We start from the raw sequence: 57671 nt of genomic DNA on the forward strand, positions 1-57671 counted from the left end.
ATGGATGGCATGCGAAAAGCCATGATGGGTGCAGGAGCAGTCGTAACCACATCGATCCCAAGCGAGAGCTTGAAGATGGCAATGACGGTTGTAGCTACAGGTCCGATTCTGCTCGCTTATCCATTCGTTCAGAGATATTTCGTTCAAGGCTTGACGATTGGCGCTGTGAAAGGATGAACCCGGGGAAATCCGGTTTATCAATATAATTAATACAAGGGGGAAGGCTTGAAATGCTGAGAAAAAATAGATTCATTATGCTCGCACTCGTTTTAACCTTCGTAATGATTTTGAGCGCATGTGGTGGTGGCAACAACAACGCCAATACACCCGCTAAGGCTACCAATAATGCCGCTGAGGTAACAAGTGAGCCCACAGAAACAGCGAGTGCAACGAATGCAGCCGAAACTTCAGATACCATAGACACCTCTAAAGAAGTGAAGTTGAAAATGATCTTCGTTGGGCCTAAACCGATAGACTATGATAGTGTTTTTGCTGAAATTAACAAGAAACTGAAAGAAAAAATTAATGCGACCCTTGAGGGTGAGTTCTTGGACTGGTCTGACTGGGCTCAAAAATATCCACTGAAGCTGGCAGCTAATGAAGATTTTGACCTCATCTATTCGGCAAACTGGGCTGGTTATAACGACCAGGCACTGAAAGGCGGATTTCTAGAATTAACCGATGAGCTAATTACCAAATATATGCCAAAAACTAAGGAAGCTATGTCAGATGTGAGCTGGGATCAGGCAAAAGTAAACGGCAAACTGTACATGGTTCCGCAAAACAGAGGGGAATCTGTTGAAAAGCTGATTCTCTATCGTGAAGATTTGCGTAAGAAATACAATCTTCCCGAAATCAACAGCCCGGAAGCATATGCTACTTATTTGAAGACGATAGCAGAAAAGGAAAAAGGAATTACACCGTTCACTCCTGAAACGGGAGACTGGAAGTATCATAACTTGGACCGTGTATTATTGAAGCAGCAAAACGAATGGAATATGTTTGATCTAGATCTTCCATTTGCCTTCAAATTGACCGATGAAACAGGTAAAGTCTTTAACGTCTATGAAACGCAAGAGTTCAAAGATCTACTCGTGTATTACAAAGATCTCGCTGATAACAATGCTTGGTCAAAAAACGTTCTGAACAGTAAAAATGATCATCAGGCGGATTTTAAAGCAGGTAAAACCGCCTCGATTACGCATAATAACGGAACACTTGGAGCACTCATGGCTTTAATGCGCCAAGAAAATTCTCCTTATGAAGTAGCGTTGGCTGATATTAACCAAGGGAAGAAAAAATCAGTGGCGATTTCTACACAAAACGGTACGTCGATTCATGCGACTTCCAAAAATGTAGAACGTTCCTTGATGCTGATCGATCTGATGCAAAACGATAAAGAACTGCACGACCTGATGATGTACGGAATTAGTGGCGTGCACTATGAACCGGTTGGCGACACCAAATATAAAGCACTCGACAAAAATCCGAACTTTACCGGCTTCTCTAATTGGAACTTCAACTCGCCACTCAACCTTGACAATGAAGCATTCCCTCAAGAAGCTAACGATCTGGCTAAGGGCTGGGAAGCTAACGTCTACCACTATGCCCTTGAAACCTTTGTATTCGACAATAGCAAAGTGAAGACGGAAATTGCCAATGTGGGCAATGTAATGCTCCGCTATGCCATTCCGCTTGAGTACGGCGTAATTAAAGATATCGACAAAGGCCTTGCAGATTTGAACAAACAGCTGAAATCAGCTGGCATTGATAAAATCCAAGCTGAGCTGCAAGCGCAAATCGATGCTTTCTTAGCGAACAAGTAAGATACAGGATAAAGGAGGCCCAACAGTCATGAAATGGCTGTTGGGCCTCCCTGTTTTTTGAGATCGATTGTATATGAAGGCGCTATCGGACGCAGCTGAGCGGCGTATGAAGAGTTCTGATGTTGCATTTGTTTTAGTATGAGCTAGTATAATAAGGCAAGAAGCTCCCTCTCGGGAGCCTAAATAGCTTCAAGGGCATCATAAGCGGGCCATTAACTTCGGAAGATTGGAGAGAGAGATGAAAAATATATTGTATAAGTATATGAGTAAATTTACATCTCTTAACGAAGAGGATCAGCAGAATATTGTTGAGGGTATCCTTATAGAGGAATTTAAAAAGGGGACAGTGCTCCTTAGACAAGGAGATGTTCCCACAAAATGTTTTTTCGTGCTAAAAGGTTGTGTTAGGCAGTACTCGATAGATGAATCGGGAAAAGAAGTCACATCTAATTTCTACACAGAAGAGCAAGCGGCTTCGATTTTTAATCGGCATCAAGAAAGTAAGCCCTCTGCGTACACCTTAACCTGTCTGGAAGATAGCACATTGGTGGTTGGTGAACTTAATGCGGAACAAGACATGCTTCACAAACACTCGCAATTGGAAACGATGATCCGCAAAATGGTAGAGGAAAACTTAGGTGAGGTACAGGACGAATTAACTTCATTTATCGCTTCCAATCCTGAAGAACGTTACAAAGCTTTGTTGCGAAAAAGACCTCACTTACTCACTCGCGTACCTCAGCATCAATTGGCCAGCTATCTGGGGATGACACCAGAGTCATTAAGTAGAATCAAGAAGCGGGTTCATTCCAGTGATAACTAAAAAGAAAGTCATACAGTTTTGTGGAGTTTTCCTCCTCTAAGCAGCAGCCATATCCCAAAGCCTAGTTCTCCTACAATCATAGGAATAGTAAAAATATAATTTAATATTGTAATGACCCCTTCGTATTGTGGGAGAAATATTTTGCTTAGATGAATGATCATATAACCTATTGAAGCAAGCAGCAATAAGATGCCGATTACTTTAGGGATGATGCCAGATTTTAAAGCCACATATCCCACAATTAACAGATGCCCGCCAAAAACGACCAATCCCATAGACCAAATCCATTGAAATGCATCCAGAAATAACATTATAAATGCTTGAGTCTGTTCGATTTTTAATGAGGAAAAGTCGATTGTATTTCCCGTGAGCAGCAGCACAACTATCAAGTTAAGTATAGAGACTCCCAATATAGCGGAATAGGTTAGACGAAGCCAGGCGCCGAGTAATGATAGCTTTTGGTTAATCGGTTCTAGAAACACATAAAACGCCCAGGCGACCAGGATGTCAGTAATCATAATGATGATCCAACCCAAAATTTCACCTTTGAAAAGGTTAGTGGATGACACAAGGTTATTGAATGTGACGCTGGCATCGCCCTGAACAACAAGATTCCCATGGACAAAGCCATACGAAAAAAATGAGGCAAGGGTCATGATAATAAGTGAGATTCCAGCAGTTAAAGCGGACCTTCGCTGATTCGATAGATCTTTTTCTGAGATAGCCATAGATAGCCTCCTAAAGGACTTTTTATTTTCATTGTAATTAGGAGTAGTATGGCGGGCATTGACTTAAATCAAGAGTGCATCATCAGACAGAAAAAAATGCTTATTATCACAATAACGGAAGTTCATCCAGCCGTTCGTAAATCAACAATCCTTTCTCTTGCGCAACCTGTACCATTTCATCGGCACCCTGAGATGATCCTCCAACTCGAAGCACGGCATCACAGTAATTAAGCAGGCGAATGGAAGAAGGATGGAAAATCCGGTTGAAAACGTCGTCTCCTAGATTAGTGGAACCGGCTGTAGCAATAAGAGGCAAAGCATACCACTCCCCCAGCACTGGCATATGCCCAGCCTCGTAAACTTGAAGAGCAATTTTATTCATGTATTTGACATTTTCCTCTATTAATACTGGATCATCATTGGTTCCAGAACGATAAGGGCCAGCGATAAGGATATGCAGCGGTTTCGACTTTACCTTCAAGAGACCTTGGATCTGAGCGTATTGGAGCAGCATTACCGTCTTAGCATCACGAATCTCGCCGCTTTGGACCATGTCAAGCGCTTGAGCAAACGGAAGTTCCACTACTTCAATATTTTCCTGTTCCTCCTCAAGTCCCCCGCCCGGACCTTTTGTCATGACATCACTATACTCAGCTACAAAGAAGTGAAGGGTTTCGGTAACGGATCCTGGTGACATATAGACCTCGCCAACTTTCTGCACTCGGTCGATATGGTATCCCGTCTCTTCCTCCGTTTCCCTCAGAATACTTTCTTCTGGTGTTTCTTTATCGAGTAGCCCCGCGCAGGTTTCGATAAGCATTCCAGTCACATTGCCGTTTAGATAAGTAGGCATTCGGAATTGTCTCGTAAGTACGATGGTTTGTTTGTGTCGATTATAGAGTAGAATGGTCGCTCCGTTGCCTCGGTCATACACTTCACGGGATTGTGTCTCCCATTGTCCATTTTCTTTTTCATACTTGAATGTGATCTTCTTTAAGGTGTACCAGTTATCCGATAGAAGTTCCTCTTTTACGATCCGTACTCTTGGGTTGTAATGCTGTGCCTTCATCTCATTTCCTCCCTAGAAAAATCCCGTTTTCTTTAGTCATTTCGAGGGCTCCATTCTCCTGTAGAAGCCGATTGACGTGTTTTCGAAATTCGTCTATAGCCGCACCGACAAGTCGCTCTTTTGCGTTCATCGGGGTCGATATCATATATTCAATCAGGGGTTCAGCTTCGTCGACTAACAGACGGTCGTTGTAACGTAGTAACCGAAGATCGGAGAAGCAAGAAGACAGCAGGTCTTCTCCGTTACCCAGATTAAATCGTTTAATAGCTTGATCCAATACATGAAGGTCGGGGTCGAACGAGACCGCCAATTGTTCAATCTCTTGTAGGTGTTGAGTGCTCATTGTAGAGGTGCATATTATACCCCCTCGCTTTAGTACGCGGTGTATCTCGTGGATCGCTTTAGGGATGTCCGGCACGTGATACAGCATGTTGTTAGCGATAACCACATCGAAATGCTCATCGTGGAAGGGGATTTGTTGCGCGTCAACAGATAAGAGCTTAAACTGTGAACTTTTACTTCCTAAGCGGCAACGTGCTTCTTCTACCATCCCGCTCGAAATATCAGTAAGTGTGATGCGCCAGCTGCTTGGAATTCGTTCGGCGTTTCTTATCCAAAAGGTCCCATCGCCGCCACCTAACTCTAGAATGTGGGCTCCAGGGTGCACCTCCAGTTGTTCAAAGACCCAATTATGCCAGCCTTGCGGATTTGTACTGAACTTGTCATAAAGATGTATCCGCGTTTGCAAGCGGCTCGCCGTCCGATACTGTTCCCCCCAATCTTGCTTACTCTGCAAGGTTTGAATAACATTTGCTAAGTGGTTCCAATCAGACCGATTGACCGACATTTGCATAGCATCTCGTATTGCATGAACTACATGCTCCGTATGAGTGATTTTTTTCTGTAGAACATCGAGCTGTGCTTGTAACGAATGACTGATCTCCCCTATGGATAGCGACTCTGCATCTAAGATGTCTTTTATTTCTTGAAGTGATAGCCCTAAGTATTTCAACGTTTGAATTTGCTGCAATTTTTCTAGGTCTTTCATGTTATAAGATCTTATCGATCCCGCGTGATGATTTTCTGGAATTAGAAGCCCAATCTGATCGTAATATCGCAATGTCCTGACCGTTATTCCTGTACGCTTTGCAAGCTGCCCTGTTGTTAAATAGTTCTCTTTGTACATCCTTTCCTCACATCCAATCGATTGCTCCAGCGTGTTGTTCTCAGTTAGTATAGCAGGTGACGTAACGTCACCTTCAAGCAAAATTTATGTATAAGAAACAGAGGGCAAGCACCCTGACAGCAGATGGCCTTTCAGAGCCCTCTTGGAAATAATCGGAGCAAATCAACAAGGGTGGAGATTTCGTTTTCCGGGCATGTTACTTAAAACATGTTAGGAGGGGATAAGGGATGTCCAGAAGAAACAGGAAATATGCAGTGCCGGGAGTCAATCGCGGGATGCAAACGTTTAAGGCCGAGGTGATGCGGCGCGAGGGTTATGATGTAGATCCGGAGCGGCCTGATGATGTGAAATATGAAGTCGCAAAAGAACTTGGTATCCCATTGGAACACGGTGAGAATGGACATTTGAGCACAGAATCAGTGGGTCAGATTGGTGGAAAAATTGGTGGATCGATGGTCCGCGAGATGATTCGTCTCGCACAGCAGCAATTGGTGGATCAGGAAAGGGAGTAGCATTTTTTCTAAATCATAAAGTTGCAGAAAATGTAGGAGGCGGCTTTAGTCCTGAATTGCCTGGGACTGAGACCGTTTTCTTTGTGTTTCCCAAAACAACCTAATTAATGGTAGAATTTTACCGATGTTCCACGGTATAGTGAAGAAGGCTATAACACCATTCAATTCTGTATTGGGAGAGGAATCGTCGGATGAATCAGAGGTATCGTAAACGCAACACAGCTGCTTTCACAGGGGTATCGTATTTTGCATTGGCTGCAGGTCTTTTTCTATTCTGTTTGGGGGTGTACAACGACGATTGGGAATTGAACGTGAAAGGGTATTATTTGCTTTGCATGGTGTTAATTACGATTAGCTGTATCGTTGTGCAAAAGGTCGTTAGAGACAATTCAGAGGATAAAGAAATTAAGCTAGAAAATCCGAAACACAGGATGAGAAATACAGGGGCTTTCACAATTATGGCTTTTGCAGGCTTGGTTATTGGGTATGTAATGTTCTTTATTGGTCTGTACAATGCTCCATTTCAATTGAATGTAAAGGGGTATTATATAGCTGTTATTCTGTTGATTTCATATAGCGCCGTTGGCGTTCAGAAAGTGACGAGAGATAACGCGGAGGACAAAGAGGTTCTCGCCGAGCAAGATGCCAGAAGGGACATTCAAGGGTAAAGAGGGACCTAGATAAGGAGCAGTGAGATGAACTTTTTAAAAGAAAATCTTTTTTGGCAGTATTCAGTAAACACTTTTTCTATTACAGATGAGAAGATTGAAATTATAACTGAGCCTAATACGGATTTTTGGCAACGCACCTATTATGGGTTCAGGAACGATAATGCACCTGCGTTGCTAATGAAGACGGATGAGAAATACTTTTCTTTTATAGTGAAAACTGATTTTGACAGCGCTCATAGATTTGACCAGTGTGGAGTAATTGTCTATCAGGACAGTGACAATTGGTTCAAGGCATCGATTGAATATGAGAATGAAGAATATCAAAGATTGGGTAGTGTGGTTACGAATCATGGATATTCAGACTGGGCAACAACAGATCTCGACGCAACAATAAAAACAATGTATTACAGATTAAGTCGACGTGGGAGTGACTTCTGCGTTGAAAACTCTTTAGATGGGATTACCTTTAAGCAGATGCGTATTTTTCATTTGTTTGAAGGGAGTGAGCATATCAACTTTGGTTTATATGCTTGTAGCCCAGAGGATTCGTCATTTAAAGCAACATTTACAGAAATAGAAATCACAGAATGTCAGTGGTTGGAACATAAATAAAGTTAAGGAACTAAGATTAAGCTAAAGGAGCCTCGTGAGTAGTGACGAAGCTCCTTTTTATTTTAAAATCTTTGTATGTTAAAAAAGTTTTGAGTGAACTAACTAGGTTCGCGTAGACACTCTTTTTTTAAATAAGCAGCAAAGCTCTTGATATTCATCCGTATATGCCGATTATTTCCCTCGAGCTTACTCATCATGATGCCGCCCTCCATGATGGAAAGGGAGAAGGTAGCTAGTGCCTCAATGTCGAGATCTGCTTTGAATTCACCACTTTTTACACCTTCAGAAATGATTTTCTTTTTGGATTCCAGTGTGCCTATTAGGGCTTGCTGGGCTTTTTCACGCAAGCCTGGATGACTGTCGTCGCTTTCAATAGCCGTGTTGAGGAGCGGGCACCCTCCAATAAAGGGTGGCGCTTCAACTACTTTCTCATACACATGTAAATAAGCTAATAGCTTGCCAGAGGCCGTTTCTTGCTGACTAATGGCATGAGCTAGTTTGGCCCCCACAATACTACCCGCATAGCTAAAGGCTTCATATGCAATCTCATCCTTACTGGAAAAATGACGATAAATTCCACCTTTCTTAATGCCTGTCAATTCAGTTATATCAGATAAGGATGAGCCTGAATATCCTTTCTGGTTAAACAGTTCAGCGGCTTTAGCTATGATGTAATTGCGAGTCTTCTCACCCTTTTCCATTGTCATCCTCCGTCCTTAATTGTATATGTACACGTAGTATATCAAATGAAATTATTCTGTTGCAAAGAAAAGCATCTATGCTATTATAAAAGATACCAATCGGTATCTTTTATAATAGACAGGGGTGGAAACCATAATGGAAACGACATGGTTTAAGGAATCCAGGTATGCATGGATTGGATTAGGATCTCTCTGGGTTATTGGATTTATTGGTGCATTGACTCGCTTCAGCTTGTCTTTTTTTCAGGTGCAAATATCGACGGATTTACAGATTAGCAGGGGATTCATCTCAATGGCATGGTCCACCAATTTATTCATCGTAGCCGTATGCGCGCCTTTGGGGGGCTGGCTCGTGGATCGTTATGGCACAAAGAAGATACTAATGTTAAGTGCAATCATGAGTACTTTGGGTACTGGTATTGTCGTGTTAGGCCACCATCCTATTGTCTTTTTTATTGGATACGGTGTTATCTCTGGTTTGGCAGGTATTGGGGCGACGACAAATTATATATTGATGTTTGAATGGTTTCGGCATCATCGGGCTAAGGCAATGGCCTTGCTGGCGAGTGCCTCTTCTGTAGGATTAGCGATTATTACACCCATTTTCGTATCCATGGACTGGCTGACTTGGAAAAACGCCTTTATGGCTTCTTTTATCCTAGGTGTTTGTGTAACACTTCCCGTAATTTGGTTAGGAATTAAGAGTTCACAACAGAAAAATACGGAGAGAGCTCCTTCGGATCGTTCAATAGAAGTCGAAGGTCAAGATACATCACCTAGAGTAACTCCACCGTCCAAAAAATTTATTTCTCTTCCTATCTTTGTCGTAGTCGCGATTGCGCTGTTCACCTGCGGTATCAATATGGGATCCGTCGAGATGAATTTGGTAGCCATACATCAGTTGGCAGATGTATCACCAAGCATGATCGCCTTATCTATGAGCATCCTTGGTATTATGGAAATCACGGGGGCACTCATTTGCGGCTATTTTCTGGACCGATACAATAAATTAATGATGATGTCTCTATTGTATGGCATTCGTATTATAGGTTTTGCTTTCCTCTTTATGCACTTGGGAAGTTCACCTATTCTTTTTGCTATAGCGTTCGGAATTACCTACTTAAGTGCATTACCAGGTGGAATGCTTGTCATTAATGAGTTTGCAAAGGGTAAAGGAAAACATACCGGTGTTCTACTTCTCATGCACCAGGGCGGCGGTATAGTAGGTGTATTAATCGGAGGCCTATCCTTCGATTATTTTGGGAATTATCAGAACTTAATTGTAGTTGATGTTATAATCTGTATCCTCGTAACGCTAGGGTACTTCGGATTATTCACGACACATAGAAGGAATCTTCGGATTCAAAATAAGAAGGTTGCAGTAAGTGAGGCACTTTGACTTAGATATGGAGGGATGTAAATATAACTGCGTGCATAATTGGCTATCTTGTCCTTCATATTATAGAGGGTACTCATCTAAGAACAAAGGAGAATATAATTTGCAGCAGCAACCACAGTTAGGAAGTATAACGATGGGCGGACAGCAGCTAGGTCATGGCGCTCACGAAATGTTCGATGTGCACGAGGTATTGTCCTGCCAGATCAATTTACTGGACCAGTTCATGATGTTCAGAACCTTTGTACAGGATCAAGAGCTATTGTCTATCTTGGATCGGCAGTACAATTTCATGCTGGATCAGTACAACTTGACCTGCCAATGCTTTAAGACAGGGCAAAAGCCAAGCCAGGAAACGGCTACCTATCTTATCCCGAATATGACACAGCCGGTTTACGGCCTCCAACCGGCCCCGCCCAAGAAGCCTAACTCGTCACTGGCGGATGTGAAAGATGCGGGCGTCAGCGGGTATATGCTGGGTCTAATCAAATCCCATGCCTCACTGCTGGCCATGTCTTCACCGGAAGTGACGAACCCAGCGTTGCGTCGGGTGCTGGCTTCACAGGTGCAGCATTTTATTGAAATGGGATATGAGTTGTTCCTTTATCAGAACAAACATGCCTATTATCAGGTTCCGCAGCTTCAGGTTTCAGTAATACAGCAGATGCTGGATGCCTATGTTCCCGCTGCCGGATCTCCTCAGATGCCCGTAAATAACTAGGGCGCTGACCATTCTAACTGTAGAAGACCCGACTCGCTTGTTGTTGAACAGGAAGTCGGGTCTTCTTTTGCCTGCCTAAGCCTATATCAGAATAAAATAACACCCGATAACGCATAGTAACACCAGACGGAGGGATATACATATGGGTACTCCAACTGGCAAGCTACCTTGGTGGCAGCTTACTTTATTTGGTGTAGGCTGCACGATTGGCACGGGATTCTTTCTTGGTTCCAGCATCGCTATCCGTAAGAGCGGATTATTGGTGTTGGTTATTTTTGTGTTGGCGGCTGTGGCAACTCTGTTCGTCTATGAGGCGCTGGCCCAAATGACTATACAAAATCCTCAAAAGGGCTCTTTTCGTAGTTATGCCAAAGAGGCTTTTGGCCGCTGGGCCGGGTTTGGCATGGGCTGGATCTATTGGTGCTCAGAAATTCTAATACTCGGCAGCACCTTGACTGCTTTGGGCCTGTTTTCGCGGGTCTGGTTTCCGAGTTGGCCGCTTTGGGTTTTTACCGCAATTTATGCTGTACTGGGTCTGCTGGTCATTATTCTAGGTAGCCAGGGGATTAACAAAGCGGAAAATCTATTCGCCATGATCAAAATCGCCGCGGTACTGATGTTCATCGTGGTCGCCGTGGTTGCCCTTTTGAGGGGAAGGGAGAATTGGGATACGGTTCACAGTTCGGCAGCATGGCTGAATAAAGGATGGATGGGTGCTTGGAAAGGGTTACTTTATGCGTTCTATGCTTTTGGGGGTATTGAGGTAATGGGCTTTATGGCGATGGACCTACGCGACTCAAAAGAAGCTCCGAAAGCAGGCAGGTTTATGCTGCTGGGCGTGACCCTGCTCTATGTACTGTCGATAGGACTTGCATTATTATTCGTGAGCCCTGAGAAAGTGAGACCTGATCAAAGCTCAATTATTGCTGCACTTGAAGCGATGGGACTACCTATTCTTGTATATGTACTGAACGGGGTAATGATCGTGGCCGGGTTCTCTATTTTAGTGGCTTCATTGTATGCGGTCTCGACTATGCTGGTAACCTTGGCCGAGGATAAAGATGCTCCTTCTTGGCTGGCGGTGACCAAAGGAAAAAGAAAGATGCCGCTCTACGCGCTTGGTATCAATATGCTGGGCCTGTGCGTGACAATTGTACTGAGCTTGTTTCTGCCAAAGCAAATTTTTGAGCATATCACCACGGCGGCCGGTCTAGTTATTTTGTACACATGGCTATTTATCCTTGCCTCTTTCCTTAAGTTATTGAGACCAAAGATGGGCGGTTGGATTAGATCCATGGTCGCTATGGCGCTGATCATTACTGCCGTGGCAGGTACACTTTTTGAAAAAGGGGGCCGTCCCGGCTTCTGGTCCAGCCTTCTGATCATCTGTGTCATTGCGTTGATTACCTGGTTTAGGGAGCACCTCTTGAAAAAACGCGGACAAACCTCATAAGCGCTTAAGAGTGAAATTTAATTCCTATTGCTTTGAACTTGTTCTTCATATAAGTATATGGACATTTAGACGGCGCACTTTCGTCATCTCGCAGAAAATATTGCTTCCATTCCAGACTATCCTCCTGCCCATACCATTGAAGGGAAGGATGTGCGGGAACACTATCGTAGTCAGCAAGCTTCTTACGGATCTGCTTCTTCATATTGCGCCCAAATGCGGTAGAATCGTTAATATTCTCAAATACCCAACGCGGTTGAAAGGCAATGACAAAATAAGGGGTATGGCGGCTTCTCCGCAGCTCATGTGCCGGGGTTGCGCAGAACGCGAAATACGGGTGCCCATCAAAGCAGAACTCCCACGAAGGATGGGAGGGATCTGTAGAAATTTCATTCGGCCAAGGCACCGTGTCTACCGCGCTGACGCGGCCCAGAATGGACCAGAACAAATTCTCATATTCCTCAATGGAGAAACCTTCCGCCAAATCTTCCGGAGTTTCAAAAAATAGAACAAGGGAAGCATATTTTCCGGTATCCCGCGAGCATTCCCCATATTGACGAAGTAATTGAGCGACCTCTATTGCAGACTCTTCACTTCGTGGATCAGCTACGAAGCCAAAACGCAAATGATTGGACAGAAACCCCTGACGTCCCGGAATACAGGGATATTTGCCTTCGGGATCTGCAATCATAGATGTAAATTGACGAAAAGCATCCTGCTGCCAGTACGTCAGCTCAGCTAGATGCTCATCGAGCCAGACCTTTGTGTTCAAATGGGCCATCCAAAAACACCCTCCTCGTTAGGTTCAAAACATCCTATGCGAAGGGAGGGAGATGGGTGAAGGCCTAGAAAAGCTCTTGCTTGTTAAACATATTAGCCAAACAACTGTATAAATGCCTGAGAACCGAAGTAGATGCCAAAACCAAGAAGGCAAATCCCCGCGGCAAGGGAAATGAACCGGAGCATAGAAGGGCCGGTGAACCGATGAAAGAAGCTAGACAGCATCGCCATCACCACATCCCAGAGTAGGATGCCGACAAAAATACCCATGCTGTTCCACAGCACCTGATCGAAATGTTGATTTTCTATGCTTTTGGCCAGAATGGAGCCGTAGATGCCTAACCAGAAGAGAATGCTGAGTGGGTTCATCAGTGCCATCAAAAAGCCAGTACGGAAGGCGCTAGTACTGGTCTGTGCACCACGCGAGGCGGATCCAGGCACGGCATTGATATTTTTCAAAGTGTCAATTCCGGTATAAAGGAGAACAAAGCTGCCGAATGTCCACAGGAAGGTTTTCATAAACGGGGTATTCAGAAAGTGGGCTAGTCCAAAGTAAATGAGTAGCATATACACTAAATCCGCACACATGGCTCCCAGTCCAATCATCCAGGATTGGAAAAATCCCATCCGTGCTCCCCGGTCGAGCTGGGCTGCATTGATGGGACCAATAGGTGCAGATAATGAAATGCCGAGTACTATATAGGTGAAAAAGCTATTCATGGTCATCGCTCCTTGAATGAGATGTTAACTTGTACAAGTCATTCTATTCAAGAAGTTGGTAAGTTAGAAGACGAGCCTTTTGGCACGAACCTCTTTGCGACATACCCTAAAGGATCTCCACGGCAATCGGTGTACATTTATACCCGTTGCAGACACTTTCGGAGCAGGGACAAGCCGATATGGCAATGATCAGATCCATCTCAGCCCGCAACTCAATATAATCCCCGGCTTTAGAAAGCGGTCGCTCCACGCTGACTTTTCCAGAAGGATCAATGACAGTATTCATAAAAAGATTAAACGGATAATGCTGATCGGGAGCGGGCAGGCCAAACTCCTCCAGCGCCTCATTCAGGTTATTGTAGCAGCTGTCGTGTTCCTTTTTGTTATACAGCACCTCATACATCTCGGGACGGCAGGCAGAGTTAATGAAATCATGGCGGCCCACAGTATCCTTAATAATCGTAAGCAGTGGTCTGTATTGGTTGGAATAGAGGATGTCCCCCGGAAGCACATTCATCTTGCCTAGAGCATCTATCGTCACACCAGGGTCAATTCGCTCATTAGGGCGAACGGCGTTATAAGCAGCGAAATCTGCTACCTGCTCTCCTTCTACATCGGTTACCCGGACGATCTGCCCTTTGTCCAACTTGAAGCCCAATCCCTTGGTTGCTGGAATCAGCCATTGTTGTTCGCTCATCAGTACTCTCCTTCGGGATAGTCATAGTCTGTGAGGGTTAGTATGGCTCTTTGCCAAAAAAGTCATACAAAGTATAGAGCTGTCTGGCGGCATCATAGAAAGAGTTCGTATTCGATTCGATGACAGTCTTTGAGGATCAGAATGACATTTATTTTGAAGGAAAACTCATTCGAAAGATCGCTCCACCATGCTCTCCGTTATGAGCGGATATAGTACCGTCGCACCGTTCAACAATTGCACGTGAAATGGCGAGTCCAAGTCCCGTTTCTCCATTCTTACCTTTAATAAAACGCTGAAATAGCTGAGGCAGTAATTGATCAGGAATACCTTGACCATCATCTATGACATCGATCTGCACTTGTCCATCCTGCTCCGAAATTTCTATATCCACGGCTTGTGATGCATGCCTGATCGCATTACTCATAATATTTAGTACCGCTTGTAATAGTTTTTCCGAATCTCCATGAATATGAAGCTTTCTCGGGTTATCCACTTCGTACTTTACTTTGATGTCAACTCTCTCATTTATAGCTAATGGACGTATTCGATCGGCGGTTTTATCGATTAATTGTTCTACTGACACTTCTTCTTGATCAAAAATACCATCTTCACTTTCAAGCTTGGCTAACAAGATCATCTCTGTAACAATTCCCTTAAGTCGTTCACATTCACTTGAGATGACATCAAGACCATTGTCAGCACGATCCCCGGTGAAAATACCATCTCGTATTCCCTCTGCATAACCTTGAATCGTCATTAGCGGGGTCTTAAGTTCATGAGAAGCATTCTGGAAAAATTGTCTTTGAGCATGATGGTATTGTTTAAGTTCTCCTGCGAGATGATGGACACTTTGGGCTACCTCACCAATTTCCCCGCCAGTTTGAATGAGCTGCACCTCATCGAATTGGCGTTTTTCAACTTTTTTGAGCTCAAGCTTTAATTTCTCAAGAGGAGTAACGAGACGTTTGGTAATAAATAAACTTAGGCCAAAGGCAATAATGCCCCCAATCACCATAATGAACATCATTCTTGTAAAAAGCTCTGATTGATATGATTTTACTTTGCTTAGCGGTGTAGACAAGACAAGGGTGGCTGCGGTTACAGCACTAGTTGGATCAAGATTCTGTGGATTAGAAGTTAAGGTCTCAACAATATATTTCTCCTGTCCATTTTCCCATAAATCCTGCTGATTGTGACTTGAGTGCTGTTCAATGAGCGGTAGCCATGTCTGTGTCTGCGCTTCAGTCATTGTACTAAATAATATATTACGATTCGGCTCTATGAGTAACGCATCGACGGATCTATTAATTTCTTGAGCCGGCTGTACGATAGCTGCTGCTGACTGAGAAGGTGTTAGGTCTTGAACAGGTAACGAATTGACCAACTCCATCATTGCACTGCCTTGTGATCTTAGCTCTTCTCTTTGATTATTGATTAGTGTGTCCATTAGTAGAGGATAAACGAATGTAGCTGTAAGCACGAGTACGCATACCAGTAATATTCCAAATGATAAATGAAGCTTATAGATTAGTTTCATGTTATGTCTTCACTCCATCCACGCGCATTCGATAACCATAGCCCCAAACGGTTTCAAGAGGCAGGTCTTCCATTTTACGACGAAGTCTTTTGACTAAATCGTCAATTGCCCGATCGCTGCCGAAATAGTCATCCCCCCACACTAATGTTAACAACTCATTGCGAGAAAAAGCTCGATTCGGTTGCGCTGCTAAGGTATGAAGCAATGAAAATTCCTTCACCGTCATTTCAATTTCTTTAGACCTCCAGTAAACCAGACGACTATCTAATACTAGACGAAGCTCATCGATGATGAGGTCGTTTGATTTAGAAGAGACTATACTCTGTTCTGATCTTTCTGTAAGGCAGTTAAGCCGATGGAATAAACGATTTACTCGTGCGACCAGCTCACGTGGGCTGAAAGGCTTAGTTAAATAATCATCGCTTCCAAGCTCAAGTCCAAGTATCTTATCTACTTCCTCATCACGAGCAGAGATCATAATAATAGGAACTTCGGCTTCCTTGCGAATTTGTTTGCAGAATTCATAGCCATTCATACCTGGAAGCATGATGTCTAGAATCCACATATCCGGGCGCTCTGTGTTCCATAACATGAGCGCTTCTTCTGCTGAACCTAACGATAGGGTGCTATAGCCTTCCTTCTGTAAATAATTCTCAACGATATCTCTTATATGACAATCATCTTCAACGATTGCGATTTGATAGTTCTTCATCAACAGACCTCCTGACCAATACATCTATTATTCTAACAAAGTTGTCCTTTCAAGCGGGCTTTTCCATACTTTTTCCACAATTGCTCCAAATTAATACCGAAGCTGATCTATAGAATAGTTATTTGTACGGTAAACATGTTGCTTGTATGGAACAAGCTCGAAAGGAGGTTGAGGCTGTGAGAATTTCATATTTGGCTCGCAAGGAGATTCTTGTGGCGTTCTGCTTTCTTGCTCCGAGTTTGATCGGGTTTGCACTATTTTATTTGATTCCGTTTGGTCAAAGTGTTGTATTTTCATTTGAGAATCCAAGTGGTGAGGCAGGGTTATCGTTTGCCAATTATCAGAGCCTATTAGCTAGCTCGTCCTTTCAAAAGGCGGCAGGGAATACATTCTGGTTCACAATAATTGGTGTTCCGATCCTTATTCTGTTGTCACTTGCTCTTGCCATGCTGCTTAACAAACGAGTCTATCTTCGGAATTGGCTGCGTACCTCATATGTACTGCCACTGGTTGTTCCAGTAGCGTCAATTGTGCTCGTATGGCAGATCCTATTCGACTGGAATGGTTTTTTCAATCATGCATTAGAGTGGATTGGAATTGAGCGGATCGATTGGATGAAATCAGAGTGGGCGCAATGGGTCATTATTTTTATCTATGTATGGAAAAACATTGGCTATAATGTGGTTCTATTCTTGGCTGGACTGCAAAATATCCCAGATCAATATTATGAGATAGCAAACCTGGAAGGTGCAAGCTGGGCTCGTAAGCACCAGATCACCTTGATTTATTTAATACCGACAGGATTTTTAGTGATGCTGATGTCGATTCTGAACTCATTCAAGGTATTTCGGGAAATTTATTTAGTTGCGGGTGACTATCCTCATGACAGTATCTATATGCTTCAGCACTATATGAACAATATGTTCTTATCGCTCGATATTCAGAAGCTGTCGGCTGCAGCTTTCTTAATGGTGCTCTGTATTTTAGTCATTGTGTTGATGCTCTTCCGAGTTGAACATAAGTTCCGTTCATTTATGGAGTAAAGGGAGGGGTGTAGATGAACAAGAAACAGATAAGAACACTGCTACTTACTATTATCTTAGCCGTAATCGCGCTGGTAATGCTATTTCCGGTTGTGCTCACAATGGTAAGCTCCTTGATGACGGAGAAGGAAATTATGCTGAATTACGGCATGTTAGGTAATACACAGATGAACGATTTTGTGAATTTGAAGCTGATTCCAGATTGGGTTTCGCTGGAGCAATTTTATAAGGTGCTTATTTCAACCTCGCAATTTCTTCGTATGTTCTGGAACTCTGTATTTATGGTGTTTCCAATCATTATAGGCCAGGTCGTGGTGGCAACATTAGCGGCATTTGCATTTGCTAAGCTGCGATTTCCTGGCAGAGAGCCCTTATTTATTGTGTATCTGATCACGATGCTCATGCCGTTCCAGGTCACGCTTGTACCGAACTATATCATGTCCGATCGGCTAGGGCTGATTAATAGTCCAAGCTCCATTATATTACCAGGGATATTTGCGGCGTTTGGTGTATTCTTGCTCAGACAATTTATGCTCCAAATTCCAACGGCATATATGGAAGCAGCCCAAATGGATGGGGCAGGTTACTTCCGATCCTTTATCAGGATTGTCTTGCCTATGGTTAAACCTGGAATGGCAGCGCTTGTTGTTCTGCTGTTTGCAGATTACTGGAATATGGTGGAGCAGCCCCTGATCTTTCTGCAGGATGCCAATTTACAGCCCTTGTCCATTTTTCTATCTCGCCTGCAGGAAGATGCGCTTGGGGTATCCTTTGCGGCTGCGGTCTTGTATATGATGCCTATGATTCTCTTGTTTCTTTTGGCGGAACGGTATTTTATTGAGGGCATAGAGCTTTCTGGAATTAAAGGATAGGGGAAATGAGATGACAAGCACATCTAAGCGACAACGATTAACGGCTGCTTTGTTTGTATTATTCTTTGCGATATTGGCTGGTTTGACTTTCTTTAGCAGCACACTCGAAACGATGACGCTGCCCAAAGTAGTTACGGAGAAACCTACCTCGAAATCATTAGTTCATCAGGTTAAAGGGAGTGGAGTCTTAACACCTCGGAAGCAGGTGGATTTGTTGAATGAGACTGGCTCTAAAATTGTGAAGGTTCATGTAAAAGAGAATGCTGAGGTTAAGAAGGGGCAAAAGCTCGTGACATTTGATAGCTCTGATCTGGATGAACAGATCTATCAAGAGGAAACGGCGCTTAAGAAACAAAAGCTAAATCGGGAGATTCTCGAGGAGGATATGCTCAATGCATTGATAGGTGGTGATGAGCAAGTGATTGCCAAGGCAGAGCGAGCTCTTGAACTGGATAGTATGGATCTTGAACTGGCGCAAAGAAAGATGAATAAGCTGCGCAAAGATAAAGCGGATAAACAGACACTGACTGCCCCCTTTGATGGAAAAGTCACAAAGATTACAGCAGAGGATAGTATGAATGCTTCACAAGGGGGGACAATCCTGACCTTAATGGATAGTGGTAAGGGCTTCGAATTTTCATTTGCTGTCGAGTCGGATAATACGGCATTATTCGAGATTGGATCTAAGGTTTCTGTTCGATTGCAGAAAGACAATACACTGGTTAACGGTGTAATTGAAGAGATTAAAGCTGCATCCCAAGAGAGCAGTGAAGAAGATTCATCCGATAAATCCAGTTATCAGGTTGTCGTTTCTGTCTCCGATGATGGTATTAAAGGCGGCGAACAAGTCAGTCTAGATATAAAGAAGGAGTCAAATGAAAAAGGTTATGTGTTACCAAAGAAATGGGTTCATAAAGATACAACAGGGAGCTATGTCTTTGTAATTGAGGAGAAGAAAAGCTCACTCGGCAATATGTTTAATGCACGCAAGGCTTATATTGTAACGGGTGATTCAACCGAGGATGAGATTGTAGCTGTGAGCGGGTTAAGTCCTGATGATGAGATCATTATTGAATCAAGTGAACCACTTCAGGAAGGTAATCGAATCCGAGTATATTGAAGGGAATGAATGAATTTGAAAAGAAGATGGTTTTTATCCTTATTAGCAATGATAGTCGTATTATCGGGATGCTCTAGCAGCAGCGTGGGATCAGGTACAGAAGGATCAACTAATGAACAATCAGACCAGAATGGCAATAAGATTGAGATTGCGACCATGGCGGTAACTCCTTATTTAGATGAGGCGGTTAAGCAATATAAAAAAATTCGCCCAGATATACAAATTGAAATCAAAGAGTATCTAGCCAGACCTCAAACGAATGAAGATGGAATGAGTCAATCAGGAGAAGCATTCTCAAAGGGCGATGTTGAGAAGTATATACAAACAGTGAGCACACAGATGATGTCTGGCAAAGGGGCGGACATGATCGTAATGAACGATCTACCACAGGACAAATATGTCGCCAAGAACATGCTGACTAATTTCTATGATCTGATGGATAAGGATGCTGACTTTGATCGAAATCAGTACTATCAGAATATTTTTGAGGGCTCCCAAGATGGTAATGGTTTGTATGCAATGCCATTCTCATTTGTCATCGACGCGCTAACTGGGAATACAGAGTTGTTAGAACAAGCTAACATTAAAATCGATGATCAGACATGGACATGGGATGAGTTTAAAGATATTTCCAAGAAGCTTAAGGGAAAAGTTGGTGAGGATTATTTCGCATTTGTTAATCTATTCCCGATTCAAATGTTAGCGGAGTATATAGAAGCTAATTATGATAAGCTCATTGATCAAGGTCAAGCGAATTTCGATTCCGATCTGTTTCGAGACATGATGAAGCAAATCAAATCGATGTATGATGAGGGCGTACTTAGTAATGATTTTACGTACGACTATACCAAAACCTTGTTCAACAATGCTAACCTTTTCGATCCAATAGGAGGCCTGTCCCAAGTCCTTGATCCAAAGCTTAAACTATATCAAAAGCCAACAGTAAATGGAAAATATAGTGGAACTTCATTTAAGTCATATTTCACTTTAGGTATTAACAGCAAATCTAAGGTTCAAGATGAAGCTTGGAACTTTATTAAGTTCATGCTTTCCGAGGAAATGCAATCTTCATCAGTCGTACAAGGGTTTGCGATGCATAAGGGAGTTGTGGAGAAACAGCTTAATGATGCTAAGCAGCAGGCAGTAGCGGGAACACTACCTCTTCTAGAACAGAAGTTTGATGCTGAGACTGTAGAAAGTAAAATCCAAGAATTACATCAGCTTCTAGATGGAGCAAGTAGGAATTTATCTAGTGATCATAAGGTCGTTTCAATTGCAATTGAAGAATTTGATTCATATATGAGTGGTCAGAAATCCGCTGAAGACGTCAGCAAGCTGATTCAAAATCGAGTCAACACTTACATTAACGAGTAAATAGAACGTTCTAATCGAGAGGCGCTCAATCATTTAACGGTGATTGAACGCCTTTTGTTTATTTTGCAGGAATCATCCCATTTGTCGTTGAATATATCCCGTTAACCGTATTGCGTATTCGAGATACGCAGCCACAGGAGGAGAACAGCATTGAAATCGACTACCGTTCAAAGCCTTACAGAGACGTTTAAGCTGGAAGTGCTTGCAGGTGCTAGCTGCATGGATCGTGAAATCACTCGTTCAAAGGCGCATAGACCTGGTCTGGAGTTCGTGGGTTACTTTGATTTTTTCCCAACGAAGCGGGTACAAGTATTGGGCTGCAAGGAAATCAATTATCTGTTAACCCTAAGCGTTGAAGAGCGCAAGTTACATATTGGTAATATCGTCAAGTATCATCCACCATGCTTTATTGTGACGACAGGTCAGCAGGAGATTCCTTATTTAACTCTATTCTGCGAAGAAGAGGGCATCCCGTTGCTTCGGACGCAGGAGACGACGACAGAGATCATCGCAAAGATTGATACCTATCTGGTGAAGGCGCTGGCGCCAGAGCTTTCAATTCATGGAGTATGTGTAAACGTGTCTGGTATAGGTGTCCTACTCAGAGGCAAGTCAGGGATTGGAAAAAGCGAAACCGCGCATACGCTTATTAGAAGAGGTCATCGGTTTGTGGCGGATGATATCGTGGTGCTGAAGAAGCTGGGACCGGCGACGCTTCTCGGCACACATAACGAGACGACCCGCGAATTCCTAGCGCTGCGCAGTATTGGTCTGATCAATGTTGTACGCCAGTACGGGCGTAGAGCTTTTCAGGATGAGACGCGAATTGTACTCGACATCGAATTGTCTCCTTGGCGAGAAAATTCCTTGAATAATGAGCTCGAACTGGAGCCGAAGTTCACAGACTATCTCGGTGTCCAAATTCCGCATATTGAAATCCAGCTTCAGCCCGGCCGTGACGTAGCCGGCCTAATTGAAGCTGCCGCCAACAACTGGTATCTGAAGCAGCTTGGCTATAGCGCCGTTGAAGAGTTTATGCAGAGGATTGAAAACAAGCAATGAGGGGTGCTCATGAATTTGTGTATACGTAACAGACCGCAGAAGAGCTATGTGGTCTGTTTTTTTAACTAAATTTCGCCTTTGATGCGTGATTGGCTGGGCATAGGCTATAAATGGTATAATTTCTAATAGGTATTTTGAGTGATCGTTACTAGGAGGTATTAATGATGAGTGATGAGCTATTGGGAAAATTGGATACTTGGCATGAAGAGGATGAATTTCAAGAAATCGTGGATGCAATAACGGAAATTCCTGAAGAGGAAAGAGATTATGTTCTAACTAGTCATTTGGGCAGAGCGCTTAATAATCTCGGGCAATATGAAGAAGCTTTAGAGCAGTATTTGAGCATTGAAGAAGAGGGTGAAGGTGACCCGCTTTGGCATTACCGTATCGGAGTTTCCTATTATTATCTGAAGCGGTACGACGAAGCTTTAAAAGCATTTACAATTGCAGACGAGCTAGAGCCTGATGATGAGGACACCTTGGAGTTTTTGGGATGGATCAAACGAAAATTGGCTAAGAAAGCTACGAAAAAGCCTGTGAATAAACCTGCAAAGAAGCCTGTAGTAGCGATCGACACCACCAACTTTTGGGATGACAGCGAGTATGCGTTCTCAGAATATATCTCTGAATCGCCTACAGATGCATTGATTGCTTCAGTAGAAGAAGAGCTGGTTTTTAAGCTGCCAAAATACTACGTTGAAATGATGAAGCTACATAATGGGGGAATTCCTCATAACACTCGGTACCCAATTCCGGGAACAGAAGAATTTATTACGATTTCAGGGATCCTTGGAATTGGACGAGATAAGAATAAGTCGCTGTGTGGAGCTTCAGGCAGCCGGACTGTGATTGAAAATGGACGTTATCCTGAGGTTGGTGTGGTGATTTGTGATTGTCCTTCTGAGAATGAAGTAATCATGCTGGATTACCGCGAGTTTGGAAATGATGGCGAACCCGAGGTTATCCATGTAGATCGAGATAACAAATACAAGATCACACGCTTGGCTGACAATTTTGAGTCCTTTATCGGTGGACTGGTGAAATAGTGGATTCGGCGATTTAGCTGAATGTGGGGCTGATAAATCAGCCAAATAAACGATCGAAAAAAACAGAGCAGCGGTTCTCCTATAATGGAGGCAGCTGCTCTGTTTTTTAGTCTGCTCAATTGTCGCTATTAAACACCTTGGACTGAAGCACATCGAGTGCTCGGTTGATTTCTTCCAGTTCTTCAGTAGAAGAATCCTTAATCCGGTCCAGGAAACGTTCGCCGATCTGTTCAAAAGCTTTGTTCATCATCGCTTGTCCAGCGTCAGACAACCGAATCATTTGCTTACGCCGATCTTCTGCGACATCCAGCTTTTCGCAAAGATTCTTTTCTGTTAATTTCTTGAGCTCACGGCTCGTGTTCGGCATAGAGATATTCTTACAATCACTAATTTGACTGAGGGTAACAGGCTGGCTGACCGCAATATACTCCAGAATACTATATTGAACGGGCGTAATACCTTCCGGTCTAACATCTTTGGTTAAGTCGAATGTTACTTCATGGACTGCCGTCGTAAAGGTCACTAATTTATGAAAAAACGCTTCTTTGTCCATAACGATCACCTCTTAGTGTAAACTTTAACAAAATAATTATCATAATACAATTATCATTTGACAACTAAATAAAGGTTATGATACGATTTTGTTATCAAATGATAATTAAAGAGGTGGACCAATGAACGTTTTAGTCATCTATACTCATCCGAATCATAAAAGTTTAAGTTATGCTTTTCTCAATAAAGTCATTCAAGGAAGTAATGAAAATCGAAAGATCACGAACATCGAGGTGCTTGATCTATATGAAGAGCAATTTGATCCGGTGCTGGTCTTTAACGAAAATAAACGTAGAAGAGACATGCATATCGATCCCAAGTTTGAGAAGTATCGTGAGCAGATTCGTCAGGCAGACAAAATTGTGTTTGTGTATCCGATCTGGTGGGGCCGGCCTCCAGCCATGCTGCTCGGGTATATTGATCAAATGTTTGCCTCTAATTTTGCTTATAGAGAAAAGGGCGGCCTTATCCCCGAAGGGCTGCTGAAAGGGAAGTCCGTGGTTTGTATTTCCAGCATGAAGGGGCCAACCCTTTATCCTTTATATTGGTTAAACAATTCCCATAAGGTGCTGATGAGAAAAGCATTATTTCAATATTGCGGTATGAAAAAAGTGAAGTTTTTCGAGTTTGGGAATATGGAGAGTCCAAAAGGTAAACATGACAAAAAGCTAAATCAGGTCTATCAATATTTCAAAGCTGTGGCTAATTAATTCTCAAAGATAACGGATTGATGATTATTTGGACTCGTTATAAAGATAGGCAACATAATCCTGCAGAACTGAGGTATGGTCCATTTGTCGCAGCATAGTCCCGATATTCCCACGGTGATAGCTGCCATGGTTTACTACGTGGAAGATAGCACCGGAAATGGATGTCTCAAGTGATCCCATGGTTGGATGATCTAACACAACGGTGGGGTCCTTATCTATTTGACTAGCCAGCACCATTTTATTTTTGCTGGTTAGCTCACGATAGAGGACATCCATTTCTTCAATATCTTTTATAGCTAATAAGGGCTCTAATTGGGCAGCTGATGCTTTAGCTTCATTCCTAGTTCGCCCTACAATCAAGTCAAACCAAATGTTCTCCACGACATAAATATGCGTCACAACCTTCGCTACCGAAGAAAAACCGCTCTGGATATCCTTATGATAAATGTCTTTAGGCAGCTCCTTTAAGCGATGGATGATTGTTTGATTAGCCCATACATTGTAGTCATACATTTCTAACGTCGGATGTTTCTCCATGAGTTTCTCCCCCTAAGATTATAGATACGTTAATTATACCCATTCCAAAAATGTTCGGTACAATTTAGAGATGTTTATTATAGGATCCTTTGTCCAAAGTAAACCAAAATACAGACGACAGCGATAAAGCAGAGGAGTAACCAATTCACTAGCTTCATTCCCATCTAAACCGTACCTGCCTTGATCATTGTTAAATCCTCGCCGCTTACTTGTTTGATTAAGTTCATTACCTTAAAGGCTCCTCTGCCATTCTCATAAGGTTTCATTTTATCTTTGTAAGTAGAGCGGTTCTTGTATACCTTCATTATCGAATGAACAAAGCTTTGAGTGGTCATCTCTTCTTCAAGTAACATTTCAGCGAGTCCAGTTTGTTGAAAATACTCCGCTTGGGCAAGTTGACCAGAGCGGCTCCCGCCATTCGTGTGAGGAATTAATAACATTGGCTTTTGCATAGTAAGAAGCTCCATCATAGAGTTTGAGCCTGCACGAGATACGACAACATCCGCCATAGCTAATAAATGCGGCAGCTCACAGCTTGTAATGAATTCATACGATTTGTAGCCTGACATTGAGAGGTGATAATTAACCTTTCCCTCCCCGCAAATATGAACCACTTGAAATTTGTCTATCAACTCAGCGAGTACATTGTTCACCATTTGGTTAATGCTATGTGCCCCTTGGCTTCCTCCCATAATGAGAAGAACAGGCTTAACAGAGGTAAATCCGCAAAAGGCAAAACCGCGTTGTTTATCAGCTAATTTGAATTGCTCCTTCAAGAGCGGTCCCACATGAACGGCCTTGAGAGAAGCAGATTTGGTTACAGTATCCAGAAAATTTGTACACAGATGAGTGGCAAACGGAAGTGAGATTTTATTAGCTAGTCCAAGATTTAAGTCTGGTTCATAAATAATGATGGGCACTTTGTTGAGTTTGGCTCCAATCACGACGGGTACAGAAACAAATCCACCTTTAGAAAAAATCACACCAGGTTTGATGGTTCGTAGGAGTCGGTAAGATTGAAAGATGCCCTTCATGATTTTGAATACATCAGTTACATTCTTCCAATCGAAGTAGCGTCTCAATTTCCCTGTGGAAATGGGATGGTAGGTTACCTCCTCCTTGTAGTCAGACAAAAGCTTACGCTCAATCCCGTGTTCGGAGCCTATATAATGAACGTCCCAATCCTCAGCTAGACAGTTAGGAATCAACACCAGGTTCCCTGATACATGGCCTGCGGAGCCTCCACCTGTAAATACGATCGAGGTACTCATGCTAGAAACCCACCTTGTTGTAACATTTCTTTTATCGCAGGTTTGCTCATCAACACATGATTGGAATCATAGCTCTGGAAGTCCACAGGCGGGCAAGAGGCATAAGCTTCCTGTAAACCTTCTATAGGAAAAGGAGGAAGAATCACATAATAGTGATCATCCAGATGTATAGATGAGGCGCTCTCGAATTCCGAAATTAGGGCCTCACTTAAGCTTTCACCGGGACGTATCCCCGTTTCCTTGATTTGGATCGTGCTAGTTGATAAGTCATCAATTAAGACTTGGGCAAGATCCTTAATGCTGCAAGCAGGCATTTTGGTCACAAAGACTTCTCCACCTCTGCTTTCTTCTGTTGCTTTAAGGAGTAGGGTAATTGCATCATCTATGGTTAAGAAAAAACGAGTCATTCTAGCATCTGTAAGGGAAATGTCTACTCCATCCACAATACTTTGTTTGAAAATAGGCACCACGCTACCCGTTGAGCCAAGTACATTGCCACTTCTCACACATACAAACTGAGTTTTGGTTTGTCTGAGATTGGCATGGACCATTAGCTTTTCACCGAGTGATTTTGTCATTCCGTAGGTGCTCGATGGTTGCGCTGCTTTATCGGTTGAAACATAGACTACTTTTTTTACGCCATGTTTAATAGCGGCTTGAATCACATGCTGAGTTCCGAGTACGTTAGTCTTCATCGCACTGTCTGGTTGTTGTTCGCAGATCGGGACATGCTTCAAGGCCGCTAAATGATAGATATAATCTACCTGATGGCAAGCTTGCATCAGTTCTTGCTTATCACGTATATCACCGATGATGAACGTTAGTTTGGGATTATGATGATATTCCTGTTGTAGTTCTACTTGAAGTGACTCATTGCGGGAAAATATTCTGATTTCTTTTGGGTCTCTTTCCAATAACCGTTTCACGAGTTGTCGTCCCCAAGATCCGGTTCCACCGGTAATTAATATGGTTGTATTTTGCACGGTTTGTTCCTCCTATGATCTTAGCTACACAATAATCATAGTGTTCATATGTTACGTGAATATGGCAAAGTGAAAGCTCTTAAAATCAAAAAAAGGTTAAAGAACCCTTATAACAGGTCCCTTAACCCTTCATTTAACTTCTAATAGCCATCGGTTTGTTTACCGGATTGCTCCGCAATTTCCGCGCCTTCTCGATTATCTGAAGTACCTAGATGTTTGTGGTCGGCTTTGGCTTGAGCAAGACCTTCAGCCACTCGACGACCGTAGTCTGGATCAGCTTTTGTGAAGTGTTCGATCATATTATTTTGAATTACAGGCGCACATATTTTCAGTGCATCGACCAGGTTATGAATCAATTCATCCCGTTCCCAATCCTCGAACTTGCGATAGGTATCTCCAGCTTGCCCGAAGTCATTTGTACGATTGATTTTCTCGCGAACTAGTCTGTCATTATACATCGGTTGATGGTCTTTGCCAGAAGGGGCTGCCTCCTTTAACCCGCCAAGCGAGGAAGGTTCGTAATTCACATGTGGGTTTTGCTCAGGCGCCTTATCCACATGATAAGTCATTTGCCCATCCCGCTGATTCGTTGCTACCCTTGTCTTTGGAGCGTTGATCGGTAATTGAATGTAGTTGGCGCCCACCCGGTGCCGCTGGGTATCCGAATAGGAGAACGTCCGGCCTTGCAGCAACTTGTCATCCGAGAAATCAAGACCGTCTACCAGAACTCCAGTCCCGAAAGCGACCTGTTCGACCTCGGCAAAATAATTGTCTGGGTTTCGATCCAGAACCATCTTCCCTACAGGTAAAAATGGAAAACGTTCATGATCCCAAAGCTTAGTAGGATCGAGTGGATCAAAATCGAGCTCAGGATGCTCATCGTCACTCAGGATTTGCACACAAAGCTCCCATTCAGGGTAATCCTTGCGCGCAATAGCCTCATATAGATCCTGCGTAGCATGGCTGACGTTTTTGGCTTGTATATCCTCAGCGGCTTGCTGAGTTAGATTCTTAATGCCATGTTTCAGCGGCTCCCAATGGTATTTGATTAAGACAGCTTCGCCGTTTTCATTCACCCATTTATAGGTATTAACTCCAGACCCCTGCATCTGCCGATAGTTGGCTGGAATCCCCCAAGGAGAGAACAGGAATGTAATCATATGAGTAGCTTCAGGAGAGTTCGATACGAAATCAAACATCCGCTCTGGGTTTTGCAGATTGGTCACGGGATCTGGCTTGAAAGCATGCACCATGTCGGGAAATTTCAGCGGATCACGGATAAAGAAAATCTTCAGATTGTTGCCGACCAAGTCCCAGTTGCCATCCTCTGTATAGAACTTTGTGGCGAAGCCACGTGGATCACGAAAGGTCTCCGGAGAGTACACGCCATGAACCACTGTTGAAAACCTTACGAATACAGGTGTTTTTTTGCCTGCTTCTTGAAAAAGCTTAGCACGCGTATACTTCGAGACGGGTTCATCGCCTACTTTTCCATAAGCTTCAAAATACCCGTGGGCTCCTGCACCCCTAGCATGCACAACACGTTCCGGAATACGCTCTCGATCAAAATGAGATATTTTCTCGATAAAGTGGTAGTTTTCGAGCGTCGAGGGCCCGCGATTTCCTACCGTTCGTATATTTTGATTATCTGTAATGGGATGTCCCTGTCGATCCGTTAAAATCATATCTTCTTTTTCCTTATCCATATGACAAAACTCCACCTCTCTTCAGATATGAATAGTATTTTCTACCATAATTCTGAAAAGTATGCGAAATCCACTGACAAGAGATGTTATGAAAGTTACAATTTTTATTGGCATTTGAAATAATGACTGTTATATTTGAAAATACTATGTGTTATAAGCTTAGCAACTTGGTATCGACAGAATGGAGAGGCGGAATTACATGCAACAATTTTTAGATAGTATGATTAGCGTAACAAATGATTTTTTATGGTCGAAAATACTGGTGATCCTTCTTATTGCTTGTGGTCTTTATTTCACCGTAAGATCGAAATTTGTACAGTTTGGTATGTTCAAAGAAATGTTTCGGGTTCTTAAAGGATCCAATGAAAGGTCAAAAGATAGTATTTCATCCTTTCAGGCCTTCTGCATTAGTATGGCGGCGAGGGTAGGGACAGGTAATATAACGGGAATCGCAATTGCTATTGCCATAGGTGGTCCAGGGGCTATTTTCTGGATGTGGGTGATTGCCATTATTGGATCAGCGTCCGGTTTTATAGAAAGCACTTTGGCACAGGTATATAAAGTGAAGGATAAGACCGGATTTCGCGGTGGACCTGCCTATTATATGGAGAAAGGCCTGAACAAGCGCTGGATGGGTGCGATATTCGCGGTTCTGATTACATTATCCTTCGGGCTTGTATTTAACGCGGTCCAATCGAATACGGTCACAGTGGCCTTTGAGAATTCATTTGGCACCAATCGGGCCATTCTTGGGCTTGTAATGGCTGCTGCCTTTGCGCTGGTTATCTTTGGCGGTGTTAAGCGTATCGCAAGAATGTCCGAATATATTGTAGTGGTAATGGCAGGAATCTATATTGGGGCTGCTCTTATTATTATGCTGATTAATATTACAGAACTCCCAGGAGTTTTCGCACTCATTGTGAAAAGTGCCTTTGGATTTGAACAAGTCGCTGGTGGCTCTCTTGGTGCAGTAATTCTACAGGGCGTGAAGCGTGGTTTGTTCTCTAACGAAGCGGGTATGGGTAGTGCGCCTAATGCTGCGGCAACGGCAACTACGAGTCATCCGGTGAAGCAAGGGCTAATGCAAGCGCTAGGCGTACTCACAGATACGTTACTTATTTGTTCGAGTACGGCGTTCATTATCTTGTTGTCTGATGCCTATAAGCAGCCAGGGCTGGACGGAATCAAGCTGACACAAGCCGCATTAAGCGAGCATATTGGTTCGTGGGCATCCGGATCACTAGCGATTATGATTTTTTTGTTTGCTTTCAGCACGTTAATTGGAAATTATTATTACGGTGAAACCAATATAGAATTTTTGAATTCCAACAAAAAGGTATTACTATTCTATAGATACAGTGTTTTGGCAATGATTATTTTTGGTTCCGTAGCAAAGGTTCAATTGGTATGGGATTTGGCCGACTTATTTATGGGCTTCATGGTTATCGTGAATTTGATTGCCATCCTGCTATTATCTAAAGTGGCCTTTGCCGCCTTGAAGGATTATAAAAAGCAGAAACGTGAAGGGAAGGATCCTGTTTTCTATAAAGACAGCATTCCGGGGCTCGAGAACGTTGAAGGTTGGGGCAATTCTTCAGATATAAAAAGATAGAAATGTATTTGAAGGGCTCAGGAGACTGAGCTCTTTTTGCTGTCAGATTACAAAAACGAGCCTTTAGAATTGCTTCTAAGGCTCGTTTTGCGTACAGTATTTTAAATTAGTCCTGCTTAATATAGTTTATCCTGCAGCCCAAACATCTAATTCAATTTTCAATTCAGGTAAACCTAATCCTTTAACATAAGCAATGGTCATTGAAGGAGGTGTCATCCCGAATACTTTATTCCAAATTCCATAGAAATGATCCCAATCGATTTCTTCTGTGGCCCAAATGTTGATTTTGATTACGTTATCGGGAGTCAACTTTTGAGAAGAGAGGACTTCTACAATATTACTCATCGTATTTGTTACTTGTTGATTAAAATCTGTAGGGATATTACTGTTTTGATCGATTCCAATTTGACCAGAAAATACATACATTTCAGCGTTTCTGCTTATTTTTGTTACATGACTGTAGTTACCAACGGGTTTCGCAATATTTTCTGGATTATATCTTGTGATCACATTATTATTTAAATTCATTTTTATGAAGTCTCCTTTAAATAGAAGATACATAACGATAGCTAGGTTATATATCTCCACTGTTTTTTAGTTTTAATTTTTGACAGACTTATCCTATCAATCATTAATTCTAGAAAAAAACAGCAGTAGAATACCCAATACCAAAAGATAAATATTTTAGGGATCTCTTTTTCATTAGGTATTCCTCCTTCATATTTAAAGTAAGATAACTTCATCAGAATGATAACATTAATCCATGTGGGACGGCAACTTTGCCTCCTCCGGCACAACATGACAAGGATCTTTTTTTGCTGTATTTTATGAAAACTTCAATGCTTTTTTTGAAAAAAAGCAAAAAACACTTACATTAACGGATATTATGTTGTTATAATTACAAACAGACCGGTTGGTATGTTAGGGGGAATACGTAATTATGGATACAAAATCACTAATGATTGAGAAGGCGACACTCCTTTTTCAACAAAAAGGTTACAAGAGTGTAGGCGTTAGTGAAATTTTAAAAGCTTGTGATGTTACCAAAGGTGCGCTCTATCATCATTTTCCAAATGGAAAAGAAGAACTATTAATTGCTTGTCTAAAGAGCCTAAAGGAAGCAATCACAATAGATATGGAGGACATTTTCAAAAAGCATTCTTCTACGCAAGAGGCCACGCAATTCATGCTTAATAAGTTAATTCACAACTTGGAAACCGAGGGCAAGCTTACAGGCTATACATTTAGCAGTATTGTCAGTGAAATGGCTACGGTCAGTGAGCCTGTCCGCCAAGCATGTAACTCACTTTATGAGAACATTCAGGCTATTTACTACACGAAGCTTGCAACTGAAGGCTTCTCGAATGAACTAGCTTCTGATATTGCTTTATTGATGACAACCTCGATTGAGGGTGCGATCATGCTGTGTCAAACACAGCGATCTACTGCACCTTTAAAGACTATTGCGAAACTATTACCGACAATTTTGAAAGGAAGAACATCATGAATCTAGAAACAAGATTACCGAGAAACGGCAAAGAGGGGGCATTATACGGTGCAATTATTTGTACACTAACCGTTCTGTTTATGTCTTCATTAAATATCATTTTAGCGGTTGGAGAATTTAATGGGGAAGTTGCTTTATCGATCCTTAAGGTGTTTCCGATCATTTGGGTCATTGTTATGATTATAGAGCCTGTTGTTATTGGGCGTATCGCAGAAAAGCTGACAGCTAAATTCACACAACCTAGCGATAGCTTCAACGCCAAAATTCTGTTTCGCATTCTTTTCACCGTACTAGGAATGTCATTTGTGATGACCTTTATTGGAGACATTATCGGAAACGGATTGAGTTCTGAAACGTTCAATCACTTCTTAGCGAATTGGCCAAGAAATTTCCTAATCGTACTGATCGCTGAAAGTATAGTGATCCAACCTTTTGCACGATTTGTGATGGTAAAGCTACATGCTTCTCAGGATAAAAAGAATTCCAGCGCCGCTGGTATAACTGTAAATGGATTATCGGAACAAAACTCATAACATAACTATGCTCTCAGGCGAAGCGTTTTGTTTGAGAGCTTTTCTATTACCGTATATAATGATATTTTAGTTGAATCATTGAAACCCTCCTATATAACAAAGAAAACTTAACAATGAAAGGTAATATTGAACATGATGATCTATAGTCGTCTTGCCATAATGATGCCCCCATTTCCCTAGCTAGGCTCATATTCTTGTTGCTGTTCGAGGATATAAGCTTGTAGGAGGGCGAATTTAATATGAAAAAATATGCAGCACCATCTTTACTGCTAATGATTGTTCTTGTGGCTTTTCCGCAAATTAGTGAGACGATCTACACTCCATCGTTGCCGGATATTGCGGTAGCACTTGGGGTCTCTAATAGTTCTGTACAGTTAACATTAAGTATATATTTTATCGGATTTGCTTTAGGTGTTTTGTGTTGGGGTTGGCTCTCTGATTTCATCGGACGGAGACCTGCCATGCTAGGTGGCCTCATTGTATATGGTATTGGAAGCTTGATGTGTTTTTACTCGGAATCCATTACTCTACTTCTGGTCAGCCGTTTCATTCAAGCATTTGGAGCAGCAACTGGCTCTATCATTACGCAAACCATTCTTCGGGAGAGTGTATCCGGGAATAAGCGGCATGCCATGTTTGCCCAAATCTCGGCGGTGATCGCTTTTACTCCAGCAGTAGGGCCGCTTATTGGCGGATGGGTGGATCAAGCTTTTGGTTTTCGAGCGGTTTTCTTTACATTAGTGATGATGAGTGTGTTGTTATTTGTGTATGCTTTTTGGAAGCTGCCAGAAACGACTGATGTTTCCGCGAGAAAAAAGGTGGCTATTCTACCTATCGTTAAAAGAATGCTCTCATTGCCACGTGTACTAGTGTTTGGGTTACTGATCGGGGGCATCAATGGAGTTTTATTTAGCTACTATGCGGAAGCACCCTTTATATTTATTGAACACTTTAACATTTCACCGGGAGTATATGGTTTTCTAGGCATTGTTGTGGCTTTGGCATCGATAGTGGGAGCAATGATGTCCAAGAGATTATTGAGTCTCTATGCCGCAGAAAAAATAATTCACATCGGCTGTTTAGTGATGACCAGTGGGGCTTTGCTATTAACAATCGTAAGCAGCCTTGCCTCGTTGCCGAATATGATGTTGATGGTATGCATTCTAATAACCCTTTTTGTCATGTTAATGGGGGCCGGTATCGCTTTACCTAATTGTCTAAGTCTTGCGCTTGTCAATTTTCAGGATGTTGTGGGAACAGCAGGTGCGATCTTCAGTTTGGGATATTACTTATTAGTTAGTTTGGCGACATGGGGAATGAGCGCCCTGCATAATGGTTCATTACTGACGATGCCCATCTATTTCTTAGGGATTAGCGGCGGAATGTGGTTATTAAGTAAAAAGTTTATTGTAGCGGAATAGAATGTACTTCTTAGTTATTTGATTAGAAGGAGATATGGAACGGGGTATCCATAAATGAATGGCAGTCTGGAACTTTTTGAGTTCCGGACTGCTTTTTATTTGTTAGTCCACTTCCGGTACAATGACTTGGATATGACGAGGGAGAACACTTAGCGTAATTGGTAAAATCGGACCTTCTTCACCATCCACATTGGTTTTTACGGCTTCTGGAGAGCTCACAGTCACATTTTGGGCCGTGAAATAGACAACGTCTTTATGATCCTTAAGGCTGCCAAGTAGTAAAGAAATACTGGCTGTAATGGTATTGAGTATACTGAGGTCTTGAATAATAAAACAGTGAAGCAGACCATCGTCAACCTCAGCATCAGGTATCAGATTCTCGAATCCGCCAACGGAGTTGGTTAACACGGCGAGAAAAAGCGGGGAATCGCCTTGCCATGTCTTCTCGTCATAATGAATGACAAGAGGGTGGGGGGAGGTGCTTGTAAGTTGTTTTAGGCCTTCTTTCAAATATGCCAAAGAGCCGAGCTTAGTTTTCTCTTCGATTGAAACGGAGGATAAAGATCCGGCGATTGAACCTACTGCAACAACGTTGCCAAATAAGCGGTCATTCAAGCAACCAACATCCACTGTCTTTACGTTAGAAGAAGCAAGGGTTTGAATGGCTATTTCGGGATTCAGCGGAATCTGTAACGCGCGGGCAAAATCATTAACCGTTCCTAAAGGGACTACACCTAACTTTGGGTGTTGTTTCTGATTCATAAGACCATTAATAGTCTCGTGAAGCGTGCCATCCCCGCCAATGGAGACGACTAGATCGTAACACTCCTCACAGGCAGTGATACAATAACGAGTTGCATCTAGTTCTTTTGCCGTCTCCTTAATCGTAACCAAGTAGCCTTGATCAGCTAGAACTCTTTCTGCATATCTGACATATTCGCCAGCTTCTTCTTTACCAGATGAGGGGTTAATAATAATCATAGCTTGCCGCATAGGGATTATCCTCTCTTGTTCAATCTAATAGCCTATTAGATGATTACCCCAAAGTGGTATAGCAGAAATCATAACAACCTAAAAAAAGGTGAGCAAGAACGACCTAAGTCGTCTTACTCACCTCTTTTATGTTTGTTAATAGACCTTGTCACCATTAAAAATGGAATTCTTAACGATAACATAGTCGACTTTACGAATAGCTTCTAATTTATTGCCTCCAGCATAAGAAATCGAGGACTGAAGATCTTGCTCCATCTCTCTCAACGTTTCTGCTAAAGCACCTTTGTGCTCGACAACAATTTTTTTGCCCTCAACATTCTTCTTTTCACCTTTTTGGTATTCAGAAGCGGAGCCAAAGTACTCTTTATACAGCTTTCCATCAATCTCGATGGTATCACCAGGAGATTCTTCATGCCCAGCAAATAGGGAACCGATCATGACCATGGAAGCACCAAATCTAATGGATTTGGCGATATCGCCGTGTGTCCGAATGCCCCCGTCAGCGATAATAGGCTTACTTGCAGCCTTGGCACACAAGCGTAGTGCGGCTAATTGCCAGCCACCTGTTCCGAATCCTGTCTTAATCTTCGTGATACATACTTTCCCTGGTCCAATTCCCACTTTAGTAGCGTCGGCCCCAGCGTTCTCTAATTCTCTAACGCCTTCAGGAGTTCCCACGTTTCCAGCAATAACGAAACTAGCAGGTAGATATTGTTTAATATGTTTGATCATTCGAATGACAGCCTCGGAATGACCATGTGCAATATCGATCGTAATGAATTCCGGAATCAACTGTTCGTTAGCTAATTGTTCAACGAAATCGTATTCTTCTTCTTTGACTCCGACACTAATGGATGCGATTAATCCGCGGGTGTGCATGTCCTTGATGAAAGACGTACGCTTCTCCGGCTCAAAACGATGCATAATGTAGAAGTAGCCATTTTGGGCTAAGAAGCTGGCGATCTTCTCATCTATGATGGTTTGCATATTTGCAGGTACTACAGGTAATTTAAAAGTATGACCACCTAAGGTGACTGTTGTATCACACTCAGAACGGCTATTTACGATACATTTTGCAGGAATTAACTGAATATCTTCATAATCGAATACTTTTTTCATTATATACACCTCTAAATGCGAACATTATAGTATTTTGGTTTGATTATTGTTCGTCCACTTTGTAATGTACAGCATTCCGAACAAGAAGTCAAAATTCTAGTACATTATGGTGTAAATTGGACTTAATTATACGACGATTTGGTGTACGGGTAATGATTCATATAGTGAACTGAATGTAGGGACAAGAATATGTATAGATATTAACAAAAGGCCATCCCTATAGGGATGACCTTTCTTAATTACATTTGAAAAAGCTTGTAAGCAATATACGCTGCAACGATCCAAATGATAATCGCAGAGATCTTATTAATGATCAGCATGATTTTGCCGCTTGAATCTATTTGTCCTACGGTCTTTCCTGCTACAGCAAGCCCAAAGAACCAAATCCAAGAAACCAGGATAGTCGAAACGGCGAATGTAACTTTGTCTATGCCCGTGTAACTAAGGGAGCTGGTGCCGATAACCCCAATCGTATCCAGGATAGCATGTGGATTTAATAAAGAAACGGACATCGCAAATAAGATCTGTTTTTTTGAAGATAGAGGTGCTGCGTCTTGGGATGAAGAGGTAGGTGTGCTTCTCCAGATGGACCATCCCATATACAAAAGGAATACAAGTCCCACAGTAAATAAAGTGGTCTGCAGAACAGGGATGGCAAACACAAGAACAGAAACACCTAAGACGGCTAATAAAATAAGAAGGGTGTCACATAAAGCAGCCGTAATAATAACTGGGATGGCTTTTTTAAACTGTGGCTGTGAGGCCCCTTGGTTAAATACAAAAACATTTTGTGCGCCAAGCGGAAGAATTAATCCAAAGGCTAAGGCGATTCCGTGAAGTAGTGCGGCTAACATAATTGTGTCCTCCGGTGATGAGTAATGCGTTATAAAATTTGCTTTTGAATATGGTGCTCCATATGTTCTAGATAGTCTTGAATCAACCATGCAGGACGTATGGTTGCTCCTCATATTGAATTTTGATGAATCGTTCAAGATTATTGATCGCGGAGTCACATAGATGTCCTAATATTTCTTTTCGTGACCATTTATGCGGCTGGGGGCGCTCTGTCACTTCTGTTTCTGACATAAGTCTGATTTCTTGAGGTGATTTAATGAGCCATTTGTTTAATTGATCCATTACATTTTGTATCTGGATATTCTCGCCCATTGGTTATCGACCCCTTCATCCATAATTTCTGGCTAAACAATATGTACTATCATACAATTTATGCCTTTATAAAAAAAGATGATTAATATAATCTTGTTGTCCCTTAAAAAAGGTAGTAAAGTAACATGATACATACTATTTATGGAAAGAAAGGTTGATATTTTTTGAAAAAAGGAATATTTACAGGTCTTCTTGCGCTCTTGCTGATTACCGCCAGTACGCTATCTTTTAATGTTGTAGAGGCCGCTGGAACAGTAACGAAATTACCTAGCCCCCAATGGAGTCAGCTGAATGTTGTGGGAGCATTAGAAAGCATAGAAGGGGGTCCCGTGGAGGTTCCATCATTAAATACAGTGTATCTCCACACTAAGGAAGAGCATGCTACCCAAACTAAGGTATGGTTGGTTGATACGCTGAAATCTTATGATACACAGACAGGGAAGCTAAAGTGGTCAGTTAATTTTGCAGACCCGGGCACAGCGATGTTTCGTGAATCGAAAGATTATTTAGTGGCGCCAGATGGAACGGTATACATAACCTTTACAGATAATCTTTCACCTGACGCAACTCAGATCTATGCGGTGGGACCAGACGGAAAACGGAAATGGAAAGTGAATTTGTCTCAGACAGAGGGATACTTATATAGACTTGATAACGGGAGTTTAGTCTTTGCATCCCAAGGTAATTTTGATAACAATGGGAATTATAACGGGTCACTAACTTTAATTAATAAAAGTGGTACCAAAGTAAAAAATATTTCTTATAAAGGAACGGTATTGGCGCAAGGAAATCGTGTCTTAATTCAAACGAATTACGGTGGTGGGAAAGGCTCACGTATCCAGGCACTCGATTCTTCCTTAAATTCAGTGTTTACATATCAAATGCCAGCCGATTCGTACACTGAAGTGTCTTACAATCAGGTGCTTTCCGATGGAACAGTACTAATCCGTACTAATATACCAAAGACAGGGAATCGGTTATTCGGATTCAACTCTAAAGGTAATCTACTGTGGGGAAGAGATATCGCAGGTGATGCTGTCGTATCCTCACTTGGTGAAGTTTATGGGGTTTATGCCAATGGCAAGCTGTCTCTATATAATGTCAAAGGATTGGTTAAGTCGGTAGCGCTTAAAGATGAGACAGAATTTTTTGTATCGTTGGGCCGATTACAGGATGGTAATATTGAGCTTGGCTTCCCGGGTTCCACCACATATGTTTTAAATCCTAAAACGCTCGCAGTAGATTATACTTTTAAGCTGAAGGATGATTTTAATTTCAACTATGTAGGCAATGGCGTGGGGTATGTAATGACAGACAATGGATTTTCACGAATTAAGTTTTAATTCCAGAAATCGATTAGGATTGATCAAGGGATGCTGCCCCTAAAGGGATGGTATCTTTTTTTCTATTCTGTAATTACACCCCTAGCATAAATGTCATCCCATCTCATGACCTTTTGTAACTAGTAAGGCCTCAGGGGGTTACACTATAATAAGGGTCTAGTCAGCAGAATTTATAGGGGGCAATGTCTTGTTTAATCTGGTCAAACAGTGGTTCTGGTACGATTGGCTCGTCCTCCTGTTTCGGATTTGTTTTTCTACTTCTTTTATAGTTACGATGTGTTACCTCTCGGAGGACTTTACGATTCCTTTCTGGATCGTGTTTGTTTGGGGTGTGATCTCTTTTTCAGTGCCTTGGTTTTGTTTGCAGCTGCATTATAAGTATTATCTGATGGCGGAGATCCTTCTTTCAGGTGGTCTATGCTTATATTTGGCTGCTCTGTTTCCTGATTCGTATGTAACTTTTCTGCCAATTGCTTTTATGATTGCCAGCAATAGTGCACAGAAGTCCTATCGTTGGTCAGCTCCGATCACGGTGATCTTGATTCCAATAATGTTATCTAAATTGTCACAACAAATGGATGCTATATCGATGATTGTGAACTTTGGCTTGGTGTATACGATTGGCTTCGCTTTTCACTTGCTGGTGGTGAATCATAAGCAGAACGGGATTATTAAGAACCAGAATGCTGTCCTGGAGCAGTATATCTCACAAGTCGAGCGTATGACCCTTCTGGAGGAAAGAGATCGATTATCCAAAGATTTGCATGACACTGTAGGGCATTCTTATACTTCAATTCTTATGGGGCTGGAGACTTTACGTACGGAGGTGAATACCTCTGAAGGAGAGCAAAAGATAGATTCCTTATTAAAGCTAACTCGCAATGGCTTGGATGATGTGCGTAAATATTTGCACCATGTGGGCTCTTCGCAGGATTCATTGACGCTTATGCAGTCCCTGCAGAAATTAGTGGATGATTTCCAGACCTTTTCGAAGGTTCAGGTTCGTCTAAGAACGTTCGGAGAGGCTTATACAATATCCAAGCAGGCTAAAATGACCTTATATAGATGTTTGCAAGAGTCGATAACCAACGCTGTTCGTCATGGTCAAGCCAGTGAAATTGTCATCACCCTGCATTACGAGGAGAAGTTAATTCGACTGGAAGTGCAGGATAATGGATTAGGCACTGAAGATTTAAAAGCAGGATTTGGTGTGAACGCGATGAAGGAACGTGCTTCCAACCTGCAAGGCCAAGTGTATCTCTACTCTAAGCCAGGGGAAGGAACCTTAGTGACCTGTAGTTTACCAAGGCTTGAAGAGATACAGGAGGAAATGATTCGCTTATTGCTGGTCGATGATCAACCTTATATCCGGGATAGTCTGCGAATTATTTTAGAGCAGCAGCCCGATTTTGAGATCATTGGGTTAGCTGAGAATGGTGAACAAGCAGTAGGCTTCTGTGAGCAGGAACAGCCTCATGTGGTGCTGATGGACTTAAATATGCCTGACATGGACGGTGCGGAAGCAACGAAGCTTATTAAGCAAAAGTGGCCAGGGGTACGAGTGCTGATCCTGACTACTTTTCAAGAAACGGATTTGGCAGTCGAAGCACTGCAAAACGGGGCAGATGGCTACTTGTTAAAGTCTACTGAACCGCAGGAGCTATTCGAAGGGATACGTCTCGTACATCGGGGTGTGAAGATGATAACACCAGCTATTACGAATGTATTAATTGATCATTATGAGATGCATCCAACTTCTGAAGCGCAGACTGAGCAGAGTAATGAGTATGGGCTGACCCCGCGCGAGCTGGAAATTCTAGAATGCCTGTCAAAGGGCATGCGTTATAAATCCATTGCAGCTAAATTGTATTTGTCTGATGGAACGGTGAGAAATTACGCTTCTACCATCTATGCTAAGCTGGGTGTACGGAATCGCGAAGAGGCTGTTGAGAAAGCCTTTGGCACATTGGAATAACTAAAACCGAATGATCTGAAATTGTAGAGCGAGCACCTTGTTGTCTATTTTCCCTTGTGGGAGTAGGCGAAAGGTGCTTTTTTGTATGAAATAACTGTCATATGACATTATGGCACTGGTCGATTTTACATCAGGAGCTCTAACATAGGATTTACAAAGATGAACAAATTTTTAGTGCAGAGAGGAAGAGGAGAATATGAGTCAAATGATCCGGAAGCATGTGAGGAATTTCTGTTTCTTATTAATTACTTTTGCCACAGGGCTATTTTACTTTTGCTTTTATTTGGTAGGCATCACTTTTGGGGTCGCGATGTCCTTCACCATAGTAGGGATTCCGATCCTTTATTATGTTTTGCGTTCTACCGAAACCTTTTTACAACATGAGCGAATTCGAACGAAAGTCTATACGGATATCTCCGTTCGGACGCTTCCAACTCGATCTCAAGAACAAGGAAACATATGGGAAAAGGTTAAGGCGGAGCTGTCCGATGAGCATAACTGGAGAGCAATTATAGGGTTAATGCTGCAATTTGGAATTGGAATGCTCAGTCTCATATGTGCAACTCTTTTTTATTTGTCCCCTATTATTCTCTTGTTGTCCCCTATCTTGTATTTCATCGATATCTCTTCTATATCGTTATTCGGGATTGAAAATAAAACACTCAACACCTCACTTCTGTTCATGCTGTTAGGCGCGGTATCTCTTTGGATAGGTGCTTATCTTGGCAACGGTTTAGTAAAGATGATCGGCAGGTATACGCGGCGTTTAGTGAAAGATTTTGCTAGAAGATAAACTTTTACACGAAAGAAGGAAGATTAATGGTAGCCTCAGTTTCATTTATAAAATTATTCTCGCAATCTCTTTGGATGATGTGGGAGAATCTATTTGCTATTGTCACCAAATTCCGCAGCCAGTCTGTGTGGAGATACGGGATATGTAAATTGGTCGTGTTAAAGTATCACGGTGAAAGTATAGTCTGCCAAGATGGACATCAGATTCTTCCCGGAGATTGGGTGGGTGAACTTCATCTGGATAATCGTCAGGTAGTGCAGCTTACGCGTACCCTGGGCGCTGATCGGGCCGGAATTCGAACTGCACGTATGCTTCGCGAGGCCATGAAGGAGATTAGTCGTGAACTAGATAGCAATCCAGAACTAAGCAAAGTGCAGGCGCTAACGGGGATTACGCTACTTCACCGGGGGATCATTCATGGAATAGGGTTTGAGCAGCATCCTATCAAGTCCAAATGGCAGCGGCGATGGTTCGGAATCTATCTTCGGTTCTTACTTCGGATGCTGCATCCGGAAGGGAAACATCGCGTTGAGGACAGCACGGAGAAGTTGTCTCCTAAGATGCTCGTACTTAGTAAGCAGTCTTTGAAAGCGCGGTTTGCTCCTCGAAGGAAAGAGGCGGTTTCCTAGTGTGGACGCTCCTTATTTTAGCTATAGATGCGATTATTCTTTATATGATTGTTCCGTTTGTGATTACTCGAATATTGGGATGGGGAGTTGTATCCAGAGGAAATGCCGCGAAGGAAGTTGCCTTTACTTTCGATGACGGGCCAGATCCATGCTATACCCCTGAATTATTGGACTTGCTGCATGAACATGACGTTAAAGCAACTTTTTTCGTATTAGGCAAAAGGGCTGAGCAATTCCCGGATTTAATCCAGCGAATGCACCGTGAAGGACATCAGATCGGCATTCATAATTATACACATACGCCTAACTGGATTTACTCTCCATGGACGAATAGAAGGAAGCAAGTAGATCGAACAGCTGATATTGTCGAGCGGATTACAGGAGAGCGGCCTATCTTGTATCGACCACCATGGGGGCTCCTTAATTTAGGCGATCTTGTCTTTCTTAGACGTTCTTATCGGGTAGTGTTGTGGTCTGTAATGGTGGGAGACTGGAAGGCGTCTGTTAGCGCAGCCCAAATAAAGCATGACTTATTGAAAAAGATAAAACCCGGTTCTATCATCGTTCTGCACGACAATGGTGATACACCGGGGGCAGATCGAGAAGCACCGCTGAACATGATCACCGGACTGGAAGAGGTCTTAAAGGAGATTCCTAGAAGGGGGCTGAAGAGCCATCGAGTGGATGAGCTACTGAACAAGGAAGCTAATCGCATTGGAGAAGCTAGATCCAGCGTCAAACATCACGGTCAGATTAATCTGTAGCTATGGATGACATGATGTCACTAGATTGGAAGGGAATTCAGACATTGAAGAAGAAAACCGTTCGAACCATCGTTATGACCGTTTCTGTAGTATACATGGTGTTGATTTTTGCAGGTCTATGTATGTACACATTTTCTAAGTTTAATGAAATTCTCAGTCATGAAGTTGAACAAAAGCTTAACTATAAGGTGGAGCTTACTTCTACTAAACTGAATAGTCGATTGTCGAATGATTTTCAGAAGAGCTTGGCTGAAATGAGTGAGGAGGATGCAGGTTATTATTTTGTCATAGATAAAGCTGGTCGATATGTAGCAAGCCAGAACCCTAAGCACGATATAGGTAAAGCTATATTTGATGAACCGGACATACAGTTGCAGAAGGTTGGTCAGGTCATAGCACAATCTACGGGAACTAGTGGTACGGAGGACTCGAAGAATGTTTATGCTTTTACAAGGATCGGCGATACAGATTACAAGCTAGTGCTAGTGATGTCTGTAGAACAGATCTTGGAGCCAATGATGAACAACCAATATTTAATTATTGGCGGTTTTGTTATCGCTTTGATTATTTTTATTGTCTTACTCTTCATTATCTTAACCCGACTTATTGTACGACCGCTGCGAAGAATTAATGAGCATGTAATGGAGCTTGTTGAACACGGAGGCGATCTGACTAAGAAGCTGGACATGAAGCGTAATGATGAGATTGGGATGTTGGCGTATTCCATGAATCAGTTTCTGGATAACATTCGGGCCATCGTCGGGAATGTTACTTCACAGGCCAATCATCTGAATGAAAATGCAGAAATACTTCAAGTTTCAGCAGAGCAGACAAATGAGACATCCAAGCAAATTACCACGATTATTACGGATATGGCTGTGAGGTCGACGGAGCAAGCAGATCATGTGCGGCAAGTACTCACGATGATGGAACGGACAGGGGAAATCTCTGAGGAAATTATGCAGGAAACGGTAAAGACAGTTAGCGATTCCAATCATTTAATAAAAGCGGTGCAAACTGGCCAGCGTGCAAACCGGGCATCTGTAGATCACTTGGAAACTATGGTTAGTTCCATTGAGCGCTCAACAGAAACCATTGCACAGTTGAACAGCCGATCCAGCCAAATCGGTGAGATCATTAACGTGATTTCCGAATTGGCTAGTCAGACGAATCTACTCGCGCTAAATGCAGCCATTGAAGCGGCCCGCGCTGGAGAGCAAGGGAAAGGTTTTGCAGTAGTTGCAGGAGAGATCCGTAAGCTTGCTGAAGGTTCCGAAAGAGCAGCCGAGCAGATTGCCGAGCTTGTTGGCGCAATTCAAGCGGATACGAATGCAGCGGTCAAAACGATGGAATCGAGTCAACAAGTGGTCAATCAACAGAATGATTTAGTATTACAAGGGCAACAATCTCTGGAGGAAATCTTTCAGAAGGTTGATCTAACAACCCAAAGCACGCTGCGCATTCAAGGCATATTTGGTGAGCTGTCTACAATGTCACATCAATCATTAAAGGCTCTAGTGCAATCTTCGCAGCTCATTGATCAGTCGGCATCGTCCTCACAGGAAGTAGCGGCTTCCACGGAGGAGCAACTTGCGACTATCGATGAGATGACGACCAAACTTAGAGAACTCAGCGAGTTATCTGTATTTTTAAAGTTAGAAGTTGGGATATTTACGATATAGTCTTATGCTAAAAACCTTTCAAACATTTTTTATATAGGAAGGCTATGGTACCATTTAGGATAAAGTGGTTTGCACCTATATTAAATCGTTGAGAAAAGGATGGGGTAGCATGTTGAATGCTTCTTACTGGTTAACCAATATAAGATTAGAGCAGGGTTATGTTATTGAGGATGGACAAGTGGTTGGTACAGATACGAAGGTTTGTCATATCCGAATTGACGGGGATAAGATTTCGGAAGTGGTTGGAGCGGACGTAGAGCTTCAGAGTCATCTACCTAAATATGACTGCAAAGGGTTATTGATGCTTCCTTCCTTTGAGGAGGCGCATATCCATTTAGATAAAACATATTTCGCTGGACCATGGAAAGCGGTAAAGCCTGCTGCCGGTGTCTTTGAACGCATTGAGGAAGAGAAGGTATTATTGCCTAAGCTGCTGCCTATGGCGAGACAACAAGCGGAGAGCATCTTGACGCTTATACAGCGTTTCGGTGCCACACATGTGCGTAGTCATTGTAATATTGAGCCTGTCAGCGGTCTGAAGCGTTTAGAGGCAACCCTGCAAGCATTGGATACCTTCTCCGGCAAAATTTCATCTGAAATTGTAGCCTTTCCGCAGCATGGTCTGCTTCGCTCTAATTCTGTTGAATTAGTAAAGCAATCCCTAGCAGAGGGGGCAACCTATGTAGGTGGTGTCGATCCATACTCAGTGGATGGAGATATCGAGAAGTCACTCCAGACCATGGTCGAGCTAGCGATAATGAATAATGCTGGCATTGATCTTCACTTACATGATGGAAAAGAAGCAGGAAAGCAGACGCTGTCGCGTTTGGCTGATCTCACAGAAGAAGCTGGCTTACAGGGCAAGGTGACCGTTAGTCACGCATTCTGGTTCGCAGGTGCATCGCAGCAGGAAGCAGAAGAAATGGCTGCACGGATGGCATCACTTGGTATGGGGATTGCATCCACAGTACCTATCGGAAGAATGATGATGCCACTACCGATGCTGCACAGCCAAGGTGTACAAGTGAAACTGGCAACAGACAGCCTTACGGATCACTGGTCTCCTTTTGGAAATGGAGATCAATTGGAGAAGGCGGGACGGTACGCAGAGTTATATGGGTGTAGTGATGAACGGTCATTATCGCAATCCCTTAGATTCATAACAGGAGGGATAACGCCTCTTAATCTAAAAGGTGAACAGGTATGGCCAAAAGTAGGAGACACGGCAAGCTTTGTGCTGCTGCATGCCAGCTGCTCGGCCGAAGCAGTAGCAAGAAGAGCGGACCGTCAAGCGGTATGGTTCGAAGGGCGTCTCGTGAGTGGATCATTATAGGGACATGAGAGGTGGATGACATGCTCATCTCTAACCATTTACAACAGTATAAATCAGCGATGCTCTCTCTTCCGAAGGGGACCGTGCTATCGAAAGATGATCTGCAGGTGGATAAGCTTCTAATGAAGCGAAGCGGGAAGCTTGAAATGTACTATGCACCGCACAATGAATACATTAATCCATCTGCAAAGGTGATTATTATCGGACTAACGCCCGGGTTTACACAAATGAGAATAGCCATACAAGAAGCAGTTATTGGGTTGAAAGCCGGGCTTTCAGATGAAGAGGTATGCAGAAAAGCAAAAGAAGCGGCGAGGTTCGCAGGCTCCATGAGAAGTACGTTAATTCACATGCTAGATACACTTGGGCTTCATCAGTACTTGAACCTTACCTCTTGTGACCAATTGTTTCAGAAGCAGCAAACGAACCTGCATACCACCTCTGTATTGCGTTTTCCTGTGTTCGTAGAGAAGAAAAATTATAATGGGGCACATCCTAAGCTACGTTCAGATCCGTTCCTTAGAGAATGTACGCTATTGTCGTTAGAGCAGGAGCTGGGCATCCTGAGCCAAGCTTTAATTATTCCTCTAGGAAAAACGGTGGAGGGAATGCTCCAGCTTTTGGTATCTGAGGGTAAGCTCGATGATCACCGCTGTTTATGGGGATTTCCTCATCCTTCTGGAGCGAACGGACATAGATTTAAGCAGTTTGCCAGCCAGCAAGAGGACATGACAAAGACGCTCCAAGATCATTTATGGAACGTCTGAGTGATTGATCTTATCGCAACATTTTTCCTGGACCTCACGTTAAGAATGATAGAGTAGCACAATTTCATTCATCTCAGGAGGTATAATTCACTATGAAAACATTCAAAGTAATCGGAGCGGTCCTCGCTGGCACGCTCATAGCATCGAACGTCATCTCTGCTGCTCCAATCCAGCCAGCTCCAGTCAAACCAGCGACTAATTCCTCAGTACCGCAGGATTCTTATGGTGGTCTAAAATATGTGCTAGTCATTGATGGTAACGGCTACTCCCCAGTCGATGTTCCGCTATACGTAGGTTCAAGCAAGGAAGTTATGATCCCAATCCGTACAGCAGCTGAAGCGCTTGGATACAAGCTAACATGGACTCAAAGCCTTCAATCGCTAGGTCTTGAGAAAGATAGCCAGTCGATGTCCTTTCAAATTGCAAAAGATGCTTACCGTAATGGTACAACAATTCTTTCGCTGGGTGCTGTACCGGAGCTAAAGAATGGCAAAACCTACGTTCCATTATCATTCTTCGAAAAAGTATTGAAGCTTGAAGTAGTCGCAGGCCCAACTGGAACCATATCGATTAATTCCAAGGAACAAGGCAATGGAGAGACCGCTTCAGACACGATCAAACAAGGATCAATCACTAGTATCTATAAGGGCGAAAAAAATGTTGAAATCGGCCTCAACGGCTATGGTCATGGCGTTCGCCTAGGCATTTCTGATGAAACGGAAATCGTATCTGCTGATAATAAGAAGCTAACCTTTGCTGATCTGCAGCTAGGCATGTCCATCGAGGTCGAGCACAGTATGGTCATGGCTATGAGCATGCCTCCATTGGCGTGCGCGATCAAGATTGTTGTGAAAGAACAAGCTCCCGATCAGCAGACCTTGGGAACAGTTGGCGTGATCGAAGAGGTTACTCCTTCAGATAATGGTACGACCCGCGTTGTAATCAAAGGCGATAAGCTCAGTGATTCTTCCTTCGAGACGATTGTTCTAAATACTTCAGATACTACGACTATTCTCGGCACGAAAGACAATCAGAAGATTGCCATAAGTGAGCTGAAAAAAGGTGACAAAGTGTATGCGTTCTACGGTCCGATGTTGACCAAGAGCTTGCCACCTATCGGCCAAGCGACCAAAATCGTTGTAGAAAACTAATTTACATGAAATCGAAGAAATAACGGATGACATGGAAAAAGACCGGCGAGGTGTAGGTCAAGCTATCCACACGGCTTAAATAGCTTTCTTTTAAAGCTACGAATTTATCGCCATCACCGATGAGCAAATCTCGCTTCAGCACGGAAACCGTTAAGCTACCCAAGAAGCCGCTCAAACTGATTAGCATGCCTGACAGGAAACCGAAGATCGGGTTGAGCGGCGTCAGGTAGGGATAGATCAAATAGGAGACCCCGGTTGTTACGACAAACGCACAGGCAAAACCTTCCCAGGTCAAATACGGGTTGGCGGTTGGGACCACTTTGCGCTTTCCCATATAAAGGGATGCGAGATAGTGGACCACATCATTCAGCTGTGTCAGCACTACTAGGAATAATACAAGCCCCGCTCCATACTCCGGTGTAGCAAATTGAAAATATGCTAAGTGACTAAGTCCGAAGACCATCAGCATTAATCCCCACTGGGTTGAACTAACACTACGCAGGAAGCCAACTGTCCCTTTATTAATGAGCCTAGGTAGCGGTAGGAGTAAGAATACATAGACTGGAATAAACACAATAAACATCCCGTACCATTCGATATAAATCCAGTAGAACTGTAGAGGAATGGATAAGTACGCCCACAGAAATAGTCTGCGGTCGGATTTTCGTGACTTTATCATGGAGAAATATTCTTTGAGTGCGAAGAAGGTCAGCACCATGAGTGCCAATAGTGAGACGACTGGATTAAAGAGAGTAGCCAAACAAAAGATAAAAAGCATTCCCCACCAGGTTTTGATGCGGAAGCCGATCCCTGTATAGTCTTTACTGGGCTGTAATTTGCCTATAACTACATACATCAAGTGAATGGCCGATAAGGCCGCAAAAATCAGGATTACCGTTAATAGAGAGCGGTCGATAGCTAATCACCAACTTGTCGTAGAGTAGATTCCATTAATGGGTTCATATGTTATTATGAAGGAAACGTTCAATCTTGATAAGGGGAAAATTGTAAATGGCAGATGATCCATCGATCTTTATCTTGCTTACGAATACCGGAACGCTCTTTACGAAGCTTATTCAAGGCTACACGAGAGCTCCTTATAATCATGCCTCGATCTCCTTTAATCGGGAGCTTTCCGAGTTATATAGCTTTGGCAGAAAGCACCCGAGCAACCCTCTAAACGGAGGATTCGTGAAGGAGGATATTAAGACAGGCACGTTCAGCAAATATCCAAATACGACGTGTGTTCTATATGAACTTCAAGTTACAGCCCGTGAAGTGGAGAAGATGGAGCGGGTACTCAAAGTCTTTATCCGAAGCCGGCAAAAGTATCTCTATAATATTCTCGGCGTGATTGGTATCGCTTTGAAGGAACCTGTTGAATTCAGCAACTCTTATTTCTGCTCACAATTTGTAGCGGAAATTCTGGAGAGGTCCGGCATTAAGCTATGGAACAAGCTGCCTGCGCTCGTAACGCCGGATGATTTTCGGCAAAGCGATCGGCTGAAGCTAATCTATCAAGGCAAATTAAGTGAGTACGAACCTAAAAGCTAAGGGAGAGTATTGGGATGAATAACAAAGAACGGTTCTCAAATCGGGTAGATTCGTATGTGAAATACCGCCCGAGTTATCCTAAAGAAGCCATTGATTATTTATACAATACGATTGGGCTAAAATCGAATTGTGATATTGCGGATATTGGCGCAGGAACAGGAATATTCTCAGCACTGCTTCTGGAGCGCGGGTGTCGCGTGACTGCCGTTGAACCAAATCCGGAAATGCGTACAGCTGCGGAGGAGAAGTTCGCAAAGGATAACCATTTCCGCGCATTGCCTGGCTCTGCCGAGAAGACAGAATTGCCAGACCAGTCTGTAGACTTTATCGTGTGTGCCCAGGCGTTTCACTGGTTTGATAGGGATGCAGCGCAATTGGAATTCAAGCGGATTCTTAAACCGGGTGGAAAGGCAGTTCTGATATGGAATTCTCGGCGTACTTACGGTACCCCATTTCTGGAGGAATATGAGCAGCTCGTGCAAACCTTCAGCACCGACTACACTCAAGTTAATCATAAGAATATTACCCCCGAAATCCTTAGCTCCTTTTTTAAGGCAGGGCAGATGCAAGTAGCGCACTTTAGCAATCAGCAGGTGTTTGATTTCGAGGGATTAAGCGGACGGGCGAGATCATCTTCCTACATTCCGGCCCCCGGAGATCCACGTTACGAGAATATGATGACGGAGCTGAGGAACCTATTTGAACGAAATAAACAGGATGATAAAGTGTTTTTTGAATATGAGACCGAGGTCTATTGGGGCGAAGTATAATAAATGAAATCAGCATATTAAAAAGACTCAAATCCTAGTGATAACAGGGATCGAGTCTTTTTTTACTTTTAGTTATGAAAGATGAACGTAAAAGGTGGTGGATTCGCCGACCGTGCTTTTGGCGTAAATTTTTCCTTTATGTTGTTCAACGATGGATTTGGCAATCGCCAGCCCCAGGCCATAACCCCCTTGTTTACGCGCTCGGGAAGCATTCGTACGGTAGAATCGGTCAAAGATTCTTGCTAAGTGCTCCGATGCAATGCCCTCACCCGTATTGGTGACCGATAACACCATATCATTATGTTGTTTTTTAAGGGATAAAGTGACTGAGCCTTTAGGATTCGTATATTTTACAGCGTTGTCCAAAAGGATCATAATCACTTGTTTAATCTGTTCACTATTCCCCATCACAGTCAGGTTAGGCTCAATGTCATATTCAAGCGAGATATGCTTCTCGAAGATAACAGCTTCCATCGTTAAAATAATATTCTCAACCGCTTCGCTCAAATTGAACTTCGAATAGATCATGGTCGATCTGGAGTCGTCCATCTCGGTTAGGTATAGCAGATCATTGGTCAGACTGGTCATTCTCTCTGTTTCCGATTTGATGTAGTGCAGCCACTTTGACTGATTGTGAATAGTATCATCACTGTTGGAGAGAAGAACATCCGCATTGGTGTTAATAATGGTCAGCGGCGTCTTCAATTCATGGGAAGCATCGGCAATAAACTGCTTTTGTTTATCAAAAGCCTCCTTCACCGGTGCGATGGACCGATTAGCGAAAAACCGGCTTGTGAAGTATAAAATAATTAACATTACCGAGCCAACTACAGAGAAGGTATAGATTAGATTGGTGAGGATTTTCTGCTGGGCAGTGATGTCCAGAAATACAAGCATTGCCCCATCATTCGTATGCTGGATGTTGAAGATCCATTTGCTGCTGTCCAAGGTGAACCTTCCGGTATCTTTATCAGCACTCAGAGCCTCTTGCAGAGCCGTATCATAAAATTCATCGTCCATCGTAAATTTGGAATCTTTCCCGATGAGGTTCGACGCTGTATCTATCTTCAGCATAAATGAGACGGACCGTTCCGGAGGTGGAGTTCCGTTATCCATACGTTTATTATCAGCATGGGGTAACTGGGAACCTCCCTTAGTTGAGCCCATTCGTCCTGTATCACCGCCGGGAGACTTGTAGTTCTCCATAATTCTGTGAAGATCCATCTGAATATTGTTTTGGACTTCTTGGTACGTAATGACATAAATCGAGATGAAAGCCACCAGCATTATTACGGATATAGTTACTAGGTTAACAATAAGAAATCGATTTCTGAGCTTCGTGAACATTAGGCCGTCACCTCTAATACATACCCTACATTTCTGATCGTACTAATGCGTACAGTCGAATTTAAGAAGGTCAATTTTTTTCTCAAAAAAGAAATGTACACCTCCACATTGTTGTGCTCTGCCTCCGAATCGAACCCCCATAACTTCTCAATAATTTGTTCCTTGGAGGTTACGGCTTGTTTTCTAAGAATCAGAAGCTCCAATAATTCACTTTCCTTAAGGTTCAGCTTGATCTCTTTGCCACCCACGGTAAGCTTCAGAGTCGATGTATTCAATTCAATATCCCCGAACTTTAAAGCATCATCTGGAATAACCTCGTTTTTACGTCTTAGTACAGCCCTTATTCGTGCCAGTAAGATCTCCGAGGAAAAAGGTTTGGCGATATAATCATCAGCCCCATAGTCTAGTCCAGTGACCATATCTGTTATCTCCCCCTTTGCGGTAAGCAGGATAACGGGAGTGGATTCCCCTTTCTTGCGCAGCGTCTTGAGGACGCTAACCCCATCCATCTCAGGTAGCATAATGTCGAGCAGCAGCAAATCATAAATTCCGCTCAGTGCGTAATCCAGACCCGATCTACCGTCATGGACTGCATCCACCGAATAATTATGTTTTTTTAATATTTGAGTTAAGGCTTCAGCGAGATGAAGCTCATCTTCTACGATTAATATTCTCATGGTTTTGCATCCCCTACATAAAACGAGTATTTGTTATTGAGGTCATTATATCAGTATTACCTTTACTGAACCTTAATGAAGGTTGGTATAGAACTGCATTGTAAAAATTGAACAGGTGGCAAGTAACGGAGGGGGATTTTGGAACTGTAGGAGCGATAGCGTCCGCCTTTGTCTGGGGATTTCCACTGCGAATAGCAATTTAAATCAATAAATCTGCAGACAACAGCGGCCGGAAGTCCAACATTCACCGGAGTTACGATTTACACCTGTAGTGGGGTAGTTTGTAAAACCATTTAAGATTCATTAAAGGTTTGGGATCTAAGATACATTCATAAGCACACGAGACAATGATAAACAGAAAGGATGATCCCATATGGCGATTGAGGTATTCAACCGTTATGAGAACAAATATTTACTGGACAACGAATATTTTATAACCAATTACTCGAATACATGGAACTAGACGATTTCAACAAGCAGCATGAGTTTTATTCCATCACCAACTTATATTATGATACTGCGCACAATACCCTGATTCGTAATAGTCTTGCGAAGCCGAAGTACAAAGAGAAGCTGCGTTTGCGAGCTTACGGTGTTCCGAATCAAGATACAAAGGTGTATCTGGAAATTAAGAAGAAGGTGTTCGGGCTGGTGAATAAAAGAAGAACGTCGCTCAAATTAGACGAGGCTTATGCTTTTGTTGCCACTGGCAGGGAGCCAGAATTTAAGGATTATATGAACAAACAGGTGATTGAAGAGATTAAATACTTTTTAACGCGGTATGAATTGCAGCCAAAGGTGTATCTGTCTTATGACCGCAAAGCGTTGTTTTGTAAAAAAAATCGTGATTTAAGAATCACGTTCGATACGAATATTCGAAGTCGGCGGTACGATCTCAAGATGGAGCATGGCGTTTATGGGGAACCATTACTAGAGCCAGGTCAGTGGCTTATGGAAGTAAAGGCTGAAAATACGATTCCGGTTTGGTTAGCAAAAATGCTCTCAGAGCATCAAATGTACCGTACAAGCTTCTCCAAGTACGGTAATGAATATAAAAAAATGCTGAAGAACAGTAAAACAGAACGGGGGAGTGCTCTTTATGCTTGATTCATTATTTACCGTAGCAACGAGTACAGGGCTAACGTTTACCAACGCAATCCTAACCATTGTTATAGCTATCGCCCTTGGCGGGATCATTAGCTACACCTATATGAAGACGAATTCCAGTGGTTATTCGCAAAGCTTTACACTCACAATGGTACTGCTGCCCGTAATTGTAGCCATCATCATCCTGCTCATTGGCAGTAATGTTGCCAGAGCCTTCAGTCTTGCCGGAGCATTCTCCATCATTCGGTTCAGAAGTGCACCTGGTGATCCGAAGGATATCACATTTGTATTGTTTACCATGGCATCAGGACTGGCCTGCGGGGTAGGTTCATTCGGATACGCAGTCTTGTTCACTCTTATCTTGTGCGCACTTATGTTTATTCTTAATCGGACTAATTTCGGGGTAAAAACAACGTTGCAAAAGACACTCAAGGTAACTATTCCAGAGAGTCTGGGCTATGAGGAGGCATTCGCTGAAGTTTTCAACAAATTTAATGTGGGGTATGACCTTAAGAAGATTAGAACGACTGAGCTTGGTAGTTTATATGAACTAGTCTATGTCGTTACGCTGGGCGAGACTGTGAACCAGAAGGAATTCCTAGATGCGATTCGCACTCGTAACGGGAATCTAGATCTCTCGTTAACTATGAATCCCACTGCAAATGACTATTAAAATGACCGAAAGGATGGATGAGATATGAAGAATTATACAACAATCAGTAAAATAGGGGTCTTGTTACTGTGTGCGGGACTCATGTCGGCTTGCAGCAATAATAATACGACAGTACAGTCTGAAGCTATGTCGAGTGAATTAACGTCGAGCCAGAGTGGAGCTGCTACCGGAGTACAACTGGCAAGTGCAAAGCTGTCGGACTTAGTAACGTTCGATGAAGACGATTCTAATACAAGTTGGACGGCGGACCAATCGACGGAAATTGCTTTGGCTGGAACAAGTGCGCTTGTTGACGGCACCGGGGCTGAGTCTAAGGATGGATCAGTGACAATTACTGCAGCGGGAACTTATGTGCTGTCTGGTAAGCTGAGTGATGGACAGATTGTAGTTAATAATCAGGATGAAGGTATTGTGCATTTGGTACTGAACGGTGTGAACATCACGAACAGCGATAGTGCTGCAATTGATATTAAAGAAGCAGGTAAAGTGATCATTACCTTGGAGGACGGAACAGAGAACTCTGTATCGGATGGAGCAACTTATGTCTATGCTGATGACACTACAGATGAGCCTAGTGCAGCTATCTTTAGTAAAGCAGACTTAACAATCAATGGTACAGGGAAGCTGTCCGTTTCTGCTAATTATAATGATGGGATTACAAGCAAGGACGATCTCAAAATAATGAATGGCACACTTGAAATTCAGGCTGCCGATGACGGGATTGTCGGTAAAGATCTAGTTGCTGTGCAGGATGGAAGTATCAGCATTACAGCTGAAGGTGACGGAATGAAATCAACGAACGATACCGAAACGGACAAAGGCTTCCTTGCTATAGCAGCAGGAACATTTGATATTAAGGCTGGCAATGACGGAATTCAGGCGGAAACTGTACTTGTAATCGATGGCGGAACGTATACCGTGGTTACAGGTGGAGGCAGCGAGAATGGCGAAGTGAAGACAGGTGATCAAGGGGCAGGCATGGGCATGAGAGGTGACCGAGGTCAAGGAACAGGTGGCCAAGCACCGGGAACATCAGAAACATCGACACCAGCAACAAAACCAGAAGCAAAGCCAGAGATAACAACAACGGAAGCACCAACAACGACAACAACAACAGAATCGGAAATACCAAGTACTAAAGGCTTGAAGGCTGGAGGAGATATTAGCGTAAACAACGGAACATTTAACATTGATTCTGCTGATGATGCAGTGCACAGCAACAGTAACGTTGCGATAGCCGATGGAGAATTCAACATCAAAACTGGCGACGATGGAATCCATGCGGATGCCTTGGTGGCGATATCCGGTGGCAAAATTGATATTACGAAGAGCTACGAAGGGATTGAAGGAGCAAACATCGAGATTTCCGGTGGTGAAGCTCATGTGGTTGCTTCTGATGATGGAGTGAATGTTGCAGGAGGTAATGATGAAGCGACTGTAGGGGGTGGCCCTCAGGAGCAGGATCAATTCAGCGATGCTGCGGCTAATGTGCTCACGATTAGCGGGGGAACATTAACAGTCGATGCCACAGGTGACGGATTGGATTCGAACGGCTCTATCGTGGTGTCAGGTGGTACAGTAATTGTTAATGGACCTACTAATGGTGGAAACGGTGCTCTCGATTACGATGGCAGCTTTGAACAGAGTGGCGGTATTCTAATAGCCGCGGGAAGCTCGGGTATGGCTCAGGCAACGTCTGACACCTCCAGCCAACATGCAGTCAGCATGACGTTTCCTCAGATCCAGAAGGCCGGAACATTGGTCCATCTGGAGGATAGCGAAGGAAACACGATTCTAACCTTTGCTCCATCGAAGGATTATCAGTCGTTGGTGATGAGCTCCCCTGATTTGAAAGACGGTGGATCATACACCCTCTACTCGGGAGGTACCTCGACTGGCAGTGAAGCAAATGGATTGTATACGGATGGCGAATATACTGGAGGAACGAAAGTAGTAGCGTTTGAAATCACAAGTAGTGTAACTTGGCTGAATGAATCCGGAGTAACCACCGCGAACACCAATCAAGGTCCAGGTGGCGGCGGTGGCGGTGGAAAAGGAAGACCATAATCTATAAATTGCATATTAAAAGCCACTCCAGCACATTGGAGTGGCTTTTTGGTGGTACAGATAATTAGTCGTTATTAATAGAGATTAAATTCTGCTTAATGGGTTGATTTGAAGTCTTTATGATCACATTGTGTGAATTAAAAGACAGAATTTGAATCAGCTGCTCTGCCATATGGTTCGCAGTATATTTGAACCCTCCCTTTACCCATTCCATGATTAATCCAAATAGAGCATAGGCCGTATAGCTAGAAAATAATTCGATATTTATATTGTTATTAGTATTATTAACCGCGACTAAGTCCTGCTTGGTTAGCTCCTTTAAGATGTCACAAATCTTATTTTGAAACCCAGGCAGAACATTGGAATTTACAATGATGGTATAAAAATTAGAGTAGGAAACGACATGCTCAAAAATTTTGATGCTAGAGGTAGTAAGCTCACTCACCATGAATTTATCGGTATGGAGATAGGGATCTTTATAAGCCTTAATTAAATCCTCCAGCACATCATCAATCAGCTCATTCAGAAGTTCTTCTTTGGTTTGATAATGCTTATAGAAGGTTCCACGGTTTAAATCGGCTAGAGTAACAATATCGGTTATCGTAATGGTGCGGAAATTCTTTTTTTCCATGAGTAATATCAATGCATTTTTTAGTTCTTTCTTCGATTTACTTGTTCTTCGATTTTTAAGCAACAGAAGACCACCTAACTGTCTATTTTCTATTCCTATTTCAACACAATTCCAAGTTATATTTATTTATGAACATTTGATGTCTCATTTGTATATTGATAGTTAAATTGCAGAAGATTAAACTTGAGTAGAATAAATTTTAAGTGATTTAGAGATTTTATAAAATATAAGGAAGTATAAGTTTCACGCTATACTTTATCCTTATATTTCTCGCATATACGCTTATCGTCCTATTAAGGACGCCGAAGGCGTTTTTGCTTGTATTGATACTTACATTATAGATAAACGTAAAGGAGACTTCCAACATGAAACTTCAAGACAGAGTTGCAGTTGTTACCGGAGCAGCCTCGGGTATGGGGAAATCTATCGCAGAGTTGTACGCTAAAGAAGGTGCTAAAGTAATAGTAGCCGATCTTAACCTCGAAGGTGCGGAACAAGTCGCAGCAGGAATCGTTAGTAATGGTGGAGTAGCTAAGGCGTTGAAAGTAAATGTTGCTCTAGTCGAAGATATCAATAACATGATTGATACCGCAGTAAATGAATATGGAACCCTAGATATACTAGTGAATAATGCGGGTATTATGGACGGCTTTGAGCCAGTTGGTGATATTAATGATGAGAGATGGGATCTTATCTTTGACATCAATACCAAAAGTGTAATGCGGTCCACACGTAAAGCGCTACCTATTTTCCTCGAAAAAGGAAAGGGCGTTATTGTGAATACCGCTTCTACTGGTGGCGTAAGTGGTGCTCATGCTGGAGCAACTTATACTGCCTCCAAACATGCAGTAGTAGGCTTGACGAAAAATACAGCTTTTATGTATGCCAACAAAGGCATTCGTTGTAATGCCATCGCACCAGGAGCTACTGCCACTAACATTAGTGCTTCTATGAAAAATATTAATGAGTTCGGCATGAGCCGCACTCAACTAACACAGGCTGTAATTCCTCGTGTAGGTTCACCTGAAGAAATCGCACAAGTTGCGTTATTCCTGGCTTCAGATGACTCCAGTTTTGTAAACGGAGCAGTCCTCGCTGCCGATGCGGGATGGACTTCAGCATTCTAAAATTAGATATCATAAAAACTCCGCTAGAGATTACTCTAGCGGAGTTTTTTATGCTCTTGATATTTCCAGGTTAACCCTTCAAAATAGAGAGAATGCTAACTATAGAGGGAGTTATATGAAATGAACGATGTTAGGGCGCGGAATCATGTGAAAGTGATTGGAGAAGGAGAAAGAACTATCCTTTTTGCACATGGATTTGGGTGTGACCAGAGCATGTGGCAGTTTATCACGCCTTCTTTTGAGAAGAAATATCGAATCGTTCTATTTGATTATGTAGGTTCAGGTAACTCAGATTTAAGTGCATATACAACAGATAAATATCATACGCTCCACGGCTATGTACAGGATGTATTGGATGTCATCGAAACGTTGGAACTCAAAGATATTATTTTTATAGGTCATTCGATTAGTTCTATGATCGGGATGCTTGCTTCGATTGAGCGGCCGGATTATTTTGATAAAATGATTATGATTGGTCCTTCTTCATGTTATTTAAATGAGGGGGATACTTA

The 57671-nt window shown here is 42.7% G+C and carries 57 protein-coding genes and 3 pseudogenes (2 of these 60 cut by a window edge); 37 read left to right on the top strand and 23 right to left on the bottom strand.

Going from position 1 to position 57671, the window contains the following annotated elements:
• From ACFWMP_RS21190 to ACFWMP_RS21200, 3 genes are all read left to right on the top strand, one after another.
• Positions 1-177, top strand: the 3' portion of a protein-coding gene (locus ACFWMP_RS21190) for a carbohydrate ABC transporter permease (protein WP_042192980.1). Its footprint begins 705 nt before the window's first position; the window shows 177 of its 882 coding nt (coding positions 706-882); its start codon lies off the left edge, out of view; its stop codon occupies positions 175-177.
• Positions 178-230: 53 nt separating this feature from the next.
• A complete protein-coding gene (locus ACFWMP_RS21195) occupies positions 231-1826 on the top strand; it encodes an ABC transporter substrate-binding protein (protein WP_042192978.1) in 1596 nt (531 codons plus the stop codon).
• Positions 1827-2064: 238 nt separating this feature from the next.
• Positions 2065-2649, top strand: coding sequence for a Crp/Fnr family transcriptional regulator (locus ACFWMP_RS21200; protein WP_379424642.1), 585 nt, complete (start codon positions 2065-2067; stop codon positions 2647-2649).
• Positions 2650-2657: 8 nt separating this feature from the next.
• Here the strand turns inward: ACFWMP_RS21200 and ACFWMP_RS21205 are convergent, their stop codons facing one another.
• The 3 genes from ACFWMP_RS21205 to ACFWMP_RS21215 form a co-directional block, all read right to left on the bottom strand.
• Positions 2658-3377, bottom strand: coding sequence for a DUF4386 domain-containing protein (locus ACFWMP_RS21205; RefSeq protein WP_379424643.1), 720 nt, complete (start codon positions 3375-3377; stop codon positions 2658-2660).
• A gap of 106 nt (positions 3378-3483) precedes the next feature.
• Complete coding sequence (gene nudK, locus ACFWMP_RS21210; RefSeq protein WP_379424644.1) at positions 3484-4446, bottom strand: GDP-mannose pyrophosphatase NudK; 963 nt, start codon at positions 4444-4446, stop codon at positions 3484-3486.
• Position 4447: 1 nt separating this feature from the next.
• Complete coding sequence (locus ACFWMP_RS21215) at positions 4448-5713, bottom strand: MerR family transcriptional regulator (RefSeq protein WP_379424645.1); 1266 nt, start codon at positions 5711-5713, stop codon at positions 4448-4450.
• A 146-nt stretch (positions 5714-5859) separates the two neighbouring features.
• Between ACFWMP_RS21215 and ACFWMP_RS21220 the strand changes: the two genes are divergently transcribed.
• The 4 genes and pseudogenes from ACFWMP_RS21220 to ACFWMP_RS21235 all read left to right on the top strand — a co-directional run bounded on the left by ACFWMP_RS21220 (position 5860) and on the right by ACFWMP_RS21235 (position 7427).
• Positions 5860-6144 carry an alpha/beta-type small acid-soluble spore protein gene (locus ACFWMP_RS21220; RefSeq protein ID WP_076285007.1) on the top strand — a complete coding sequence of 95 codons (285 nt, stop codon included), beginning with the start codon at positions 5860-5862 and terminating at the stop codon, positions 6142-6144.
• 191 nt (positions 6145-6335) lie between these two features.
• Positions 6336-6518 (top strand): annotated as a pseudogene (locus ACFWMP_RS21225) (YiaA/YiaB family inner membrane protein); the annotation flags it as partial.
• Positions 6519-6575: 57 nt separating this feature from the next.
• Positions 6576-6812 carry a YiaA/YiaB family inner membrane protein gene (locus ACFWMP_RS21230; RefSeq protein WP_379424814.1) on the top strand — a complete coding sequence of 79 codons (237 nt, stop codon included), beginning with the start codon at positions 6576-6578 and terminating at the stop codon, positions 6810-6812.
• Between the two features lie 27 nt (positions 6813-6839).
• Positions 6840-7427 (top strand): DUF1349 domain-containing protein, encoded by a 588-nt coding sequence (locus ACFWMP_RS21235; RefSeq protein ID WP_379424646.1) that lies wholly within the window; start codon positions 6840-6842, stop codon positions 7425-7427.
• Positions 7428-7525: 98 nt separating this feature from the next.
• Here ACFWMP_RS21235 and ACFWMP_RS21240 read toward each other — a convergent pair whose 3' ends face one another.
• Positions 7526-8128: a TetR/AcrR family transcriptional regulator gene (locus ACFWMP_RS21240; protein WP_379424647.1), complete on the bottom strand. Its 603-nt coding sequence runs from the start codon at positions 8126-8128 to the stop codon at positions 7526-7528.
• A gap of 136 nt (positions 8129-8264) precedes the next feature.
• On the opposite strand from ACFWMP_RS21240, the gene ACFWMP_RS21245 reads away from it, so the two are divergent.
• The 3 genes from ACFWMP_RS21245 (at position 8265) to ACFWMP_RS21255 (ending at position 11698) form a co-directional block, all read left to right on the top strand.
• Complete coding sequence (locus ACFWMP_RS21245) at positions 8265-9527, top strand: MFS transporter (protein ID WP_339244079.1); 1263 nt, start codon at positions 8265-8267, stop codon at positions 9525-9527.
• 133 nt (positions 9528-9660) lie between these two features.
• A complete protein-coding gene (locus ACFWMP_RS21250; protein ID WP_042194715.1) occupies positions 9661-10245 on the top strand; it encodes a spore coat protein in 585 nt (194 codons plus the stop codon).
• Positions 10246-10387: 142 nt separating this feature from the next.
• On the top strand, positions 10388-11698 hold the full coding sequence (locus ACFWMP_RS21255; RefSeq protein ID WP_379424648.1) for an amino acid permease: 1311 nt from the start codon (positions 10388-10390) through the stop codon (positions 11696-11698).
• A gap of 4 nt (positions 11699-11702) precedes the next feature.
• Here the strand turns inward: ACFWMP_RS21255 and ACFWMP_RS21260 are convergent, their stop codons facing one another.
• The 5 genes from ACFWMP_RS21260 to ACFWMP_RS21280 form a co-directional block, all read right to left on the bottom strand.
• The gene (locus tag ACFWMP_RS21260; protein ID WP_379424649.1) at positions 11703-12476 is read right to left on the bottom strand and encodes a YqcI/YcgG family protein; all 774 of its coding nucleotides are present in this window, start codon (positions 12474-12476) and stop codon (positions 11703-11705) included.
• A gap of 92 nt (positions 12477-12568) precedes the next feature.
• On the bottom strand, positions 12569-13195 hold the full coding sequence (locus ACFWMP_RS21265; protein WP_340973498.1) for a LysE family transporter: 627 nt from the start codon (positions 13193-13195) through the stop codon (positions 12569-12571).
• A gap of 106 nt (positions 13196-13301) precedes the next feature.
• On the bottom strand, positions 13302-13892 hold the full coding sequence (locus ACFWMP_RS21270; protein WP_076298061.1) for a DUF1989 domain-containing protein: 591 nt from the start codon (positions 13890-13892) through the stop codon (positions 13302-13304).
• Positions 13893-14040: 148 nt separating this feature from the next.
• The gene (locus ACFWMP_RS21275; protein ID WP_379424650.1) at positions 14041-15429 is read right to left on the bottom strand and encodes a sensor histidine kinase; all 1389 of its coding nucleotides are present in this window, start codon (positions 15427-15429) and stop codon (positions 14041-14043) included.
• A 1-nt stretch (position 15430) separates the two neighbouring features.
• A complete protein-coding gene (locus ACFWMP_RS21280) occupies positions 15431-16141 on the bottom strand; it encodes a response regulator transcription factor (protein ID WP_076284998.1) in 711 nt (236 codons plus the stop codon).
• 146 nt (positions 16142-16287) lie between these two features.
• Here ACFWMP_RS21280 and ACFWMP_RS21285 point away from each other — a divergent pair, with 146 nt between their 5' ends.
• From ACFWMP_RS21285 to ACFWMP_RS21310, 6 genes are all read left to right on the top strand, one after another.
• Complete coding sequence (locus tag ACFWMP_RS21285; protein WP_379424651.1) at positions 16288-17184, top strand: carbohydrate ABC transporter permease; 897 nt, start codon at positions 16288-16290, stop codon at positions 17182-17184.
• A 14-nt stretch (positions 17185-17198) separates the two neighbouring features.
• Entirely contained in the window at positions 17199-18056 is an 858-nt protein-coding gene (locus ACFWMP_RS21290; protein ID WP_339244068.1) for a carbohydrate ABC transporter permease, read from the top strand.
• A 10-nt stretch (positions 18057-18066) separates the two neighbouring features.
• Complete coding sequence (locus tag ACFWMP_RS21295) at positions 18067-19176, top strand: efflux RND transporter periplasmic adaptor subunit (RefSeq protein ID WP_379424652.1); 1110 nt, start codon at positions 18067-18069, stop codon at positions 19174-19176.
• Positions 19177-19224: 48 nt separating this feature from the next.
• Positions 19225-20550, top strand: coding sequence for an ABC transporter substrate-binding protein (locus ACFWMP_RS21300; protein ID WP_379424653.1), 1326 nt, complete (start codon positions 19225-19227; stop codon positions 20548-20550).
• Between the two features lie 150 nt (positions 20551-20700).
• Entirely contained in the window at positions 20701-21612 is a 912-nt protein-coding gene (gene hprK, locus ACFWMP_RS21305) for an HPr(Ser) kinase/phosphatase (RefSeq protein WP_042192937.1), read from the top strand.
• A gap of 164 nt (positions 21613-21776) precedes the next feature.
• The gene (locus tag ACFWMP_RS21310) at positions 21777-22658 is read left to right on the top strand and encodes an SMI1/KNR4 family protein (RefSeq protein ID WP_042192935.1); all 882 of its coding nucleotides are present in this window, start codon (positions 21777-21779) and stop codon (positions 22656-22658) included.
• Positions 22659-22773: 115 nt separating this feature from the next.
• On the opposite strand, the gene ACFWMP_RS21315 is transcribed toward ACFWMP_RS21310, so the two are convergent.
• Positions 22774-23211 carry a MarR family winged helix-turn-helix transcriptional regulator gene (locus ACFWMP_RS21315; protein ID WP_042192933.1) on the bottom strand — a complete coding sequence of 146 codons (438 nt, stop codon included), beginning with the start codon at positions 23209-23211 and terminating at the stop codon, positions 22774-22776.
• 121 nt (positions 23212-23332) lie between these two features.
• Between ACFWMP_RS21315 and ACFWMP_RS21320 the strand changes: the two genes are divergently transcribed.
• On the top strand, positions 23333-23920 hold the full coding sequence (locus ACFWMP_RS21320; protein WP_042192931.1) for an NAD(P)H-dependent oxidoreductase: 588 nt from the start codon (positions 23333-23335) through the stop codon (positions 23918-23920).
• A gap of 24 nt (positions 23921-23944) precedes the next feature.
• Here the strand turns inward: ACFWMP_RS21320 and ACFWMP_RS21325 are convergent, their stop codons facing one another.
• From ACFWMP_RS21325 to ACFWMP_RS21340, 4 genes and pseudogenes are all read right to left on the bottom strand, one after another.
• Positions 23945-24457: a DinB family protein gene (locus ACFWMP_RS21325; RefSeq protein WP_379424654.1), complete on the bottom strand. Its 513-nt coding sequence runs from the start codon at positions 24455-24457 to the stop codon at positions 23945-23947.
• 164 nt (positions 24458-24621) lie between these two features.
• Entirely contained in the window at positions 24622-25728 is a 1107-nt protein-coding gene (locus ACFWMP_RS21330; protein ID WP_042192927.1) for an undecaprenyldiphospho-muramoylpentapeptide beta-N-acetylglucosaminyltransferase, read from the bottom strand.
• The gene (locus ACFWMP_RS21335) at positions 25725-26711 is read right to left on the bottom strand and encodes an SDR family NAD(P)-dependent oxidoreductase (protein ID WP_042192925.1); all 987 of its coding nucleotides are present in this window, start codon (positions 26709-26711) and stop codon (positions 25725-25727) included. The genes ACFWMP_RS21330 and ACFWMP_RS21335 overlap by 4 nt, the downstream gene beginning before the upstream one ends.
• 140 nt (positions 26712-26851) lie before the next feature.
• Positions 26852-28390, bottom strand: a pseudogene (locus ACFWMP_RS21340) (catalase); the annotation flags it as partial.
• A 226-nt stretch (positions 28391-28616) separates the two neighbouring features.
• On the opposite strand from ACFWMP_RS21340, the gene ACFWMP_RS21345 reads away from it, so the two are divergent.
• On the top strand, positions 28617-30029 hold the full coding sequence (locus tag ACFWMP_RS21345; RefSeq protein ID WP_379424655.1) for an alanine/glycine:cation symporter family protein: 1413 nt from the start codon (positions 28617-28619) through the stop codon (positions 30027-30029).
• 126 nt (positions 30030-30155) lie between these two features.
• Here the strand turns inward: ACFWMP_RS21345 and ACFWMP_RS21350 are convergent, their stop codons facing one another.
• Entirely contained in the window at positions 30156-30557 is a 402-nt protein-coding gene (locus ACFWMP_RS21350) for a RidA family protein (protein WP_076284986.1), read from the bottom strand.
• 412 nt (positions 30558-30969) lie between these two features.
• Between ACFWMP_RS21350 and ACFWMP_RS21355 the strand changes: the two genes are divergently transcribed.
• The 3 genes from ACFWMP_RS21355 (at position 30970) to ACFWMP_RS21365 (ending at position 33490) form a co-directional block, all read left to right on the top strand.
• Positions 30970-31536, top strand: a complete 567-nt coding sequence (locus ACFWMP_RS21355; protein WP_042192916.1) for a TetR/AcrR family transcriptional regulator — start codon at positions 30970-30972, stop codon at positions 31534-31536.
• Positions 31533-32069: a DUF2798 domain-containing protein gene (locus tag ACFWMP_RS21360; protein ID WP_379424656.1), complete on the top strand. Its 537-nt coding sequence runs from the start codon at positions 31533-31535 to the stop codon at positions 32067-32069. Before ACFWMP_RS21355 ends, ACFWMP_RS21360 begins: the two co-directional genes overlap by 4 nt.
• Positions 32070-32308: 239 nt before the next feature.
• Entirely contained in the window at positions 32309-33490 is a 1182-nt protein-coding gene (locus ACFWMP_RS21365; RefSeq protein ID WP_339244046.1) for a multidrug effflux MFS transporter, read from the top strand.
• Positions 33491-33592: 102 nt separating this feature from the next.
• Here ACFWMP_RS21365 and ACFWMP_RS21370 read toward each other — a convergent pair whose 3' ends face one another.
• From ACFWMP_RS21370 to ACFWMP_RS21385, 4 genes are all read right to left on the bottom strand, one after another.
• The gene (locus tag ACFWMP_RS21370) at positions 33593-34483 is read right to left on the bottom strand and encodes a diacylglycerol/lipid kinase family protein (protein ID WP_339244045.1); all 891 of its coding nucleotides are present in this window, start codon (positions 34481-34483) and stop codon (positions 33593-33595) included.
• A 135-nt stretch (positions 34484-34618) separates the two neighbouring features.
• On the bottom strand, positions 34619-35602 hold the full coding sequence (guaC, locus tag ACFWMP_RS21375; RefSeq protein ID WP_042192907.1) for a GMP reductase: 984 nt from the start codon (positions 35600-35602) through the stop codon (positions 34619-34621).
• Positions 35603-35841: 239 nt separating this feature from the next.
• Complete coding sequence (locus ACFWMP_RS21380) at positions 35842-36456, bottom strand: LysE/ArgO family amino acid transporter (RefSeq protein ID WP_379424657.1); 615 nt, start codon at positions 36454-36456, stop codon at positions 35842-35844.
• A gap of 82 nt (positions 36457-36538) precedes the next feature.
• Positions 36539-36769 (bottom strand): hypothetical protein, encoded by a 231-nt coding sequence (locus ACFWMP_RS21385; protein WP_052404462.1) that lies wholly within the window; start codon positions 36767-36769, stop codon positions 36539-36541.
• A 164-nt stretch (positions 36770-36933) separates the two neighbouring features.
• Here ACFWMP_RS21385 and ACFWMP_RS21390 point away from each other — a divergent pair, with 164 nt between their 5' ends.
• The 9 genes from ACFWMP_RS21390 (at position 36934) to ACFWMP_RS21430 (ending at position 47206) form a co-directional block, all read left to right on the top strand.
• Complete coding sequence (locus ACFWMP_RS21390) at positions 36934-38112, top strand: outer membrane protein assembly factor BamB family protein (RefSeq protein ID WP_379424658.1); 1179 nt, start codon at positions 36934-36936, stop codon at positions 38110-38112.
• Positions 38113-38299: 187 nt separating this feature from the next.
• The gene (locus tag ACFWMP_RS21395) at positions 38300-40087 is read left to right on the top strand and encodes a helix-turn-helix transcriptional regulator (RefSeq protein WP_042192901.1); all 1788 of its coding nucleotides are present in this window, start codon (positions 38300-38302) and stop codon (positions 40085-40087) included.
• Between the two features lie 196 nt (positions 40088-40283).
• A complete protein-coding gene (locus tag ACFWMP_RS21400; RefSeq protein ID WP_042192900.1) occupies positions 40284-40880 on the top strand; it encodes a sensor domain-containing protein in 597 nt (198 codons plus the stop codon).
• Between the two features lie 26 nt (positions 40881-40906).
• Positions 40907-41509: a YkoP family protein gene (locus ACFWMP_RS21405; RefSeq protein WP_042192898.1), complete on the top strand. Its 603-nt coding sequence runs from the start codon at positions 40907-40909 to the stop codon at positions 41507-41509.
• Positions 41509-42273 carry a polysaccharide deacetylase family protein gene (locus tag ACFWMP_RS21410; RefSeq protein WP_339244033.1) on the top strand — a complete coding sequence of 255 codons (765 nt, stop codon included), beginning with the start codon at positions 41509-41511 and terminating at the stop codon, positions 42271-42273. The genes ACFWMP_RS21405 and ACFWMP_RS21410 overlap by 1 nt, the downstream gene beginning before the upstream one ends.
• 2 nt (positions 42274-42275) lie before the next feature.
• Positions 42276-43955 carry a methyl-accepting chemotaxis protein gene (locus tag ACFWMP_RS21415; RefSeq protein WP_379424659.1) on the top strand — a complete coding sequence of 560 codons (1680 nt, stop codon included), beginning with the start codon at positions 42276-42278 and terminating at the stop codon, positions 43953-43955.
• A 109-nt stretch (positions 43956-44064) separates the two neighbouring features.
• Entirely contained in the window at positions 44065-45288 is a 1224-nt protein-coding gene (locus ACFWMP_RS21420) for an amidohydrolase (RefSeq protein ID WP_379424660.1), read from the top strand.
• A 20-nt stretch (positions 45289-45308) separates the two neighbouring features.
• Complete coding sequence (locus ACFWMP_RS21425; RefSeq protein ID WP_339244028.1) at positions 45309-46055, top strand: uracil-DNA glycosylase family protein; 747 nt, start codon at positions 45309-45311, stop codon at positions 46053-46055.
• A gap of 92 nt (positions 46056-46147) precedes the next feature.
• On the top strand, positions 46148-47206 hold the full coding sequence (locus ACFWMP_RS21430; RefSeq protein WP_379424661.1) for a copper amine oxidase N-terminal domain-containing protein: 1059 nt from the start codon (positions 46148-46150) through the stop codon (positions 47204-47206).
• A 1-nt stretch (position 47207) separates the two neighbouring features.
• Here the strand turns inward: ACFWMP_RS21430 and ACFWMP_RS21435 are convergent, their stop codons facing one another.
• Entirely contained in the window at positions 47208-48122 is a 915-nt protein-coding gene (locus ACFWMP_RS21435) for a phosphatidate cytidylyltransferase (RefSeq protein ID WP_042192888.1), read from the bottom strand.
• A gap of 95 nt (positions 48123-48217) precedes the next feature.
• Here ACFWMP_RS21435 and ACFWMP_RS21440 point away from each other — a divergent pair, with 95 nt between their 5' ends.
• Both ACFWMP_RS21440 and ACFWMP_RS21445 read left to right on the top strand, forming a co-directional pair.
• Positions 48218-48760, top strand: coding sequence for a hypothetical protein (locus ACFWMP_RS21440; RefSeq protein WP_339244026.1), 543 nt, complete (start codon positions 48218-48220; stop codon positions 48758-48760).
• 14 nt (positions 48761-48774) lie between these two features.
• On the top strand, positions 48775-49530 hold the full coding sequence (locus ACFWMP_RS21445; RefSeq protein ID WP_379424662.1) for a class I SAM-dependent methyltransferase: 756 nt from the start codon (positions 48775-48777) through the stop codon (positions 49528-49530).
• Positions 49531-49602: 72 nt separating this feature from the next.
• Here the strand turns inward: ACFWMP_RS21445 and ACFWMP_RS21450 are convergent, their stop codons facing one another.
• The gene (locus tag ACFWMP_RS21450; RefSeq protein ID WP_379424663.1) at positions 49603-50877 is read right to left on the bottom strand and encodes a sensor histidine kinase; all 1275 of its coding nucleotides are present in this window, start codon (positions 50875-50877) and stop codon (positions 49603-49605) included.
• Positions 50877-51554 (bottom strand): response regulator transcription factor, encoded by a 678-nt coding sequence (locus ACFWMP_RS21455; RefSeq protein ID WP_339244023.1) that lies wholly within the window; start codon positions 51552-51554, stop codon positions 50877-50879. The genes ACFWMP_RS21450 and ACFWMP_RS21455 overlap by 1 nt, the downstream gene beginning before the upstream one ends.
• Before the next feature lie 373 nt (positions 51555-51927).
• On the opposite strand from ACFWMP_RS21455, the pseudogene ACFWMP_RS21460 reads away from it, so the two are divergent.
• The 3 genes and pseudogenes from ACFWMP_RS21460 to ACFWMP_RS21470 all read left to right on the top strand — a co-directional run bounded on the left by ACFWMP_RS21460 (position 51928) and on the right by ACFWMP_RS21470 (position 55401).
• A pseudogene (locus tag ACFWMP_RS21460) lies at positions 51928-52661 on the top strand (VTC domain-containing protein).
• A complete protein-coding gene (locus ACFWMP_RS21465; protein ID WP_042192877.1) occupies positions 52654-53334 on the top strand; it encodes a DUF4956 domain-containing protein in 681 nt (226 codons plus the stop codon). The pseudogene ACFWMP_RS21460 and the gene ACFWMP_RS21465 overlap by 8 nt, the downstream one beginning before the upstream one ends.
• Before the next feature lie 24 nt (positions 53335-53358).
• Positions 53359-55401 carry a carbohydrate-binding domain-containing protein gene (locus ACFWMP_RS21470; RefSeq protein WP_379424664.1) on the top strand — a complete coding sequence of 681 codons (2043 nt, stop codon included), beginning with the start codon at positions 53359-53361 and terminating at the stop codon, positions 55399-55401.
• A 64-nt stretch (positions 55402-55465) separates the two neighbouring features.
• Here the strand turns inward: ACFWMP_RS21470 and ACFWMP_RS21475 are convergent, their stop codons facing one another.
• Entirely contained in the window at positions 55466-56032 is a 567-nt protein-coding gene (locus tag ACFWMP_RS21475) for a TetR/AcrR family transcriptional regulator (RefSeq protein ID WP_379424665.1), read from the bottom strand.
• A gap of 365 nt (positions 56033-56397) precedes the next feature.
• On the opposite strand from ACFWMP_RS21475, the gene ACFWMP_RS21480 reads away from it, so the two are divergent.
• Both ACFWMP_RS21480 and ACFWMP_RS21485 read left to right on the top strand, forming a co-directional pair.
• The gene (locus ACFWMP_RS21480; RefSeq protein WP_042131593.1) at positions 56398-57159 is read left to right on the top strand and encodes an SDR family oxidoreductase; all 762 of its coding nucleotides are present in this window, start codon (positions 56398-56400) and stop codon (positions 57157-57159) included.
• A gap of 120 nt (positions 57160-57279) precedes the next feature.
• Positions 57280-57671, top strand: partial view of an alpha/beta fold hydrolase gene (locus ACFWMP_RS21485; protein ID WP_042192872.1) — the 5' portion only. Its footprint extends 403 nt past the window's final position; only the first 392 of its 795 coding nucleotides appear in the window; its start codon is at positions 57280-57282; the stop codon falls past the right edge of the window.

The sequence above is a fragment of the Paenibacillus sp. NPDC058367 genome, from assembly GCF_042723305.1.
GTDB lineage: Bacteria > Bacillota > Bacilli > Paenibacillales > Paenibacillaceae > Paenibacillus_AQ.

Bases quoted from the DNA above. Each gene is read 5' to 3' on its own strand.
- ACFWMP_RS21195 (WP_042192978.1), top strand. From the start codon at position 231: ATGCTGAGAAAAAATAGATTCATTATGCTCGCACTCGTTTTAACCTTC.
- ACFWMP_RS21200 (WP_379424642.1), top strand. From the start codon at position 2,065: ATGAAAAATATATTGTATAAGTATATGAGTAAATTTACATCTCTTAAC.
- ACFWMP_RS21205 (WP_379424643.1), bottom strand. From the start codon at position 3,377: ATGGCTATCTCAGAAAAAGATCTATCGAATCAGCGAAGGTCCGCTTTA.
- nudK (WP_379424644.1), bottom strand. From the start codon at position 4,446: ATGAAGGCACAGCATTACAACCCAAGAGTACGGATCGTAAAAGAGGAA.
- ACFWMP_RS21220 (WP_076285007.1), top strand. From the start codon at position 5,860: ATGTCCAGAAGAAACAGGAAATATGCAGTGCCGGGAGTCAATCGCGGG.
- ACFWMP_RS21230 (WP_379424814.1), top strand. From the start codon at position 6,576: ATGAGAAATACAGGGGCTTTCACAATTATGGCTTTTGCAGGCTTGGTT.
- ACFWMP_RS21235 (WP_379424646.1), top strand. From the start codon at position 6,840: ATGAACTTTTTAAAAGAAAATCTTTTTTGGCAGTATTCAGTAAACACT.
- ACFWMP_RS21240 (WP_379424647.1), bottom strand. From the start codon at position 8,128: ATGGAAAAGGGTGAGAAGACTCGCAATTACATCATAGCTAAAGCCGCT.
- ACFWMP_RS21245 (WP_339244079.1), top strand. From the start codon at position 8,265: ATGGAAACGACATGGTTTAAGGAATCCAGGTATGCATGGATTGGATTA.
- ACFWMP_RS21250 (WP_042194715.1), top strand. From the start codon at position 9,661: ATGGGCGGACAGCAGCTAGGTCATGGCGCTCACGAAATGTTCGATGTG.
- ACFWMP_RS21255 (WP_379424648.1), top strand. From the start codon at position 10,388: ATGGGTACTCCAACTGGCAAGCTACCTTGGTGGCAGCTTACTTTATTT.
- ACFWMP_RS21260 (WP_379424649.1), bottom strand. From the start codon at position 12,476: ATGGCCCATTTGAACACAAAGGTCTGGCTCGATGAGCATCTAGCTGAG.
- ACFWMP_RS21265 (WP_340973498.1), bottom strand. From the start codon at position 13,195: ATGAATAGCTTTTTCACCTATATAGTACTCGGCATTTCATTATCTGCA.
- ACFWMP_RS21270 (WP_076298061.1), bottom strand. From the start codon at position 13,892: ATGAGCGAACAACAATGGCTGATTCCAGCAACCAAGGGATTGGGCTTC.
- ACFWMP_RS21275 (WP_379424650.1), bottom strand. From the start codon at position 15,429: ATGAAACTAATCTATAAGCTTCATTTATCATTTGGAATATTACTGGTA.
- ACFWMP_RS21280 (WP_076284998.1), bottom strand. From the start codon at position 16,141: ATGAAGAACTATCAAATCGCAATCGTTGAAGATGATTGTCATATAAGA.
- ACFWMP_RS21285 (WP_379424651.1), top strand. From the start codon at position 16,288: ATGGAACAAGCTCGAAAGGAGGTTGAGGCTGTGAGAATTTCATATTTG.
- ACFWMP_RS21290 (WP_339244068.1), top strand. From the start codon at position 17,199: ATGAACAAGAAACAGATAAGAACACTGCTACTTACTATTATCTTAGCC.
- ACFWMP_RS21295 (WP_379424652.1), top strand. From the start codon at position 18,067: ATGACAAGCACATCTAAGCGACAACGATTAACGGCTGCTTTGTTTGTA.
- ACFWMP_RS21300 (WP_379424653.1), top strand. From the start codon at position 19,225: ATGATAGTCGTATTATCGGGATGCTCTAGCAGCAGCGTGGGATCAGGT.
- ACFWMP_RS21310 (WP_042192935.1), top strand. From the start codon at position 21,777: ATGAGTGATGAGCTATTGGGAAAATTGGATACTTGGCATGAAGAGGAT.
- ACFWMP_RS21315 (WP_042192933.1), bottom strand. From the start codon at position 23,211: ATGGACAAAGAAGCGTTTTTTCATAAATTAGTGACCTTTACGACGGCA.
- ACFWMP_RS21320 (WP_042192931.1), top strand. From the start codon at position 23,333: ATGAACGTTTTAGTCATCTATACTCATCCGAATCATAAAAGTTTAAGT.
- ACFWMP_RS21325 (WP_379424654.1), bottom strand. From the start codon at position 24,457: ATGGAGAAACATCCGACGTTAGAAATGTATGACTACAATGTATGGGCT.
- ACFWMP_RS21330 (WP_042192927.1), bottom strand. From the start codon at position 25,728: ATGAGTACCTCGATCGTATTTACAGGTGGAGGCTCCGCAGGCCATGTA.
- ACFWMP_RS21345 (WP_379424655.1), top strand. From the start codon at position 28,617: ATGCAACAATTTTTAGATAGTATGATTAGCGTAACAAATGATTTTTTA.
- ACFWMP_RS21350 (WP_076284986.1), bottom strand. From the start codon at position 30,557: ATGAATTTAAATAATAATGTGATCACAAGATATAATCCAGAAAATATT.
- ACFWMP_RS21355 (WP_042192916.1), top strand. From the start codon at position 30,970: ATGGATACAAAATCACTAATGATTGAGAAGGCGACACTCCTTTTTCAA.
- ACFWMP_RS21360 (WP_379424656.1), top strand. From the start codon at position 31,533: ATGAATCTAGAAACAAGATTACCGAGAAACGGCAAAGAGGGGGCATTA.
- ACFWMP_RS21365 (WP_339244046.1), top strand. From the start codon at position 32,309: ATGAAAAAATATGCAGCACCATCTTTACTGCTAATGATTGTTCTTGTG.
- ACFWMP_RS21370 (WP_339244045.1), bottom strand. From the start codon at position 34,483: ATGCGGCAAGCTATGATTATTATTAACCCCTCATCTGGTAAAGAAGAA.
- guaC (WP_042192907.1), bottom strand. From the start codon at position 35,602: ATGAAAAAAGTATTCGATTATGAAGATATTCAGTTAATTCCTGCAAAA.
- ACFWMP_RS21380 (WP_379424657.1), bottom strand. From the start codon at position 36,456: ATGTTAGCCGCACTACTTCACGGAATCGCCTTAGCCTTTGGATTAATT.
- ACFWMP_RS21385 (WP_052404462.1), bottom strand. From the start codon at position 36,769: ATGGGCGAGAATATCCAGATACAAAATGTAATGGATCAATTAAACAAA.
- ACFWMP_RS21400 (WP_042192900.1), top strand. From the start codon at position 40,284: ATGAGTCAAATGATCCGGAAGCATGTGAGGAATTTCTGTTTCTTATTA.
- ACFWMP_RS21405 (WP_042192898.1), top strand. From the start codon at position 40,907: ATGGTAGCCTCAGTTTCATTTATAAAATTATTCTCGCAATCTCTTTGG.
- ACFWMP_RS21415 (WP_379424659.1), top strand. From the start codon at position 42,276: ATGGATGACATGATGTCACTAGATTGGAAGGGAATTCAGACATTGAAG.
- ACFWMP_RS21420 (WP_379424660.1), top strand. From the start codon at position 44,065: ATGTTGAATGCTTCTTACTGGTTAACCAATATAAGATTAGAGCAGGGT.
- ACFWMP_RS21425 (WP_339244028.1), top strand. From the start codon at position 45,309: ATGCTCATCTCTAACCATTTACAACAGTATAAATCAGCGATGCTCTCT.
- ACFWMP_RS21430 (WP_379424661.1), top strand. From the start codon at position 46,148: ATGAAAACATTCAAAGTAATCGGAGCGGTCCTCGCTGGCACGCTCATA.
- ACFWMP_RS21440 (WP_339244026.1), top strand. From the start codon at position 48,218: ATGGCAGATGATCCATCGATCTTTATCTTGCTTACGAATACCGGAACG.
- ACFWMP_RS21445 (WP_379424662.1), top strand. From the start codon at position 48,775: ATGAATAACAAAGAACGGTTCTCAAATCGGGTAGATTCGTATGTGAAA.
- ACFWMP_RS21450 (WP_379424663.1), bottom strand. From the start codon at position 50,877: ATGTTCACGAAGCTCAGAAATCGATTTCTTATTGTTAACCTAGTAACT.
- ACFWMP_RS21455 (WP_339244023.1), bottom strand. From the start codon at position 51,554: ATGAGAATATTAATCGTAGAAGATGAGCTTCATCTCGCTGAAGCCTTA.
- ACFWMP_RS21465 (WP_042192877.1), top strand. From the start codon at position 52,654: ATGCTTGATTCATTATTTACCGTAGCAACGAGTACAGGGCTAACGTTT.
- ACFWMP_RS21470 (WP_379424664.1), top strand. From the start codon at position 53,359: ATGAAGAATTATACAACAATCAGTAAAATAGGGGTCTTGTTACTGTGT.
- ACFWMP_RS21475 (WP_379424665.1), bottom strand. From the start codon at position 56,032: ATGGAAAAAAAGAATTTCCGCACCATTACGATAACCGATATTGTTACT.
- ACFWMP_RS21480 (WP_042131593.1), top strand. From the start codon at position 56,398: ATGAAACTTCAAGACAGAGTTGCAGTTGTTACCGGAGCAGCCTCGGGT.